This window comes from Bartonella sp. B17 (assembly GCF_053795755.1).
Genome location: NZ_CP200032.1, coordinates 1,192,261 through 1,249,931 on the forward strand (window position 1 = coordinate 1,192,261; position 57,671 = coordinate 1,249,931).

At 36.2% G+C, this 57,671-nt stretch carries 54 protein-coding genes, 4 tRNA genes and 5 pseudogenes (1 of these 63 running past the window's edge); 17 read left to right on the forward strand and 46 right to left on the reverse strand.

Annotated features, from left to right (window positions below):
- Nucleotides 1-55 precede the first annotated feature (55 nt).
- The 10 genes from nuoI to V4B18_RS05340 form a co-directional block, all read right to left on the reverse strand.
- Entirely contained in the window at nucleotides 56-547 is a 492-nt protein-coding gene (gene nuoI, locus V4B18_RS05295) for an NADH-quinone oxidoreductase subunit NuoI (protein ID WP_455475429.1), read from the reverse strand.
- Nucleotides 548-561: 14 nt separating this feature from the next.
- Nucleotides 562-1,608, reverse strand: coding sequence for an NADH-quinone oxidoreductase subunit NuoH (nuoH, locus tag V4B18_RS05300; protein ID WP_455475430.1), 1,047 nt, complete (start codon nucleotides 1,606-1,608; stop codon nucleotides 562-564).
- 22 nt (nucleotides 1,609-1,630) lie between these two features.
- Nucleotides 1,631-3,703, reverse strand: coding sequence for an NADH-quinone oxidoreductase subunit NuoG (gene nuoG / locus V4B18_RS05305; RefSeq protein WP_455476539.1), 2,073 nt, complete (start codon nucleotides 3,701-3,703; stop codon nucleotides 1,631-1,633).
- Nucleotides 3,704-3,766: 63 nt separating this feature from the next.
- On the reverse strand, nucleotides 3,767-5,074 hold the full coding sequence (gene nuoF / locus V4B18_RS05310) for an NADH-quinone oxidoreductase subunit NuoF (RefSeq protein ID WP_455476540.1): 1,308 nt from the start codon (nucleotides 5,072-5,074) through the stop codon (nucleotides 3,767-3,769).
- A gap of 143 nt (nucleotides 5,075-5,217) precedes the next feature.
- Nucleotides 5,218-5,889 carry an NADH-quinone oxidoreductase subunit NuoE gene (gene nuoE, locus V4B18_RS05315; RefSeq protein WP_455475431.1) on the reverse strand — a complete coding sequence of 224 codons (672 nt, stop codon included), beginning with the start codon at nucleotides 5,887-5,889 and terminating at the stop codon, nucleotides 5,218-5,220.
- Complete coding sequence (locus V4B18_RS05320) at nucleotides 5,889-7,079, reverse strand: NADH-quinone oxidoreductase subunit D (RefSeq protein ID WP_455475432.1); 1,191 nt, start codon at nucleotides 7,077-7,079, stop codon at nucleotides 5,889-5,891. The genes nuoE and V4B18_RS05320 overlap by 1 nt, the downstream gene beginning before the upstream one ends.
- Before the next feature lie 134 nt (nucleotides 7,080-7,213).
- Nucleotides 7,214-7,822: an NADH-quinone oxidoreductase subunit C gene (locus V4B18_RS05325; protein WP_455475433.1), complete on the reverse strand. Its 609-nt coding sequence runs from the start codon at nucleotides 7,820-7,822 to the stop codon at nucleotides 7,214-7,216.
- 15 nt (nucleotides 7,823-7,837) lie between these two features.
- On the reverse strand, nucleotides 7,838-8,419 hold the full coding sequence (locus V4B18_RS05330) for a NuoB/complex I 20 kDa subunit family protein (RefSeq protein ID WP_455475434.1): 582 nt from the start codon (nucleotides 8,417-8,419) through the stop codon (nucleotides 7,838-7,840).
- Complete coding sequence (locus tag V4B18_RS05335; RefSeq protein ID WP_455475435.1) at nucleotides 8,410-8,775, reverse strand: NADH-quinone oxidoreductase subunit A; 366 nt, start codon at nucleotides 8,773-8,775, stop codon at nucleotides 8,410-8,412. The genes V4B18_RS05330 and V4B18_RS05335 overlap by 10 nt, the downstream gene beginning before the upstream one ends.
- Before the next feature lie 321 nt (nucleotides 8,776-9,096).
- Nucleotides 9,097-9,173, reverse strand: a tRNA-Asp gene (locus V4B18_RS05340).
- A 206-nt stretch (nucleotides 9,174-9,379) separates the two neighbouring features.
- On the opposite strand from V4B18_RS05340, the gene V4B18_RS05345 reads away from it, so the two are divergent.
- Both V4B18_RS05345 and V4B18_RS05350 read left to right on the forward strand, forming a co-directional pair.
- Nucleotides 9,380-9,455 (forward strand) — tRNA-Val (locus tag V4B18_RS05345).
- A 400-nt stretch (nucleotides 9,456-9,855) separates the two neighbouring features.
- A complete protein-coding gene (locus V4B18_RS05350) occupies nucleotides 9,856-10,557 on the forward strand; it encodes a hypothetical protein (protein ID WP_455475436.1) in 702 nt (233 codons plus the stop codon).
- A gap of 72 nt (nucleotides 10,558-10,629) precedes the next feature.
- On the opposite strand, the gene V4B18_RS05355 is transcribed toward V4B18_RS05350, so the two are convergent.
- From V4B18_RS05355 to V4B18_RS05375, 5 genes and pseudogenes are all read right to left on the reverse strand, one after another.
- Entirely contained in the window at nucleotides 10,630-10,848 is a 219-nt protein-coding gene (locus V4B18_RS05355; protein ID WP_455475437.1) for a hypothetical protein, read from the reverse strand.
- 128 nt (nucleotides 10,849-10,976) lie between these two features.
- Nucleotides 10,977-11,204: a hypothetical protein gene (locus V4B18_RS05360; protein ID WP_455476541.1), complete on the reverse strand. Its 228-nt coding sequence runs from the start codon at nucleotides 11,202-11,204 to the stop codon at nucleotides 10,977-10,979.
- Nucleotides 11,201-11,763 (reverse strand): annotated as a pseudogene (locus V4B18_RS05365) (lysozyme). Before V4B18_RS05365 ends, V4B18_RS05360 begins: the two are co-directional and overlap by 4 nt.
- Nucleotides 11,764-13,005: 1,242 nt before the next feature.
- Nucleotides 13,006-13,170, reverse strand: a pseudogene (locus V4B18_RS05370) (type II toxin-antitoxin system HicA family toxin); the annotation flags it as partial.
- A gap of 356 nt (nucleotides 13,171-13,526) precedes the next feature.
- Nucleotides 13,527-13,676, reverse strand: coding sequence for a hypothetical protein (locus V4B18_RS05375; protein WP_455475438.1), 150 nt, complete (start codon nucleotides 13,674-13,676; stop codon nucleotides 13,527-13,529).
- Between the two features lie 398 nt (nucleotides 13,677-14,074).
- Between V4B18_RS05375 and V4B18_RS05380 the strand changes: the two genes are divergently transcribed.
- Nucleotides 14,075-14,164: transfer RNA gene (locus tag V4B18_RS05380), tRNA-Ser, on the forward strand.
- A 227-nt stretch (nucleotides 14,165-14,391) separates the two neighbouring features.
- Here V4B18_RS05380 and V4B18_RS05385 read toward each other — a convergent pair.
- From V4B18_RS05385 to V4B18_RS05430, 10 genes and pseudogenes are all read right to left on the reverse strand, one after another.
- Nucleotides 14,392-14,883, reverse strand: a pseudogene (locus V4B18_RS05385) (DUF721 domain-containing protein); the annotation flags it as partial.
- A 134-nt stretch (nucleotides 14,884-15,017) separates the two neighbouring features.
- Entirely contained in the window at nucleotides 15,018-15,836 is an 819-nt protein-coding gene (locus tag V4B18_RS05390; protein ID WP_455475439.1) for a DNA adenine methylase, read from the reverse strand.
- 142 nt (nucleotides 15,837-15,978) lie between these two features.
- A complete protein-coding gene (locus tag V4B18_RS05395) occupies nucleotides 15,979-16,977 on the reverse strand; it encodes a phage late control D family protein (RefSeq protein ID WP_455475440.1) in 999 nt (332 codons plus the stop codon).
- On the reverse strand, nucleotides 16,968-17,222 hold the full coding sequence (locus tag V4B18_RS05400; protein WP_455475441.1) for a tail protein X: 255 nt from the start codon (nucleotides 17,220-17,222) through the stop codon (nucleotides 16,968-16,970). The genes V4B18_RS05395 and V4B18_RS05400 overlap by 10 nt, the downstream gene beginning before the upstream one ends.
- Nucleotides 17,219-17,665 carry a phage tail protein gene (locus V4B18_RS05405; protein ID WP_455475442.1) on the reverse strand — a complete coding sequence of 149 codons (447 nt, stop codon included), beginning with the start codon at nucleotides 17,663-17,665 and terminating at the stop codon, nucleotides 17,219-17,221. The genes V4B18_RS05400 and V4B18_RS05405 overlap by 4 nt, the downstream gene beginning before the upstream one ends.
- Nucleotides 17,662-20,004, reverse strand: a complete 2,343-nt coding sequence (locus V4B18_RS05410; RefSeq protein ID WP_455475443.1) for a phage tail tape measure protein — start codon at nucleotides 20,002-20,004, stop codon at nucleotides 17,662-17,664. Before V4B18_RS05410 ends, V4B18_RS05405 begins: the two co-directional genes overlap by 4 nt.
- 130 nt (nucleotides 20,005-20,134) lie before the next feature.
- Nucleotides 20,135-20,548, reverse strand: a complete 414-nt coding sequence (locus V4B18_RS05415; RefSeq protein ID WP_455475444.1) for a hypothetical protein — start codon at nucleotides 20,546-20,548, stop codon at nucleotides 20,135-20,137.
- An 8-nt stretch (nucleotides 20,549-20,556) separates the two neighbouring features.
- The gene (locus tag V4B18_RS05420) at nucleotides 20,557-21,075 is read right to left on the reverse strand and encodes a phage major tail tube protein (protein ID WP_455475445.1); all 519 of its coding nucleotides are present in this window, start codon (nucleotides 21,073-21,075) and stop codon (nucleotides 20,557-20,559) included.
- A pseudogene (locus V4B18_RS05425) lies at nucleotides 21,072-21,395 on the reverse strand (phage tail protein); the annotation flags it as partial. The pseudogene V4B18_RS05425 and the gene V4B18_RS05420, both read right to left, overlap by 4 nt.
- Nucleotides 21,396-21,596: 201 nt before the next feature.
- Nucleotides 21,597-21,824 (reverse strand): hypothetical protein, encoded by a 228-nt coding sequence (locus tag V4B18_RS05430; protein WP_455475446.1) that lies wholly within the window; start codon nucleotides 21,822-21,824, stop codon nucleotides 21,597-21,599.
- 35 nt (nucleotides 21,825-21,859) lie between these two features.
- Here V4B18_RS05430 and V4B18_RS05435 point away from each other — a divergent pair.
- The 6 genes and pseudogenes from V4B18_RS05435 to parE form a co-directional block, all read left to right on the forward strand.
- A pseudogene (locus V4B18_RS05435) lies at nucleotides 21,860-22,172 on the forward strand (ATPase, T2SS/T4P/T4SS family); the annotation flags it as partial.
- 324 nt (nucleotides 22,173-22,496) lie between these two features.
- Nucleotides 22,497-22,694: a hypothetical protein gene (locus tag V4B18_RS05440; RefSeq protein ID WP_455475447.1), complete on the forward strand. Its 198-nt coding sequence runs from the start codon at nucleotides 22,497-22,499 to the stop codon at nucleotides 22,692-22,694.
- A 126-nt stretch (nucleotides 22,695-22,820) separates the two neighbouring features.
- Nucleotides 22,821-23,564, forward strand: a complete 744-nt coding sequence (locus V4B18_RS05445) for a HesA/MoeB/ThiF family protein (RefSeq protein ID WP_455475448.1) — start codon at nucleotides 22,821-22,823, stop codon at nucleotides 23,562-23,564.
- Complete coding sequence (locus V4B18_RS05450) at nucleotides 23,561-24,817, forward strand: MFS transporter (protein WP_455475449.1); 1,257 nt, start codon at nucleotides 23,561-23,563, stop codon at nucleotides 24,815-24,817. The genes V4B18_RS05445 and V4B18_RS05450 overlap by 4 nt, the downstream gene beginning before the upstream one ends.
- A 2,133-nt stretch (nucleotides 24,818-26,950) precedes the next feature.
- Entirely contained in the window at nucleotides 26,951-27,685 is a 735-nt protein-coding gene (gene lipB, locus V4B18_RS05455) for a lipoyl(octanoyl) transferase LipB (RefSeq protein WP_455475450.1), read from the forward strand.
- A 65-nt stretch (nucleotides 27,686-27,750) separates the two neighbouring features.
- Nucleotides 27,751-29,820: a DNA topoisomerase IV subunit B gene (gene parE / locus V4B18_RS05460; RefSeq protein WP_455475451.1), complete on the forward strand. Its 2,070-nt coding sequence runs from the start codon at nucleotides 27,751-27,753 to the stop codon at nucleotides 29,818-29,820.
- A gap of 13 nt (nucleotides 29,821-29,833) precedes the next feature.
- On the opposite strand, the gene recJ is transcribed toward parE, so the two are convergent.
- Nucleotides 29,834-31,618, reverse strand: a complete 1,785-nt coding sequence (recJ, locus tag V4B18_RS05465) for a single-stranded-DNA-specific exonuclease RecJ (RefSeq protein ID WP_455476542.1) — start codon at nucleotides 31,616-31,618, stop codon at nucleotides 29,834-29,836.
- A 281-nt stretch (nucleotides 31,619-31,899) separates the two neighbouring features.
- Between recJ and rplM the strand changes: the two genes are divergently transcribed.
- Nucleotides 31,900-32,364 carry a 50S ribosomal protein L13 gene (gene rplM, locus V4B18_RS05470; RefSeq protein ID WP_455475452.1) on the forward strand — a complete coding sequence of 155 codons (465 nt, stop codon included), beginning with the start codon at nucleotides 31,900-31,902 and terminating at the stop codon, nucleotides 32,362-32,364.
- A gap of 2 nt (nucleotides 32,365-32,366) precedes the next feature.
- Nucleotides 32,367-32,852, forward strand: a complete 486-nt coding sequence (rpsI, locus tag V4B18_RS05475) for a 30S ribosomal protein S9 (RefSeq protein WP_455475453.1) — start codon at nucleotides 32,367-32,369, stop codon at nucleotides 32,850-32,852.
- A 129-nt stretch (nucleotides 32,853-32,981) separates the two neighbouring features.
- Here the strand turns inward: rpsI and V4B18_RS05480 are convergent, their stop codons facing one another.
- The 5 genes from V4B18_RS05480 to folE form a co-directional block, all read right to left on the reverse strand.
- Entirely contained in the window at nucleotides 32,982-33,347 is a 366-nt protein-coding gene (locus V4B18_RS05480) for a response regulator (protein ID WP_455475454.1), read from the reverse strand.
- A gap of 1,252 nt (nucleotides 33,348-34,599) precedes the next feature.
- Entirely contained in the window at nucleotides 34,600-35,088 is a 489-nt protein-coding gene (locus V4B18_RS05485) for a hypothetical protein (RefSeq protein WP_455475455.1), read from the reverse strand.
- Between the two features lie 135 nt (nucleotides 35,089-35,223).
- The gene (locus tag V4B18_RS05490) at nucleotides 35,224-36,396 is read right to left on the reverse strand and encodes an alpha/beta hydrolase (protein WP_455475456.1); all 1,173 of its coding nucleotides are present in this window, start codon (nucleotides 36,394-36,396) and stop codon (nucleotides 35,224-35,226) included.
- 198 nt (nucleotides 36,397-36,594) lie between these two features.
- Nucleotides 36,595-36,679, reverse strand: a tRNA-Leu gene (locus V4B18_RS05495).
- Nucleotides 36,680-36,805: 126 nt separating this feature from the next.
- Nucleotides 36,806-37,423, reverse strand: a complete 618-nt coding sequence (gene folE, locus V4B18_RS05500; protein ID WP_455475457.1) for a GTP cyclohydrolase I FolE — start codon at nucleotides 37,421-37,423, stop codon at nucleotides 36,806-36,808.
- Between the two features lie 125 nt (nucleotides 37,424-37,548).
- Between folE and V4B18_RS05505 the strand changes: the two genes are divergently transcribed.
- The 3 genes from V4B18_RS05505 (at nucleotide 37,549) to thrS (ending at nucleotide 40,429) form a co-directional block, all read left to right on the forward strand.
- Complete coding sequence (locus V4B18_RS05505; protein WP_455475458.1) at nucleotides 37,549-37,986, forward strand: iron-sulfur cluster assembly scaffold protein; 438 nt, start codon at nucleotides 37,549-37,551, stop codon at nucleotides 37,984-37,986.
- A complete protein-coding gene (gene yidD / locus V4B18_RS05510; RefSeq protein WP_455475459.1) occupies nucleotides 37,979-38,329 on the forward strand; it encodes a membrane protein insertion efficiency factor YidD in 351 nt (116 codons plus the stop codon). Before V4B18_RS05505 ends, yidD begins: the two co-directional genes overlap by 8 nt.
- A gap of 123 nt (nucleotides 38,330-38,452) precedes the next feature.
- Nucleotides 38,453-40,429 carry a threonine--tRNA ligase gene (thrS, locus tag V4B18_RS05515; RefSeq protein WP_455475460.1) on the forward strand — a complete coding sequence of 659 codons (1,977 nt, stop codon included), beginning with the start codon at nucleotides 38,453-38,455 and terminating at the stop codon, nucleotides 40,427-40,429.
- A 119-nt stretch (nucleotides 40,430-40,548) separates the two neighbouring features.
- Here thrS and V4B18_RS05520 read toward each other — a convergent pair whose 3' ends face one another.
- The 5 genes from V4B18_RS05520 to V4B18_RS05540 form a co-directional block, all read right to left on the reverse strand.
- A complete protein-coding gene (locus V4B18_RS05520; protein WP_455475461.1) occupies nucleotides 40,549-41,052 on the reverse strand; it encodes a MerR family transcriptional regulator in 504 nt (167 codons plus the stop codon).
- A gap of 191 nt (nucleotides 41,053-41,243) precedes the next feature.
- Nucleotides 41,244-41,570, reverse strand: coding sequence for an integration host factor subunit alpha (locus V4B18_RS05525; protein WP_455475462.1), 327 nt, complete (start codon nucleotides 41,568-41,570; stop codon nucleotides 41,244-41,246).
- A 77-nt stretch (nucleotides 41,571-41,647) separates the two neighbouring features.
- The gene (locus V4B18_RS05530; RefSeq protein ID WP_455475463.1) at nucleotides 41,648-42,622 is read right to left on the reverse strand and encodes a beta-ketoacyl-ACP synthase III; all 975 of its coding nucleotides are present in this window, start codon (nucleotides 42,620-42,622) and stop codon (nucleotides 41,648-41,650) included.
- Between the two features lie 49 nt (nucleotides 42,623-42,671).
- On the reverse strand, nucleotides 42,672-43,742 hold the full coding sequence (gene plsX, locus V4B18_RS05535; RefSeq protein WP_455475464.1) for a phosphate acyltransferase PlsX: 1,071 nt from the start codon (nucleotides 43,740-43,742) through the stop codon (nucleotides 42,672-42,674).
- Nucleotides 43,743-43,893: 151 nt separating this feature from the next.
- The gene (locus V4B18_RS05540) at nucleotides 43,894-44,457 is read right to left on the reverse strand and encodes a YceD family protein (protein ID WP_455475465.1); all 564 of its coding nucleotides are present in this window, start codon (nucleotides 44,455-44,457) and stop codon (nucleotides 43,894-43,896) included.
- 201 nt (nucleotides 44,458-44,658) lie between these two features.
- Here V4B18_RS05540 and V4B18_RS05545 point away from each other — a divergent pair, with 201 nt between their 5' ends.
- Nucleotides 44,659-45,162 (forward strand): outer membrane protein assembly factor BamE, encoded by a 504-nt coding sequence (locus V4B18_RS05545; RefSeq protein WP_455475466.1) that lies wholly within the window; start codon nucleotides 44,659-44,661, stop codon nucleotides 45,160-45,162.
- 47 nt (nucleotides 45,163-45,209) lie between these two features.
- On the opposite strand, the gene nusB is transcribed toward V4B18_RS05545, so the two are convergent.
- The 6 genes from nusB to glyA form a co-directional block, all read right to left on the reverse strand.
- Entirely contained in the window at nucleotides 45,210-45,686 is a 477-nt protein-coding gene (gene nusB / locus V4B18_RS05550) for a transcription antitermination factor NusB (RefSeq protein ID WP_455475467.1), read from the reverse strand.
- 2 nt (nucleotides 45,687-45,688) lie between these two features.
- Nucleotides 45,689-46,147, reverse strand: a complete 459-nt coding sequence (locus V4B18_RS05555; protein WP_455475468.1) for a 6,7-dimethyl-8-ribityllumazine synthase — start codon at nucleotides 46,145-46,147, stop codon at nucleotides 45,689-45,691.
- Nucleotides 46,148-46,229: 82 nt separating this feature from the next.
- Entirely contained in the window at nucleotides 46,230-46,847 is a 618-nt protein-coding gene (locus tag V4B18_RS05560) for a riboflavin synthase (protein WP_455475469.1), read from the reverse strand.
- Nucleotides 46,829-47,959, reverse strand: a complete 1,131-nt coding sequence (gene ribD, locus V4B18_RS05565) for a bifunctional diaminohydroxyphosphoribosylaminopyrimidine deaminase/5-amino-6-(5-phosphoribosylamino)uracil reductase RibD (RefSeq protein WP_455475470.1) — start codon at nucleotides 47,957-47,959, stop codon at nucleotides 46,829-46,831. The genes V4B18_RS05560 and ribD overlap by 19 nt, the downstream gene beginning before the upstream one ends.
- Nucleotides 47,952-48,434, reverse strand: a complete 483-nt coding sequence (nrdR, locus tag V4B18_RS05570; RefSeq protein WP_455475471.1) for a transcriptional regulator NrdR — start codon at nucleotides 48,432-48,434, stop codon at nucleotides 47,952-47,954. The genes ribD and nrdR overlap by 8 nt, the downstream gene beginning before the upstream one ends.
- Before the next feature lie 17 nt (nucleotides 48,435-48,451).
- Nucleotides 48,452-49,762, reverse strand: a complete 1,311-nt coding sequence (gene glyA / locus V4B18_RS05575) for a serine hydroxymethyltransferase (RefSeq protein ID WP_455475472.1) — start codon at nucleotides 49,760-49,762, stop codon at nucleotides 48,452-48,454.
- Between the two features lie 284 nt (nucleotides 49,763-50,046).
- Between glyA and argC the strand changes: the two genes are divergently transcribed.
- On the forward strand, nucleotides 50,047-50,982 hold the full coding sequence (gene argC / locus V4B18_RS05580) for an N-acetyl-gamma-glutamyl-phosphate reductase (protein WP_455475473.1): 936 nt from the start codon (nucleotides 50,047-50,049) through the stop codon (nucleotides 50,980-50,982).
- Between the two features lie 24 nt (nucleotides 50,983-51,006).
- Here argC and V4B18_RS05585 read toward each other — a convergent pair whose 3' ends face one another.
- The 4 genes from V4B18_RS05585 to hfq form a co-directional block, all read right to left on the reverse strand.
- Nucleotides 51,007-52,095: a COX15/CtaA family protein gene (locus V4B18_RS05585; protein WP_455475474.1), complete on the reverse strand. Its 1,089-nt coding sequence runs from the start codon at nucleotides 52,093-52,095 to the stop codon at nucleotides 51,007-51,009.
- A 139-nt stretch (nucleotides 52,096-52,234) separates the two neighbouring features.
- Nucleotides 52,235-53,992, reverse strand: coding sequence for a hypothetical protein (locus tag V4B18_RS05590; RefSeq protein WP_455475475.1), 1,758 nt, complete (start codon nucleotides 53,990-53,992; stop codon nucleotides 52,235-52,237).
- Nucleotides 53,993-54,136: 144 nt separating this feature from the next.
- Complete coding sequence (gene hflX / locus V4B18_RS05595) at nucleotides 54,137-55,426, reverse strand: GTPase HflX (protein ID WP_455475476.1); 1,290 nt, start codon at nucleotides 55,424-55,426, stop codon at nucleotides 54,137-54,139.
- Nucleotides 55,427-55,531: 105 nt separating this feature from the next.
- Nucleotides 55,532-55,771, reverse strand: coding sequence for an RNA chaperone Hfq (gene hfq, locus V4B18_RS05600; protein ID WP_455474764.1), 240 nt, complete (start codon nucleotides 55,769-55,771; stop codon nucleotides 55,532-55,534).
- 711 nt (nucleotides 55,772-56,482) lie between these two features.
- On the opposite strand from hfq, the gene V4B18_RS05605 reads away from it, so the two are divergent.
- Nucleotides 56,483-57,671, forward strand: partial view of a hypothetical protein gene (locus V4B18_RS05605; protein ID WP_455475477.1) — the 5' portion only. Its footprint extends 3,374 nt past the window's final position; the window shows 1,189 of its 4,563 coding nt (coding positions 1-1,189); the start codon lies at nucleotides 56,483-56,485; the stop codon falls past the right edge of the window.

Below are 57,671 nucleotides of genomic sequence, written 5' to 3' on the forward strand. Positions count from 1 at the left end.
ACTTATACCAGATTAAAATTTATCGGAAAATTATCCGATTACTCATTTGATATATTTAACGGTAAGGCGCATCCATCAATATATTCCGAGCAATTTCTCGCTCCCAACGATCTCCATTCATTAAAAGTTTTTCTTTATCATAATAAAGTTCCTCACGCGTTTCTGTTGCAAACTCAAAATTAGGACCTTCAACAATAGCTTCAACAGGGCAAGCTTCTTGACAAAAACCACAATAAATACACTTAACCATATCAATATCGTAACGAACAGTTCTCCGTGTACCATCATTGCGTCGCGGACCTGCTTCAATTGTAATTGCTTGAGCAGGACAAATTGCTTCACACAATTTACACGCGATACATCGTTCTTCACCATTGGGATAACGACGCAATGCATGTTCACCACGAAAACGCTGAGAAACAAAACCTTTCTCATATGGATAATTAATAGTTGGTTTTGGTGAAAAAAATTGACGCATTGCTAAGAAAAAAGCACTTATAAACTCTAATAAAAGGAGAGATTTTGCTGCCTGAATAAGACTTGACACAGTAAGACCTCCTTTTAAGCTAAACCTGTATATTTTAAAAAAGTAGCAGTTATAACAACCATTGCTAAGGAAAGAGGAAGAAATACCTTCCAACCAAGCCGCATTAACTGATCATAGCGATAACGTGGAACAAATGCTTTAACCATAGCAAACCAAAAAAATACAAAACAAACCTTTAAAATAAACCAAATAATACCAGGAATCCAATTAAGCCACCAAACATCCAAAACTGGTAACCAGCCTCCTAAAAATAAAATAGTTGTTAATGCACACATTAAAACAATGGCAACATATTCTCCAAGGAAAAAAAGCATATAAGGAGTCGAAGAATACTCAACCATGTGGCCTGCAACAAGTTCAGATTCTGCTTCAACTAAATCAAATGGCGGACGATTTGTTTCGGCGAGTGCAGAAATAAAAAATATAATAAACATCGGAAAAAGAACCAACCAATTCCAATCAAGAAAACTGCTAAAAGGAAAGCCAAGAATCGTACCAACTCCAGAAGTTTGTTTATGAACAATTGTTGTAAGATCCAATGAACCACTTACTAAAATAACGGTTACAAGTACAAATCCAATTGAAACTTCATAAGAAATCATCTGCGCTGCTGAACGCAAAGCTCCTAAAAAAGGATATTTTGAATTTGATGCCCAACCTCCCATAATAACACCATAAACTTCAAGAGAGGAAATGGCTAAAATATAAAGTAAACCAACATTAATATTAGCAATTTGCCAACCTTCATTAACTGGGATTACTGCCCAACTTGATAACGCAAGTGTAGCAGAAACAAAAGGCGCTAAAAGAAAAACACCCTTATTAGCACCAGCAGGAATAATAGGTTCTTTCACAACAAATTTAATTAAATCTGCAAAAGATTGTAATAATCCCCATGGACCAACAACATTTGGGCCACGCCGCAATTGTACAGCCGCCCAAATTTTTCTATCTGCATAAAGAAGATACGCAATTAAAACTAAAAGAACGACTAAAAGAAGAAGCGTTTTTCCAACTATAATTAATAATGGCAATAACCAGGTCATAAAGAAATCATGCATAATTTTCTTTTTCTCCCTGCCCTTACTCTACAACCTGCATAGCACGACTCTTTGCAAGCGATGAACACTCCGCCATAACTGCAGAAGCACGTGCTATTGGATTTGTCAAATAAAAATCTTTAACCATAGAAGTAAATGCTTGTTGTGTTTCTAAAACAAACATTTGTGAACCAAGCACTTTAAGATCATTTACATCGGAAGACACTATGTCATCAATGGCGCAAAGATGTGGGTAATCATTAAATAAATTTTGTCGTAATTGAAAGAGCGTATCAAAAGGAAGTTTTTGTTCTAAAACATCAGATAAAGCACGCAAAATAGCCCAATCTTCCTTTGCTTCACCTGGGGCAAAACCGGCCCGATTTGTCATTTGAACTCGTCCTTCTGTATTTACATAAATCCCTGACTTTTCAGTGTAAGCCGATGCAGGCAAAATAACATCGGCAGCATGTGCACCATTATCACCATGACTACCTATATAAATTGTAAAAGCCTTTTTATCCGTTAATTCTACCTCATCAGCACCAAGTAAAAATAAAACTTCGCAAGTTTTTACAATGTTTTTTACACCAAGGTTAAAAGTAAAACCAATATCTAATCCCCCAACAATCGACGCAGCATTGTGAAGAACAGCAAACCCATTCCATGTTTCACTAAGAGCACCAACACTATCAGCTAATTTTGCAAGACTTTTTAAAACAGATAAACCTTCTTTGCCTGAAATTGCCCCTTCCCCAATAAGAATAAGTGGTCTTTCAGCTTCTTTTAAAACATTTAAAAATGCATCTTTTCCATAAATCAGCGCATTTAATGCATCAGTACCAGTACCAAGATAAGAATATGGATAACGTAAATCAGCTTGTTCTCCGATTAATGCAATGGGAAATTGCCCCATTCGTTGACGCTTTAAAATACGTGCATTTAAAACCGCAGCTTCATAACGCGGATTAGACCCCACAATAAGCAATGCATCAGCTTGTTCTATACCTGCAATTGTTGGATTAAAAATATAACTTGAACGCCCAAATTGAGGAGATAAAGCCATTCCTCTTTGACGACAATCAAAAGCCTTTGAACCTAATGAAATCAACAATGTTTTTAATGCATACATTTCTTCAACAGATGCAAGATCACCAGCAATTGCTGCAATTTTTTCTGGCACTGTTTTTGAAATCACTGTTTTAATTTTAGCAAAAGCTTCCGTCCAACTCACAGGTTGAAGTCTTCCATTTTTGCGTACATATGGCTTATCAAGCCGCTGAGTACGTAATCCATCCCAAATAAAACGCGTTTTATCAGAAATCCATTCCTCATTCACATCTTCATTTGTACGTGGCATAATTCGCATAACTTCGCGACCACGGCTATCAATACGAATAGCACTACCAATTGCATCCATTACATCAATTGATTCTGTTTTAACCAATTCCCATGGACGTGCATGAAATGCATAAGGTTTTGAAGTCAAAGCTCCCACTGGACAAAGATCAATAATATTTCCCTGTAATTCAGATGTTATTGCTTTTTCAAGATATGTCGTAATTTCAGCATCTTCACCACGACCAATTAAACCAAGCTCAGAAATACCCGCCACTTCCGTCGTAAAACGAACACAACGTGTACAATGAATACACCGTGTCATAACAGTTTTTACAAGCGGTCCAATGTATTTATCTTCTACAGCACGTTTATCTTCCGTATAACGAGAGTAATTACGCCCATAAAGCATTGCTTGATCTTGAAGATCACACTCTCCCCCTTGATCACATACAGGACAATCCAAAGGATGATTGATAAGAAGAAACTCCATTACACTTTCACGCGCTTTTTTTACCATTGCTGTATTGGTAAAAATTTCAGGAGTCTCACCATTAGGTCCTAAACGTAAGTCACGAACTCCCATAGCACAAGAAGCCTGTGGTTTTGGAGGTCCTCCCTTAACCTCAACCAAACACATGCGACAATTTCCAGCAACTGATAAAGATTCATGAAAACAAAAGCGTGGCACCTCAGCACCAGCAGCTTCAGCAGCCTGAAGCAACGTGTAATAATCAGGAACTTCAATCTCTTTACCATCAACTTTGATATTTATCATCATTCATTCAGCCTACGGATAATTTACCTAAATTTGCATTTCATTATTTAAAAAATAAACCTTTTAGATAATCGCTTCCAAAGCAATATATTTTTTTTGAACGGCATTTCTTGTGTAATTGTCAATTCTACTCTCAATTTCTGAACGAAAATTACGGATTAATCCTTGTACAGGCCATGCTGCCGCATCACCCAGAGCACAAATAGTATGACCCTCAACCTGTTTAGAAACCTCAAACAAAAGATCAATTTCACGTTTTTGCGCTCTTCCTTCAACCATACGCCCTAAAAGACGCATCATCCAACCAGTACCTTCACGACATGGTGTACACTGACCACAACTTTCATGCTTAAAAAAAACTGCTATACGCCAAATTGCCTTGATAATATCGGTTGATTTATCCATAACAATCATGCCACCTGTACCAAAAGAAGATCCTACATCTCGCATTCCATCAAAGTCCATGATCGCATCAACCATATCTTCTCCACGAACAACTGGACACGAAGCACCACCTGGAATAACTGCTAAAAGATTATCCCATCCACCACGAATACCTCCTGCATATTTTTCAATTAACTCACGAAAAGAAACTCCGAGAGCTTCTTCAAATGTACAGGGAGCATTAACATGACCAGAAACCATAAATAATTTAGTTCCAACATTATTTGCACGTCCTATCGATGAAAACCACGAAGCACCCCGACGTAAAATTGTTGGCACAACGGCAATAGACTCTACATTATTTACCGTTGTTGGACAGCCATAAATTCCCATATTTGCAGGAAACGGTGGTTTAAGCCGAGGCTGGCCTTTTTTACCTTCAAGACTTTCGAGAAGAGCCGTTTCTTCACCACAAATATAAGCACCAGCACCATGATGAATAATAATATCGCAAGCATGTCCATATTTAGTTTTTTTACCAAGCAAGCCAAAATCATAACACTCATCAACAGCAGCTTGAAGCGCTTCACGTTCACGAATATATTCGCCACGGATATAAATAAAAGCAACATTAGCTCCTATAGCGAAAGTAGCAATAACGCATCCTTCAATTAAAGTATGGGGATCATGCCGTAAAATATCGCGATCTTTGCATGTTCCAGGTTCTGATTCATCTGCATTTACAACCAAATAATGTGGACGGCCATCACTTTGTTTTGGCATAAAAGACCACTTCATTCCTGTAGGAAATCCAGCACCACCACGACCACGCAAGCCTGATGCTTTTATTTCATCAATAATCCAATCACGGCCTTTTTCGATAATTGCCCGAGTACCATCCCAATGTCCACGCAACATTGCAGCTTTTAATGACTTATCTTTCAAACCATAAATATTGGTGAAAATACGATCTTCATCAGCCAGCACCCTCCCCTTTTTTTCTCTTGCCTGTAGCATTTTTAGCATTTCCTTAAACGCAATTTTAAAAACCTTTTTAAGATGTTTTGCCTTTAATTAAAAACAAATAAATAGCTAAAATAATAAGCATTTTCTTAAATAAAAATATTTATTTATGCTCCTATTTCTTCATTGTCTTTTTTCTTTGAAGATACCAATAATTCTTTTTCTTTATCATTATCAATTAGAGAAGTTAGACCACTAATTGGTTCAGATGATTGACGACCATTTTGCGGACCAACCGCCACCTCAGAACCTTTGCCAGCTTTAAATGCATCAATAATTTCCTCAAGACGCTCAGCTGTTAAATCTTCATAAGTATCTTTAAAAATCATAACCATTGGAGCATTCACACATGCACCAAGGCATTCTACCTCTTCCCATGATAAGGTTCCATCTTGATTAGTAACAAAAGGTTCATGATTAATTTTTTTCTGACAAACTTTAATTAACTCATCAGAACCCCGTAACATACAAGGAGTTGTACCACAAACTTGAATATGCGCTTTTGTTCCAACCGGTTGAAGCTGAAATTGAGTATAAAAAGTCGCAATTTCTAAAACACGAATGTAAGCCATAGAAAGAATTTGAGCCACATGCTCAATTGCTGCTCGAGTTACCCAACCATCTTGTTCTTGAGCACGCATTAATAATGGAATTACAGCAGATTGCTCCCGCCCTACAGGATATTTCTTTATAGTATTTTGTACCCATATCTGATTTTTTTCTGTGAAAGAAAACTCAACAGGCTGGTAAATATCATCTGCAAGACGACGTACAGACATTAGCGATCAACCTCCCCGAAAACAATATCAATCGAACCCAAAATAGCTGTAGCATCTGCTAGCATATGACCTCGGGTTAAAAAATCCATGGCTTGAAGATGAGCAAAACCAGGAGCACGCAATTTAACACGATAAGGCTTATTAGTTCCATCAGAAACAAGATAAACACCAAATTCACCTTTCGGTGCTTCGACGGCAACATATACTTCACCAGGAGGGGTATGAAATCCTTCCGTATAAAGTTTAAAATGATGAATAAGCGCCTCCATAGAGCTTTTCATTTCGCCACGCTTTGGCGGAACAACTTTACGATCTAAGCTTGAAACCGGCTCATTTTTTTCAGTACTAAGCAAACGATTTACGCATTGACGCATAATTTTTGCTGACTGACGCATTTCTTCCATGCGAATAAGATAACGATCATAACAATCACTGTTTTTACCTACAGGGATATCAAATTCTATTTCATCATAACATTCGTAAGGCTGGCTTTTACGCAAATCCCACGGCACACCAGCTCCACGAATCATTACTCCGGAAAAACCGCGCGCCCAAGCTTCATCGATATTCACCACTCCGATATCCACATTACGTTGCTTAAAAATTCGATTTGGAGTGATAAGCGCATCAAGCTTATCAAGAGCAACAAGAAATGGATCAATAAAATTACCTATATCCTCAATTAGAGACTCAGGTAAATCTTGATGCACTCCACCTGGACGAAAATAATTCGCATGAAGACGCGCACCACACGCACGCTCGTAAAAAATCATCAATTTTTCACGTTGCTCAAACCCCCAAAGCGGCGGTGTTAAGGCACCTACATCCATTGCCTGTGTTGTTACATTAAGTAAATGATTAAGAATACGCCCAATTTCAGAAAATAAAACACGTATTAACTGTCCTCGTTTGGGAATTTCAACACCTAATAGCTTCTCAATAGCAAGCACAAAAGCATGCTCCTGATTCATAGGAGCAACATAATCCAAACGATCTAAATAAGGACCAGCCTGAAGATAAGTTTTTGTTTCCATCAATTTTTCAGTACCACGATGCAATAATCCAATATGCGGATCCACACGCTCAACAACCTCACCATCCAATTCCAAAACCATACGCAAAACTCCATGCGCGGCAGGATGTTGTGGACCAAAATTGATATTAAAGTTTCGAACATTGACTTCAGCCACAATCAACCTCTTACTTCTAAAAAAACAAACTTCATATCAAACATTAACAAAAATTCTTATCATATTAAAAACATTCAAATATTAAAATATTAAAAAATTTATCTTTTAATACTGCACTTTAATCAATTCTAATATTATTCTTCACTATTTACTTTTTCATCATGTAATAAAACATGCCTCTCCCCCTCCCAAGGAGAAAGAAAATCAAAATTGCGCATCTCTTGTCGCAAAACAGTAGGTTCATAAATAACTCTCTTCGCCTCATTATCATAGCGACATTCTACAAATCCTGTTACAGGAAAATCTTTACGTAAAGGATGTCCTTCAAATCCATAATCGGTCAAAATACGTCTTAAATCTGGATGACCAGAAAACAAAATTCCGTACATATCGTATGTTTCACGCTCATACCATTCCGCTCCAGGATAAATTAAGCAAGCAGAAGGAACAGGCGTATTTTCATCGGTACGAACCTTAACACGTAACCGTAAATTATGACGGGGTGATAATAAATGATAAGAAACATCAAAACGTTTATCGCGAGAAGGATAATCAACCCCACTAATATCTATAATATTAATAAACTGACAACGAGAATCATCACGAACAAACATTAAAACATCTGTAATTGCTTCAATATGTGATACAATAGTTAATTCACCAAACGCGAAAACAGTTTCTTCAAGCCTATCTTTTAATTGATTTTTTAAGTAAGCAGCAAGTTCAACAAATGCTTCACTCATTATGACAAATATCCCCTATCGTTCTATAGACCCAGTACGGCGAATTTTTTTTTGCAATAATAATATACCATATAATAATGCCTCCGCAGTAGGAGGACATCCAGGGACATAGATATCTACAGGTACAATACGATCACACCCACGTACAACTGAGTAAGAGTAATGATAATACCCACCACCATTTGCACACGATCCCATAGAAATCACATAACGCGGCTCAGGCATCTGATCATAAACTTTTCTTAAAGCGGGTGCCATTTTATTTGTTAAAGTCCCAGCCACCACCATCACATCCGACTGACGCGGCGAAGCGCGTGGCGCATACCCAAAACGCTCATTATCATAATGAGGCATTGAACACTGCATCATTTCGACAGCACAACAAGCTAAACCAAAACTCATCCACATTAATGACCCAGTACGTGCCCAAGTAATCAAAGCATCTACTGAAGTAACTAAAAAGCCCTTATCTGATAATTCAGTATTAATATCACAGAAAAATTTATCGTCAGAACCTATTAACCTCCCAGTATTGGGATCAATAATTCCTTTTGGCTGCGGAGCAGTAATCGTTGAATTGCTAAACATTAATCCCATTCAAGAGCTCCTTTTTTCCATTCATATATAAACCCGATAGTTAAAAGCGCTAAAAATATAATCATAGACCAAAAACCGAACATCCCTATCGAATTAAAAGAAACCGCCCAAGGAAAAAGAAACGCAACCTCGAGATCAAAAATAATAAAAAGGATTGAAACTAAATAAAATCGAATATCAAACTTCATGCGAGCATCATCAAATGAATTAAACCCACATTCATATGCTGATAATTTTTCAGGATCAGGGGAGCGGTAAGCCACAAGATAAGGCATAACCAGCAAAACCCCAGTAATAACTGCTGAAACAATAATAAAAATAAATATCGGTAAATAAGAGCTCAATAAATGAGTCATAATCCTCTTCCGCTTTAATGAGATGCTTGAATTAACGCAGTCATCCAATCTTGTTTAAATAAAACAAACGAATGAAATAATAGCTTTGTTAACTCCGCTCGTACAGCTTCAAGGGCATGCCGTGCGATATTTTTTATTGGTATAGGTACCGCAGAGCAACAAAAGACGCAAGCCCCTATCCGCATAAACTACATGAAAAAAGGAAAGAAATTTAATTTTGGACAAAACACTATAGCTTAAGACGCGCAACTATTAGCAATTTTATAGAAAAAACATATACGATACAAAAATCAAATACGATACAAAAATCAAAATCTGAAATGGCGCGAGTGACGGGGCTCGAACCCGCGACCTCCGGCGTGACAGGCCAGCACTCTAACCAACTGAGCTACACCCGCGCACTTTTTCAAACTGATCAATTGATCAGCATAGTCGGTCGTGTAAGGGGTTCATTCACTTATGTCAAGAAAGATTCAACATTTTTTTAAAAAAAATCAAATAAACAACAAAAAAATAATTTTTATTTTCAAAAGACGTCTTTGTTCTTGCGTTTTTTAAAAAAATTCCCTAAACAGAGCTCACCTAACTGCAGATTATTGCAATCGGGCGATTAGCTCAGCTGGTAGAGCGCCTCGTTTACACCGAGGATGTCGGGAGTTCGAGTCTCTCATCGCCCACCATTATCTTTTTTTATTACGTGTAACTTATTGATTTGGCTTATTTTTTAAAACATGAGGGATACGTAAATAAAGATAAGGGAATAGGATTTTCGAATATGTCTCTATAAAACGCATCCTTTTTTGCCATCTATAAAAAGATGCTCTGTGTAGATCTCTAAATTCTTAGAATCTACTGCTTATAAGAAAGCACGACATGAGAATTAGTGTCTTATTAGATACCATACGCCATTCTTAGCTCTTTACATCAAGTTCAGATATTCAATTTATATAAATAATCTGCTCCATAAGTCACAATCCTCTCTTTTTATTGTTGATAAATACGAAAAATTATATTTATAAATAATACTTATCAAAATGTATTTTATAATTTTTCATCATTATTTTTTATTGGGAGCGGTTTATGGAAATTGGGTTAGCAAGTGACATAACTTCATTGGTTTCTGCTATTTCTGCTATCATTGCGTTCATCTCAATGTTATCGACACTTATTTTGGGATATAAAAATGTGAAAACATCCGATAAACATTTGGAAATCTCCAAAGAACAAAATAAATTTTTAGAATCTCAAGCAAAAACAGCAGAGAAGCATATTGATCTTCTATTAAAAATGAAAGAAGAAGCAGATTTAGGAGAAAAACTAGAGATTAAGACTAATAGTCCAACTTTCTGTGAAAAAGAACCTGATGCAATTAGTATATTAGTATTCATTAAAAATCCTACAAGAAGAATAATTAAAATGAATCACATACGCATGGAATGTGCTGAAGAGGAGTGTACAGGAGAAGGATGTCCGTTTGAATTTATTGAAGTAATTTATCAAGGATATAATTCGCAAAATAGCATCAAAGATATGAAGATTCATCCAGAATCAGCACGGCATATTAACTTAATAAAACCTAAAACTACACCAGAATTACAAGATAGAAGAGAAACGGATTCATTTAATATAGACCCTGGGCAAGATATTGCACTGCATTTTTTTATTCGCTCAAAAAAAATAGATAAGCCAAATACTCCAGTCTTTATTTTGGAACATACCTCGCCGAATGATCCCAAGAAAACAATTTTTAACCACTTTTTTTCCCATTTTGTAACTTCATGATTTCATTAATAAGTGAATTGCTTATTTATGAACTTTTTCTTTGGTTATAGTTTATGAAAGAATAAAAAACATTCAGCTCTTTGAAATCCACTGTTTTAAGTGTGCAAAAATATTGTCTATCGCATCCATAAGGCGTGCAAATTCAAGAATAAATAGAAAGATGATGAATACAATCCATTTCATAAAACGAGACATCATTTTCATACTTTGGTAGGTAACAATCATTTCTTGAAGCATTTCTTTTTCTGCTTCCGTAAGCTCTGTCACTTTTTCAGTTTTTCTTCTGGCCATACTTCCACCCACACAAACGTTCACCTTGCTGGTTATGCTTTAAAATGTCTCTTGCTAAAGTTGAGCTAATTGCCGTAACATCTTGCTTACTCAAGTAAATGGGCATCCAACCTAGACAGGAAACAGACTTATTTATCACGCACCCACTTGGTAAGATCAGCACGCACATCAGCATCACTTTTCTTGTTAATCTCATTTTCCACCTCAAGCCTTGTTACTGCTGCCTCTAAAGCTTTCTTTATTTGTTTTTGCTGCTCAACCTTCTTTCTAAAGTAAAAAGCTTTTGCTATGGACATAAAAAAAGCAGCCAAAGCTGCCATAATGAACATGAAGTTTTTCCTCATCCACCACCTCATAAGCATTGCTCACCAAAGCGTTTGGCTACAAACATAACACCGATACAGGCTGCTACAATCATAATGGCTGCCAATGCCCATTGAACTGGACCATTGCCCGCTAACAAGCCTCCAAGTCCTGAAAAAGAACTAATGATTGGCGCAAGAATTTCTGCTTTGAAAGAACCTATTGGCTCTTTTATTTTTACCGCCTGATAATTTGAACAAACATAAGAGCCTTTTGCCCATAACCCAGCTTCCACTGCATGCCGATTGGCAAAATCTTGCAGACGTTTTCCCCTTGCTTTCGTCCATCTCTGTAATTCAAATGGCACTGCTTCATATTATTTAGCTTTTTGAGCAATGTTGAATTGCAAAACGCTGTCGTTCCTACATTATAGCAAAAGGAGACTAACGCCGCGAATTGCTCATCGGTTAAAGGAACAACGACTGCTTGCTCAACAGCCTTCTCAAATTGTTTTAAATCTTGAAATAAAATATCCTCTGCCACTTTTTCAGTGATGTTTATATTTTTACGAACAAAAGGCTTTCCAGAGTTACTCGTATGACCATAACCTATTGTTCATAAACCGGTAGCATCTTGATAAGATTGCAAGTACAAACCTTCCCATTGCTTAATGAGAGCAAGTCCTTCTTTCGATATTTTTCGCATTTGCTTATCTTTGTATCCTCTTTTTTCTCATCAAGCTTTTGATCTGCATCAGCAGCAATAAATTCCTTCTCCTAGTAAAGTCTTGCAGCATTAGCTCGTTTAAGACAGTCATAAACTTGATTAGAAATCTCAATAAATGGATTTCTAGAGCTGAAGGTTTAAAACGGACAATGTCTTTGTTGTCACTCACAACACACATTGGTTTAGTGATTACTACTTTCATAGTCACTCCTTTTGTAGGCTTGTTTAATGACAGAATTAATGACACGACTGGTCAATTATTGGATTTTACTATTTGAAAAAAGAGGCAGCCAGCCTTCCTAAGAAAACCAAACTCTTTAGCTACATTTAAGGCTTAATATCTTATCACTTCTTAAAGAAAAAATTTGAAATCTGAACATAATAACACTTAGTACAGCGGTATCATTGAATACGATTTTTTAAACCATGCAAACAGAAAATATAGATCTTGTGTTTTTTTTATTTTCCAATCTAAAATTAGGCAACTTTCCATTACACTGCAAAACGCAATTCTTAAAAATGGAGAGAAAATCAGTGACGCAATCTAAAAGAGGAAGAAATGTTTAGTATGGAAATATTAGATGCAGCGTACATCACATCAAAGATAGTTATAATCATCATAACTATAGCCTTTATTTTACCTTCCATATTCTAATTTTCATTAATACTTTACGATTTTATACAATTATAGGCTTTTGCTAAAAATTCTTTAACTAAGAACCTTCTCCACATTAATCTCTAAATATTAAGCTCATGGCGTGCTGCTGTTGCCAAAAAAGCAGATTTTGTTAACCCTCTTTCTTGTGTACAATCATCAATCGCACGCAAGAGTCTTCGTTCAATGGATATTAGTACACACGACTTCAGCATCATTTTTAATAAAGGGAACTTGTATCAAAAAAGCTTCTGTAACGGATTTTTTGTATCACTTCTTCAAATTTCAAGGAAACTGGTAAACTATCCATTTCCTCACAGTACAGTAAAGCTGAAGAGCTTCAATTACATTTACAACTAAATCCTCTTCTTTATCAACAGCAGAAAAAAAACCTTTAAAATCAGAAAATTGAATACTAAAAGCAGAATCTTCATCTTTGTGAACAAAGCAAAAAATCTTTTCATTCTTCTTCTCTTTTTTAACCAGCCTGCTTGTTGTGCAATAAAACGTGCCGTACTACCTATTGGAAGATTTTTTTAGGATGAGGAATAATAACCACCTTTCCTTCTTTTCTCAATTTATGATGTGAATTTTATTTTAACAAGTTCAAAGCCATCACGCTTTAATTTTGTAATGATTTTTCAGCTATCTTATTCCATTATATGCACTCATTATATGTAAATATTTACACATTTTAATAATTTTTAATTTGAAGTTAATCTCTTTAATAACCGCAATTTCCAACAGAACAGGATTAAATCGAGAATTTCTTTATCGTTCTCTAAGCGAAAACGGTGATCCGCTACTTTCTACTTTTTAGTATCTTGGACGCCTTTGATTTGCAAATTAGCTTTAAATTGCCTCCTAATAATAGTAAAGATAAACCGCTCTAGAAAAAATTTAATGAGATATTTTTTTTATTCCCCAAAGATATGCAAAAGTACACAAACTATAGAACTCAACAAGGCTTTTATCTACTTCTTTGTAAACATCTTTATTTCCTAGCGGCTTCCGATAATTTTTTGATACCTTTATTAACTTCATCGATAAGAGGTTCAAGATCTAACACTGTGCTGGAAACTTTACCTCCATGAATCCACACTTTCACTTGTGCTGTAGTACTGAAATCTGTTTTCTCTGGCATGTCATAGTGCTGATAATCTTCAAATTCTTCATATTTTCTGAAGTCATCTTCATGTTGAGATTATAAAAATACTTAGTACAATCAAGCCTTCAAGGCATATGACCAACAGCTGTTGCCACAAATCTTTTTTGCAAAACTGATCACATAAACTAAAAAAAATCTGTGTAGATGTGCTCTAATTTTAAGCTTTCTCACATAATTTTCATGATCATATATGAAAAGAATCCACAACTAAACGGAAAAAAAAATAAAGCTACTAGTTAATAAAAATACTCAGAAATTAAAAAAATTAGAAGTTATTTTTAATCTGAACTCAAGTAATGTCATTAAAAGCGTTTAAAAGCACATTTAAATGATTGACCTTTTACAAAAACTTTGTAAAAAAGTGTACTCAATTTGGAGGGGTGGTCGAGCGGTTTAAGGCACCGGTCTTGAAAACCGGCGTGCAGGAGACTGTACCGTGGGTTCGAATCCCACCCCCTCCGCCACTGTAGCTTGCCACTTGTATGTAGCTTGCCACTTCGTTTTGCACTATTGTAGCTTGCCACTTCGTTTTGCACTATTTGCCACTGTAGCTTGCCACTTCGTTTTGCACTATTTGCCACCTCGTTTTGCACCAATTGATTTTTTTTCAAAGGGTTTTCAAGGGGGCTTTAAAGGGACTTTTAAAGCCCCTCAAAGAGTCTTTATTTTCTGTTAAAAATGATGTTTCGGTATTATTTTTTTCTGCAAAAATAGCACAACCAAATTCATAAAGTGATTGGTACAGTTTTCTATTTGTAATCCCCTCAAGAATCTTTTTTACACATTGTTTATCTTCTTCAGTTGGCACTGGGGTTGTTGGTAAACAATCAGGAAAAGATATAGATCTTTGTTCTATTTTTATACGATCGATAGCTATGTATCCAAAAAAGCCATTAATCCTATGAAGAAATTCATCTTTTTCATGAAGTAATTTCAATGCAGTAAATCCTTCACAAGCCACAACAAGTGTTGCGGGTTGAAAAGGATCATCAACATTAACTCGATGCTTCCAAATAATTTTTAATGGCATTGTGTGCTCACCGATATCGGATCCCACAATCTGTAACCAATGCTCTATCAGAGCTACATTGATCCCTGTGCGCTTAGATAAAACTGGGTCAAGCATTTTAGATGCAGTCTCAGAAAGAGAATGAAAACGATGCTTTTGAAAGTGTTGTGCCATTTCTATTATTTTCTCGATTAATGTTTTTCTTTCAATTTTATATCAATTCATTTTTTTTCAAAGAATTTTTAAAGGGCTTTCAAAGGGTCTTCAAAGGGGTTTTAAAGCCCCTTCAAAGAGTCTTTTTTCTTCTGTTAAAAATGGCAATTTGTGATGATTAGTTCTTTGGCAATAGCATTATTTGAGCTGCAACATGTATAAGATGTGGTGACCTCTTTTATATGGAATTGACTAAAGGTTTTCCGAATCTCTGGCACATCATTTAAAGAGAGAAGAAACTTGCCCTTTAATTGCGCAAGGAGCGCAGACATCGTCTGGTAATCCTCCCGCTTAAACAAGCCCTTTCCATAGTAATCCTCAACACCAAAATAAGGCGGATCAAGGTAAAACAAAACGTTGGGCTTATCATAGCGCAGCATAAAGTCTGACCAATCTGTATTTTCAATTGTAACCCCTGCCAAGCGGCGGTAAAGAGGCTCTAATAACGCTTCGACTTTAAAAGGATTAAATCGTGCACCACGGCTTGTTTCAACGCAAAACGTGCGCTTGACCACCTTGCCGCTAAAACTCAACCGTTGTAAATATAAAAACCGAACAGCACGCTCCAAATCGGTTAAATCCTTTGGATCTTGTCGTGAAAGACGTAGAAACTCCTCACGGCTGCTGATCTGGAACTTTAACAGATCTATAAAGGGCTGATAATGGCGTTGCAACACGCGGAAAAGATTCACTACATCGCCTGAGCGATCATTGATGATTTCCGCAGCTGGTATCAATTTTCTCCTAAAGAAAATCCCACCCATCCCAATAAAAGGTTCGGCATAAACGTTGTGCGGAATCTCTTCAATGATTTTGACAACGGTTTTGGCTAACCTTCTTTTGCCACCAATATAAGCAGCTGCTGGTGTGACAGGAGCAACAGATTTTAATGTTTCAGAATAAATTGTGTCCATACTTTCTTAACTTCTTCCATCCATAATAGCCATCTTCTCATTGCTTTGAGTGATAAGAAGTGGCTGCGATGTTATGTTTTCTGGCATCGGACGGGTTTTGTCGCTAACTTATCCCCGTTGGCTGGAGAAACCAGCCCAGCCTCTATTGCTTGCTATTTCCCCTTTCCTTTTCTGGTGCTTCTAAGATAATTTCTGTGGTATAGCCGCTGGCTTTTTCATAGCGATGGGTCACCATAGAGGCTTTCCATTGTCCGTTCATTTCCCCACGAAACCCACAGAGCAAAAGAGGTTGATTGGCCATGATTTCTGGTTGACCCTCTAACAGTAACGAACCACTTCCCACAGCACGACAAAGCCTCTCTCCTTCTGAGGCTGCTGCTGCTAGAGCCTCTTCCTTACAGCTATAACAACCGCGCAAACGCCGCGTGGAACCTTTGTAACTTGTCTGATGTTGGATCTGTAACTGTTGCCCTTTGGCTCGATCAAAATAACTAGCTTCAACCACACCATATTGTGTCCGTGGTTCTACTCTAAACTCCCAGTGAGAACAGTGATGCTTATGGATTTCGAGCGGCGGTAAATTGTCATCGCTTAAAAACAAGAACTTATGATCTTTGATTAAGAAACGTGCCTGCATTCGATCCGCAAGACGTGTCAAAAAATCGAGTACCGATTGATCCGTGCACACAACATAAGACAAAGACTGTTGGTAAAACTTTGGGCTAACTTTTGCTTGATAACCATGACGCTTGGCTAATGTTTCAACAATATGCCCAACCGTTTGATTGTCAAAATGTTCACTGCTTTGTGCTTTGATTTCTTGACGCATGGAAGCGCTTTTGCCACAGATGCGCAAGATTTCTCCATCATGACCGCCGATACTCATGACCGATTCGATAACAAAACGCCCCATAAATGCACTGATGCTATCCTCATAGCCAAAAGTCACCTGCAGCGCACTGTTGCTGGCCGGAACCTCTAAATCATTGCCGCTATCATCAAACTCTGCTTCAAAATTATCGGATTCATTCCCCGCATGATCGATAAGGGTTGCTGTTAAAAGACGTTGGTAAAAAACCTCATGAACGGGCTTGTCCCCTACTTTTACCATAATGAAAGGGCGTGCATGTCTTAATCCCATAAGCGCTTCACCGTACTTTTCTTCTCAAGCAGGATAAATTCAGGAAGGACAACGCTTAATCCACGAGGCAAAAAATAACCATATTGAGCAAGACCTAGATTTGCCGATAAAGTGGCTTCTAAATACCCTTCTAAAGCTCTAACCTGAGTGCGATCCCCCAAAACAGAAACGGCATGCTCATAGCAAAGCAAATCAAGACTCATATCTTCTAATTCGACAAACAAACGTTTTTCAGGAATCTTCATTGATATTGCCCCATCTGATATTGTCCTTGTGGTTTTCCCCCATCAAAAAAGGGCAAAAGACTGATGGAATAGCGAATGCGCTGAGATTGGCCAGAGCGGCTGATATAGTCATGATCTTGACGGATATTGGTAATGACGACAGATCCATGCAAAAGAGCACTATAGGTAAAATCACTGATCCAACGGATCATGGGAACAGGCTTGGCCGCTCGAATGGTTTTGGTGATGGCATCAATTGCTTCACGGTCGCCAAACTCCTCTGGAAACAACACACCATGAATGGTTTTAGGATCATTGCCATAGCCGGTAAACTGCAAGCTCGGCGCCCGCCCAAAACGTGCCATCGAAACCCATGTGGCTGAAAACTCCTCTTCAAACGATTGGAAATTGAGCCAATCGACATAAAATTGATGGGATCCTAGCATCATAAGGGGATCATTCATTCCGTCCCTCCATGGAGTGCATTGGCTTGTGCACGTTGAATCGCAGCACTAACGGCGCGCCCTGTCGTAACAGGATCACGCGCACCATTGACATGTACCGTGACATTTTGATTGTGATAAACACGGCTTTTATCTTTGTCTCTTGTCTCTGTTTCAGCAAATTGTCTGTTATTTGCACCAGCAAATTGTGGGATGGGCTGAATGGCTGTTTTGCCCCCAAGCCAACTTGGCAAATGGAAAAGGTCCGATAAATCAACCTGCCCAATCCATGTCTTGATGCGACTTGGCAAGGATGTAAAAAAATCGCTCAACCTCGTGATGGAGGCACTAAAGCCATCGATAATCCAATTGGCCAAGTCCTCCCCTGCTTGTTCCATACCGGCTTTGGCATCCTCAGAGAGCTTTTCTTGAGCAAAAAAACCACCAAGCCATTGCCAAAAGTTGGAAAGGCTTTGTTTAAATCCATCCCACACATTGCCAAACCACCTGCCAACAGCGCCAAGTCCTTGTTTGAACTTTTGCCAAGCTTGAGAGAAATCAAAAGCAGCGGCAATAATGTTTTTCCACTTGGTGATAGTGGCTGTATCAGCGCCAAAAAAACGCATCATCGCTTCAAACGCACGACCAAAAGCGCGCGCCATTCCCCGTGCAAAACCTTTAACAAAGGAAGAGAAACGATCCCAATATTTCCATAAGAAAAAAACAGCTGCAACAATAACGGCTATAGCAGCGGCAATCACAGCTCCTATCGGGGTAAAAACAGCCCCAACGCCTGCGGCAATGCCAGCAGCAGTTGCTTCAATCATTGTTCCAAGCCAACCAAAAACTGTGGCTAAGGCACTCCCTGAAACCATAACCCCACGCAAAGCACCGCCTAATAAAGCCACAGGGCGCGACAACAGGGCAAAGCTTCCACCAAGACTCGCACTCAATAATTCAAGGAAGCGACCTGAAGTTGCTAAAGCGCGCAAATTTGTTACAAGTCCGCGACTGAGTGCCCCAAACTTTATAAAGGAGGAGATTAATTGAAGAAGCCCAAGGCGCGTTCCAGCCATCGTAAAACGAACAACCCGTAGCGTAATATTAAAAGCCATGAGAGCTGCAATGGTTTTAATGATAACACCGGTTAAAATCGGATGTTCATTTGCCCACGCCACAAGCCCGTTGATAAAAGTACCAACACTGGCCATTAAATTATTGACAGGGGGCAAGAGTATTTCACCAAGAGTAATGCCCAAAGCCACGATGCGGTTTTGCAAAAGTTCAAATTGTTTGATGGCTCCTGTTGCTTGTTTATCGGCTTCTTGTTCTACAGACCCTTTAAAGACTTTTGGATCTTCAATAAATTTTAAAGCTTGCTCTAACAGTTCCGGATTACCAACCAATTTAGCAAAATCGCCGGTAAAGTCACGTCCAGCAATGGCAATGAGAGAACGCATACCCTTTTCTGATTGACCTAAGACATGAAAAAAGCGAACTAAGGTACCGGTTGCATCTTTATCCAAATCTTCCATGAACTTTTGACGTGAGAGACCTATATGAGTAAAAGCATCTTCAATATGCTTACCACCTGCCTGAATGCGTGCACTGATTGCGTTAAAACCACGCGCAGCGCTTTCTGGAACAATACCAGCAGAAATCATTGCCGTACCAAAAGCCGCGGTTTCACGTGCTGTGAGTTTAAACATGGTTGCCGCACCGGTGGCACGATTGGTAAAATCGGAAACTTCACTAGCTTTTGCCGCCATATGATTGGAGAGATGATTGATGGCATCGCCTAAATCTTCAATGCCTCTCTGATCCAATTGGAAAACGTTACGCAACTTAGCAAAGCGCTCACCAATTTGATCCCCTGACATATCAAATGCCACGGCAGCTTTTGCAGCATAAACGCTAAAAGCTTCCAAATCCTGTTCACCAATCCCTGCTTGGCTAGCACTGGTCATCAGTTCTAAAATTTCACGTGCCGCTAAAGGGATTTTGGTTGAAGTCTCTAGTGCAAATCGACGCAATTCGACCAATCGGTGAAGGGGTGCATCAAGAACCTTTTCCAATCCTTTCATAGACTGGTCAAATTGCATAGCTTTATAAAGGGGAGCAACCAATGTTGCTGTTTGGGCGATAGCACCCACCATACGCCCACGCGCATGACTAAAAGCGACTTCCGCATTTTTCGTCGCTTCGTGAATATGATCACTTGAAAACCAATTTTTAAAACTCTGTTGCGTCTCCTTTTGAAACCGTGCAACATCTGAACTGAATGCTTTAAGATCGCGCTTGGCAGAGGCTATCCCCTCTTGCAGATGATTAACAAAACGCACAACAAGGGAAACATCCATTACAGCATCGTTCCTGACATATGATTTGTGTACTCCTCTTGTTTGAGGCGTGCTAACTCATGGCGATAAGAAACAACATCCAGCCAATCCATCTGATTGATTTCCGAGGGAGACCATCGAAAATGAAGAGCTAATTCTGCTCCAAATTGTCCTGCATAAGGGATTGGCGTTCCGGAAAAAAAGCAAAAAATGCCTTAAACATCGCTATAACATCGACAATATCAACACGATTAATGAGTTCGACAGATTCACGCGACATATCGGCTAACAAAGCTGTAATCCCTTCTGTTGCCTCATGGGTGAGTAAAACTTCAGAAAGCTTAGCTATGAGGGTATCGTTGGTAAGCGTTGTTTTTTTGCCTCCAAGCTCAGGAAGTAGCAGTTCTGTTAACTGCGGCCCAATAAGCACTGCGAGTTGTTTGGCTTGTTTAAAATTAGGGCGATAAAAGATCAGTTTATTGCGTGTCGCTTCCTTGCCATCACTGTCCAAATAAAGGATGGGAACCTGCAATGTCACTTCGATTTCTGTCTGTAAACGTATCATGATAAACCTTACAAATTGAGAATAGAACGTCGGCGAGAGCCAATCTCTTGACCGTTACGCACAAGCCAACCGCCCCGCTTAAAAGAAAAACGATGAAGGACAGTACTGTCCCAATATTCGGTATAATCCCAAATATTTTTAATCTCGCAATCATAACCGGTCGCTTTCCCACCAGACAGACCTTCGCTATCGACCTTGACTAAACGCCCTGTAACATCGATGGAATGTTCATGCTCGCGCCCATCTTCTTCAGAAACCACATATTTTTTGCCGGTGAATTTATGACGAACTCCAGGGGCACCTCCAAAGATGCCAATAACTTCTGGGGTGTGGCTGCGAATTTTCATTTGCAAGCCAAAAGCTTTAACCCCAAGACCCCCAACATCAATCTGCATATCAGAACCACCAGGCTGATAAGTTTCTGTGATTTCTTCTAAAGTGGGGAGTTTTAATGTTTCAAGGTCTAAATGAAGATTGGTATCATCATCGACAATCAATGTAAAACCGCGAACAATTCTCAAAGTCATGCTGTCTTCCTTGCTGCATTGCGATAAATGTCAATATTATCGCCAAATTGATAGGTCATCTTGTTTTGGATATCTTCAGCCAATCGATTAAAATAAGCGCTATTGCGGCGACTGCCAAAACTTAAATCTTCTAAAGGAGGGACTTCCTCCGCATCAAATTCCACTCGTAACTTTCCTAATTGTAAATTGCTGTTCGAATTTAAATCGCGGTCAAACCAAACACGTCCTCCCAAAAGTGCTCCACGGGCAATCATATCATCTAAAAACTGCGTGAGACTGCGGGTAATGGCAAGAACATGTTGGCCTGTAAGGTTCTCATCTTTATCATTGAGCCAATCATTCAATACAGATCGACCGCTCCCAGCACGCCTTCTGCACCCTTTGTTTCTGCTTCCTCATTAGGAAGCAAAATTTTTGTCGGGCATTATTCAAGTAAAATGTCAAGAATGCCAGAACGAACGGCATCTGGCAAACTTTATATAACCATGATGACAAGACAATTTTTTCCGTAACTCTTTCAGCTACTCACGGATTTTCTCGTGAAAAACGAGATGATCAAGCATAATCCATGCTTCATCAAGCGAAAGAATAGATGGTTGGTCTTTTAAGCTTCTTTCAAATCGTCTAAAGAGATACAATAAAACCGGCAAACCATTTTTGTCATCTAGCTTCATAAGTTCATCAATTTCATAAATAATAAAATTTCCATTCTCTTTGAGTGGTTCTTGACCATCTAACAAATGTCCCATATTTTAGCTTTTTAACAATGCTAAAGCTGCACCATAGCATTTTAGAAAGAGCCGTTATCACACAACAAAACATTTTAATACCTGATAAAATTGAATCAGGTAAAATCATGCTTTCCAAAGCCTTAATTGCAAAAATTTCTGAACATAAACGAATTTTAATTTTTGAAGATACATTAAAATTTTTCGTTCCTCACGCAAATGAAATACAACTTTTTTATTCGAAAAATAATCAAAAACTCTCAAAAGCTGATGCTGAAAAACTACTCATATCTGGATTACGTATGCGACCAGATAGAATACTTTTACAAAAATTACGTGGATGGTACAGCCTTTTACCATATCAGCAATTAGGTACCACCGAAAAGAAGCCAACCAAAACGAACCTCTATTCTTCAAACATAAAAATAATCCTTAATGTGAAATATTTTCCTTTTTCTAAATCATTTTCGTTAATATTTAAAAAAGCATTGATTTTATATTACAGAATATGTATTGTAAATGATTATATTTCTCTATTATATTTTTTCTTCTACACATGGGCACTAATATAAAAACAAAAAGTTAAGGGGAGGGTGTCATGGATCATATAATTTTTAACTGATAAGAAAAATTTTCTTACTGGAATTTATTTTCCAGTGAGAAATTGATTTTGACCAATAAATGGGGGGGAAATTGATAGAACAGCAATATATTTTGGGAAAATACACACGCGTTCTTATACGTGAAAAGGATGCGATTTTTGGTGCAGGTTCAAAACAATTCATTATCACGAATAGAAAATACTGGGAGGATTTGGTACTTCTCGCAGCACAGTGGATTGAGAAAAAGACAGTGGAAGAAGCTTACAGTTTATTATCATCAATCATGTAAAGAGAGAGCTTTAACCACGCGTTTGATTTCCTTGTTTCTAAAAACTTTCTTGTTCTTGCTGAAACATCAAAAAATATCTTCAATAATCGGTATTCTAGAAGTCATCTCCATTATCAAAGTTACGGTATGGATCCAGATTCCATTCAGCGCACCCTTTCACAAAAAGTAGTCGTCATTCTAGGATGTGGTGGGATTGGGAATCATATATCAGCGATACTGGCTACCTCTGGTGTAGGTAAATTAATTCTTGTCGACAATGACGTGATCGAAATGACCAATCTTACCAGACAAATTCTTTTTACTGAACAAGATATAGGGCTTCCTAAAACGACTATTCTTCGACGTGAACTGACACGGCGAAACAGCCAAGTAAAAATTAGTGAATTACAAATGTCAATCACTGTGAAAGAAGATATCAACAAATTGCCTAAAGCAGACTTGTGGATCATTTCTGCTGATACACCTGATCAGCTGGTACCATGGATAAATGAATGGTGTGTAAAAAATAAACAAGCCTATACAAATTCCGGCTATGTCAATGACATAGCTGTGTTTGGTCCCTTTTACATACCTGGAAAAACCGGTTGCTATGCATGCAACACATCTATAAGAAGCCTTCCTGAAAAAAGCGACCGCTTAATCTACGAAGCCTGCGCGATTATCAATAATAATTTCAAAGTCGCAACATTTCCTCCCGTTAACGCTCTTTCAGCTTCCATGTGCGCCAATGACGCTCTTAAATTTTTGGGTGGTTATGGCAATCTGCTTTCCACTGATCGCCGTGTGGGAATATGGAGCAGCCAGCTTTTTGTAGAAGAGCGTTCTCTAAAAAAGAATCCTCGCTGTAAAATTTGTGGAACACAACAATGAATAAACCTAGAACGCTCGCTGTAACCTATGGATCTTACCACGCAGTACGGATGCTGATTGGTGTCTACCATGCGATTTTTTTAATGTCTATGGGTGTTAGTCTAGCGCAATTAGCTCTGCTTCAAGTCGCCTTTTCCGTTACCGTCCTTCTTCTTGATTTTCCCTGTGCTGTTCTATCTGATAAATATCAGCGTAAATACTCTGTTATGGCTGGGGTCTTTATGACGGGAGTGTTTTATCTTCTATGTCTTCAAGCCCCCAATATTACGCTACTTATTATTGCACAAATCCTTTATGCAGCGGGAATCTGTCTTATTGCCAGTGCCATTGACGGGTGGATTTACCATTCTTTAGGCAATAAACAGGATCACTTTTCGCATTATGCACATCTGTATCACCAGATAAACTCTTTCGGTAGCATTATCAGCGGTATTATAGGAATTGGAACGATATATTATTCTGGACAATATTTCATGGGATATATCATTTCATGTTTAATGATGGGGATCATTTTTTTAATATTTCTTATTGTTCCAGAAGAAGCAAAATCGGTGATTAAAAAAAATAAAACGAAAACAATCCTACAAAATGCCAAAGAAACGCTCTGGATATTTCAAAATACTGTGGGAGGGATGTGGTTTATTTTTTTAATGTGTCTTTTCAGTGCTGGTATTCAGATTATCTATCATTTCTGGCAACCAATAATACTATCAAGCGGTAAAACTGATCACCTCAATGGCTCACAGTTGCTGATACTAATGTTTTGCCATATAGGAGCCTTCTCAGCTCAATATTTTTCAAATTTACTGATGTCTAAACAGTATATTCTTGATAAAAAATATAAAAATTCCATAAAATATTTTTCGTTCTTTTCTGCCATTATGTGCGCAGCACTTTATTTTTTTGTTCATAACAATCAAATCGCTGCATCAATTATTGCGTTCTCGTTAATCCATGGATTTATTTGCACTGTACCGATAGGTGCAAAAAGCCTGTTTTTTTTAGAGCTTAACCAAGAACAAACCCAACATATTTCTGGCATCATCGGTGCCACATCTTTCAGTGGACGAATATTTTCAGTAGTGGTGTTAAGTGTTATCTCTCTTCTTCCTGCAACAATCCCACCGTCTTATTATCTTATATTACCAACCGTAACTTTTTTTATGTGCGGCTTTATTATCATGAGGTGGATGACGCATTTTAGCAAATCTAGATTAGAAGAAAACCATAAAACAATGACCGCCTCCAAATGATTTCTCTTTAAATATGGTTTACGCTTCTTTGAACCATCTGCATACACATCGAACGTTTTAAAATACGACGCATCATAATGAAAAACAGATTAAATACATCAAGAAGGCTATTATTGCCTTTAGCTGAAAATAGAAAAATTATGAAATAGATCACAACAAGAGCCACTCAAAACTAAGCAGGCATTCCCTCTTTCCAACGCCGTACCATTCTTATACTCACTTTCATCAAATACACGTTTTGCGTTTAAAGAATTAGTGCAATAAAATAATAAAAACTGACAGTATATTACCACTCACTTATCATAATGCAACCAGCAGTGATCTATATAAAGAGCTTAGAGAATGAAATTATAAATTGATAATAATCAAGCAAACTAGCGAATTCTATTGCAAAATTGGGATCGAAGTACCTAAAACAGCTGTATATTTAGACACGTTATTGGATTCATCAAACAACATGATTATAGCTTTAGCATCAGCATATAAATTAAGCCATAGCTAAATTAAGCCATAGCTAATCTCCACCCACTTTATCTTATGGAGTAAATCACGCAGGTAAAATTGTATGGCGTACGCAAATGGATCATAAACCAAGACGATACAATATACGGGAGTTTATGGACTATGAAAATTTGTTAAAAAACGACAAAATCACGCTTTTAAAATTACGAAGATACATCCCTAAAGATCGAAATTAGATAACCTTATTGAGGTTTTATTTGCATGCCTGATCAAATTAGACTGAGCATAGTCTACAAAAAACTATGCAACGCCCCTTCAAACCCATTTTAATGAAAGCATCGCATTTCAATGCTTCATATTAAATAATCAGAAAACATATCATAACAACAATTAAATGATGCAAAAGAATTCTCTGCAACGACTCAAAACTTTCTGAAAGGATACAATGTTACTCTAAATAAGTAATTGATAAGATCTTTTAAAATATAATTCAGTCATAGAGTAAAAAAAAGACCTCTAAAAAATAAACAGAGCTTCCCTATTGAAATAAAAAAAATATTATAATAGTAAAATACTAAAATTTATGAATTAATATTTTTTCTGTACAGATTTGCATTGCAATAATCCTCTTTGCATCAATGAAAAGGCGTAGGAAGTAACACCATTTATTTAAAGATTTAAATAGTAAATTTAAAACAAATGTCTTTTTCTCTATTTTTACCTGAGCTCTCCATATTACTTAAAATTTATCTATAAAAATAAACCATTTATACATGGTATGAAGCAACTAAAAATCGATCAAAGAAAGTTTTGACAACCTGTTTTTATGAGGCATGCAAGACGTAGAAATTAAAAAATCAGCCCATTAATTAAAAAAACTAGCAGCAACACGTGATGCCAATGTAGGAGCAACATTTTTGCTAATAAAAGACTTTTGGGCTGTACTGAAGATAAAATAACATCACTTTGTACTTAAGGCAGCTAATAAAAAATAACTCGCAACAAAAGCTATTAAAAAGCTTCAAAATAAGCAGCAAGGTAAGTTAAAAAAATTAATGAAACCAAAATTCCTGAACTCTTATATAATTTATTGATTTTGTTTAAATATGATATGCCCCCTCTACTACTAGATTTTTATTCGAATGTAACTTATTGATTATGACTGTAGCTTGTCATTATTGTATAATTTGACACTAGATTTTATACTAATCCATTTTTTCAAATATTTCTCAAGGGATCTTCAAAAGAACTTTAAGAGTCCTTCATAGCATGATCAAATAAGCAATTTATCCATTATAACTGGATACTAAGCATTAACCTTTATTTATTTACATTAATCATTCCTATAATGATTAATGTAAATAAAGTAAGATTCATACAAATGTCTTTAAATTAAGTATCATTTTTATACCTTGATCTATTAACTGAAATGTTGGAGGTAGACGCTCTAATAGCAAATTTTGTAGATATCGCAGATAAGGAAAACTTTAGAAGTTGAATACTGCAAGAAAATGATAAAATTAACTTGCATCCTGAAATGTAGTAAATTTACATCAAAGATAAAATCCATTGCCACTTTATATGAATTTTAATAAACTGCCTCATATATTATAATCTGTAGCTATTTTTATTAATTACAACGTAGGCTATAATGCCAATATAAATTTGCTAATGACATTTAAAAAATATATTAATCGTGATCACTTACCACATCATTTTAAAACAGTTCATGATAACTCACCAGTTGAATGGAAGATAAGTGATAATTTGATCGAATATCCTGAAGCACTGCATTACATGCAAGAGCGTGTAGAAAGTATTTTTACAAGAACTGCGCGTGAACAAGTTTGGCTTCTTGAACATCCTCCCCTTTATACAGCTGGCACAAGCGCAAATAAAAAAGATCTCTTAGTTCCTAACTTATTTCCTATTTATGAAGCAGGCCGTGGCGGTGAATTTACATATCATGGACCAGGACAACGTATTCTTTATATTATGCTTGATCTTAAACGCCGAAAACAAGACGTTCGTGCTTTTATTAGTGCATTAGAAGAATTGATTATACAAATGCTTGCGAAATTTAATATTAAAGGCGAGCGTCGTGAAGACCGAGTTGGTGTATGGATTAAAAGACCTAAATGTTTATCAACACAAAACAGTATTTTTCGTGAAGATAAAATTGCTGCTATTGGCATACGCTTGCGAAAATGGATAAGCTTCCATGGAATTTCTATAAATGTTAATCCTAATTTAACACATTATTCAGGAATTGTTCCTTGTGGAATTAAAAATCATGGCGTAACCAGCTTCATTGATTTAGGTTTTCCTATAACAATGTGTGATATTGATATTGCTTTGAAAAAAACATTTGAAGAGATTTTTGGTCCAACAATTGATGTTTTCTGAACACATTGATTTCTCAATAAAAAGCAGGCATAAAGTTTATTTTAATTAGGGTGTAGTCGAACGCTATGAGCGATAACAACAAGGATCTTTTTAGTATTTTAAATAGTGCTCAATCCCAAATAAAAACAAAAGAAAAAAGTTTACAAACTTCAATGAGCACAAAAATAAACGAAAAAGCAGTACCTTCAAAAAAAGGTATGCAAAAAGATGAATATAATGCTCACTCTATTCGAGTGTTGGAGGGTTTAGAACCTGTACGTTTACGCCCTGGAATGTACATAGGAGGAACAGATAGCAAGGCACTTCATCATTTATTTGCTGAAATTATCGACAATGCAATGGATGAAGCTGTCGCTGGTTATGCAGACTTAATTGATGTGTCTTTAGATAAAAATGGTTACTTAACGGTTACAGATAATGGGCGCGGTATTCCTGTCGAAAATCATCCTCAAATGCCTGAAAAATCTACACTTGAAGTTATTATGACACAACTACATTCAGGTGGAAAATTTGACGGAAAAGCTTATCAAACTGCTGGAGGGCTACATGGAGTAGGAATTTCTGTCGTTAATGCTTTATCCGATGATATGGAAGTCGAAGTAGCGCGAGAACGTAAACTTTACAGGCAACGATTTTCGCGTGGTATTCCTCAATCTGGATTAGAAGATTTGGGTGATGTTTATAACCGTCGTGGTACGAAAGTTCGTTTTCATCCTGATAATAAAATTTTTGGGGAAAAAGCTGCTTTTGATCCAGAAATAATTTATAAAATGGCACGCTCTAAAGCCTATCTTTTTGGTGGGGTAAAAATTCGTTGGAATTGCGATCCTATTATAGTTGAAAATGTAAAAGATATTCCAGAAAAAACTGTTTTTTACTTTCCAAATGGGCTTAAAGATTATTTACTGTTATCATTGAAAAATGAATATCGAATAACATCGGAAATTTTTTCTGGAAAAACAAAACAGCACAATGGTCACGGATTAGTTGAATGGGCTGTAGCTTGGCATGGTGGAGATCCTTACGTACAATCCTACTGCAATACTATTCCTACTAGGGAAGGTGGAACACATGAAGCAGGACTTCGACAAGCTCTTTTGCGCGGGTTAAAATCCTATGCTGAATTAATAGGGAACAAACGTGCCGCTATCATCACATCCGATGATGTTATGACTTCAACAGTTGCAATACTTTCAGTTTTCCTAAAAGAGCCTGAGTTTGTTGGACAAACAAAAGACCGATTATCGACAATCGAAGCACAACGTATCGTTGAAAATGCAATACGCGATTCTTTTGATCATTGGCTAGCAAATTCCCCACAGGAATCAACTAAACTTCTTGATTGGATCGTTGAACGTGCTGAAGAGCGTGTTAAACGACGCCAAGATAGAGAAATAAATCGAAAAACAGCTGTACGTAAACTACGTTTACCCGGGAAGCTAGCAGATTGTAGTCAAAGCTCCGCCTCTGGTGCTGAATTATTTATTGTTGAAGGTGACTCTGCTGGTGGTTCTGCTAAACAAGCACGAAACAGAGCAAACCAAGCTATTTTACCTCTTCGTGGAAAAATTTTAAATGTAGCTAGTGCTGCACGCGAAAAAATGAGCTCAAGTCAAACAATTAGCGACCTTATACTCGCTCTTGGATGTGGAACACGCTCTAAATATCGTGAAGAAGACCTTAGATACGAGCGCATTATTATTATGACAGATGCAGATGTTGATGGTGCTCATATTGCTTCACTCTTAATCACTTTCTTTTTTCAAGAGATGCCCGATCTCATTCGTCAAGGGCACTTATACCTTGCTGTGCCTCCCCTTTACAGAATATCACAAGGAGGAAAAGTTGCTTATGCACGTGATGATGCTCACAAGGATGAATTATTAAAGACTGAATTTACTGGAAAAGCTAAAATCGAAATTGGACGCTTTAAAGGTCTTGGTGAAATGCGTGCTGAACAGCTTAAAGAAACAACCATGCATCCTCAAAAACGTACACTTTTACGTATCTCGATTGATTCAATGCAAATACAAAAAACTAAAGATACAGTAGAAAATTTAATGGGAACTAAGCCAGAAGCACGATTTAGATTTATACAAGAAAACTCTACTTTTGCTTCTAATTTAAATATCTAAAAAAATATTTTTTTCAAACTACTGCAGCAGCATCAATAACTCGTAACTGTGTATTGATAGTTCCATTCCAATAATTTAAGCTAAGGTTACCAGCAAAATGGATCATTTTACCCATATTTTCGGAAAGAAAATGACCAAGTGGTGTTCCCACAGCACGAAAAGCTATTCCTTGCAGTTTTTTACCTTCAATATTAGAAATAACAAGGCGAAGATGTCCTTTTCCAGCCTCACATAAATTCACCAATCGATGAGAAGGAAAAACAAAGACAGGAGTAGTATTTCCAGAACCAAATGGCCCTGCTTTTTCAACCATATCAAAAAGCTCTTTGTTAGCACCAAAAGCAGAAAGGCAACCATCGATACTAAGGAACTTTTCAGTACGCAACTGCGAGACTATTAAAGCAACTTTTTCTTCTAACCACTCCCGAAAAATTTCTACTTTTGCATCCTTAATTGTAATACCAGCTGCCATAGTATGGCCTCCACCATTCTCTAATAAATTTAATGAGACAGCTTCACGAACAAGCGCTCCTAAATCTATTCCGCTAATTGATCGCCCTGATCCTGTTCCACTTCCATCTGCTTTTAAAGCAATTGCAAAAACGGGACAAAAAAAACGTTCTTTTAAGCGAGACGCAAGAATACCAACAATTCCTGGATGCCATTCTTTGTGAGCAATCACGAGCGACGACGGTGCTTGTCTATCTTGGTAGAGAGAATCGATGTAAGCTTCCGCTTGCATTAATTGCACTTCTTCCATTTTTTGGCGCTCTTGATTAAGTTGATTCAGTTGTTCTGCTATTTTTTCAGCTTCATCTTTATCATAACAGCTAAGCAAACGTGCTCCTAAAGCCTGATCTCCAATACGCCCTCCAGCATTAATTCTAGGACCTAATAAAAAACCTAAATGAAAACTATTAAGCGGTTCACCTATACGCGCAACTTTTGTTAAAGCTGCTATCCCAGGATTATACATAGAGCGGGCGACTTGAAGTCCTTTAACTACAAAAGCGCGATTAATACCTTGTAACGGAACCACATCACATATAGTCGCCAATGCAACAAGATCAAGCATACTTAAAAGATCAGGAAGTTTTCCCTTATATTTCTTTTTTCGTAATAAATGATTAACCCATGCTAACGTAACGAATACAACACCAGCAGCGCATAAATGCCCTTGTCCAGAAAAATCATCGGGACGATTAGGATTAACGAGAGCAACAGCTTCTTGATGAACCTCTGACATTTGATGATGATCTAAAATCACAACATCAGCTCCTTCAAGTCTTACTGCCTTTATTGCATCTGGACTATTCGCGCCACAATCAACAGTAATAATTAAACAAGCACCTTCTTGCACTAACATTTTCATTGCTTGTTTATTCGGTCCATATCCTTCAACAATGCGATCAGGAATATAAATTTTTACTTCTATACCAAAATAACGTAAAAAACGCGCTACGATTGCCGATGAACAAGCACCATCAACATCATAATCACCAAAAACAGCAATTTTTTCCTTGTTCATAATAGCTTTAACGATGCGCTCTGCTGCACATTGCAAGTCCATAAAGCTTGTTGGATCAGGCATTAAAGCACGCAGTGTTGGATTAATAAATGTAACAGCTTCAGTTTCATCTACATCTCTTGCAGCAAGAACGCGAGCTAACTGATCAGGGAAACCGAATTTTTGAGAAATAACACGAGCATTATTCACCCCTTGAGCATCAAGAGCATCTACCCACGCTTGACCGCAAGCAGAAGATTCAACATTAAGAAAATAACGAGACCGCTGCATCATTATTCATTCTACAATGAAAAGAGAAGAAATACAATCAAGAGTTTAAAGATAAAGTATTTATAGTAACATCTGCTTCATTTTATATATAAATTATTAAAATATGAAGTATTATAATACCTAAATTATAAAGCACTGTTTTATAAGTTTTTATTTTCTCTTGACGCAAATTAAAAGACATTATATCAGAGCGAGGAATATTAAATATTTAGCTTAATTAATTTTAATGCAAAAAAGCAAAAATTCCCTGATAATAAAGGGATTAAATAAAGGATACTTCTATGGCAACTTTTTCACAAAAGCCAACTGAAGTGGTGAAAAAATGGGTTATTATTGACGCAGAGAACCTTGTTTTAGGTCGTCTTGCCACGTTTGTTGCAAATCGCTTACGTGGCAAACATAAAGCTACATTTACTCCACATGTCGATGATGGTGACAACGTTATTGTGATAAATGCAAATAAAATAGCTCTCACTGGCAAAAAATATGCAAATAAAAAATATTATTGGCATACAGGCTATATTGGTGGAATAAAAGAGCGCACAGCTCGTCAAATTCTTGAAAGTCGTTTTCCTGAACGCGTCATTGAAAAGGCCGTAGAGCGTATGATTCCTCGTGGGCCCCTTGGTCGCCGTCAGTTAAAGAATTTACGTGTTTATGCTGAAAGCCAACACCCGCATGCAGCACAACAGCCTGAAGCTCTTGACGTTGGTGCTCTAAACCGCAAAAACAAAAGGATTGCTTAATTATGGCTGAAATTAATTCTCTTTCTGAGCTCAATGCAGTGATAAATATTGCAGAAGTTAATGAAAATACCACTCCTGTCCATGTACAAAAGCTTGATTCACAAGGACGAGCTTACGCAACAGGAAAGCGTAAAGATGCTGTTGCTCGCGTATGGATAAAACTAGGCTCTGGGAAAATTGTAATAAACAATAAGGATTTTGATAAGTATTTTGCTCGCCCTGTTCTTAGAATGATTCTTCGTCAACCAATAGTAGCAACCCAAAGAGAGACACAATTTGATATTGTTGCAACTGTTGCAGGAGGTGGTCTTTCAGGACAAGCAGGTGCAGTACGCCATGGTATTTCAAAAGCATTAACCTACTTTGAGCCAGAACTCCGGACGATTTTGAAAAAAGGGGGTTTTCTTACACGTGATAGCCGTGTTGTTGAACGTAAAAAATACGGTAAAGCAAAAGCACGCCGTTCTTTCCAATTCTCAAAACGCTAATTATAATTTTACATAACACATAAAGCTTCGTTTCTAGCGGAGCTTTTTTTAATAAGATATGACTGTCTAACTAAAATTATATTTTCAATATTTTTTCATTATTCTCTTAGTAAAAAAGCTTGTAACATTTTAGTCTAAGAAGCGCTTTACCATTTTAATAAAATGAGGAACTGAAATAGGTTTTGACATATATTCTTCACATCCACTTGCACGAATCCTTTCTTCATCCCCTTTCATAGCAAAAGCTGTTACAGCAACAACAGGGATAAATTTTAGTTCTTCATCTTCTTTTAGCTGTTTAATAACATCGATTCCTGATACTTCAGGTAATTGAATATCCATAAGAATAAGAGAAGGCATAGATGAGCGAGCAAGATCTAATGCAAGAAGACCATTACGCGTTTCAACAGTTTCATAACCACTCGCTTCTACAAGATCACGGAATAATTTCATATTAAGTTCATTATCTTCCACGATCATGACTTTTTTAAGCATTAGTAAACTCCACTCTTCCTACACGGACTTAAATACATTATTCCTTTGATAAAATAAAATAATAGAAAAAATTGTAAACTATGAAGAAATAAAATAGCTTACGATAGAATTTTTTTTGCTATAATAAAGCTTGTTGCGTTAATTTTTTAATTTATAGAAATGAAATCTGGAATATTTATCAAAAATGTGTTGTCACACATTTTTCAATTTGCATATTAAGCTTGTAAATTTTTGAATAAATTTTCATGTTTTTTATTATAAAATAGAACAAAGTAATAATTTAAACATCGATTTTTTAATACAAAAAAATGCTCTATTATTATTTAATGAAGTTATTTCTGAATCAATGAAATAACAGAGTGTTTTCTTGATAAAAAATGATTAATAAATTTTAACTATAGAATTATTTTTTTGCGTTATGCAATGCAAAAAGGCGCATTACCCCTACCGACAAAACTTTCTTGACATGCCATTTTCAAATATTTTAGTTTACCACCCTTTGATCTTTATTTAAAAATTTTTAAAAATAAAATAGATAACTTTATTTATAAATATTACCTCCTTTACAATAAAAAAAACTCCACTAAACTATAATTTTTTTTGTGAACGCTTCATGATTTATATTTTCTAAATCGTCGAAATAATTATTTTTCTTTTTTCCAATAATTTTAAATTTTTTTAAAAGCAAAATACCATTCATTAAAAACATTTAATAGAACTTTGTTTTTTTATCATCTATTCAATGAATAGAAAATGTTTTCTGCGTCTGTGACTAAACTTACTATGCTTCCAAGCAGTATATATTTGAGACTACCTCAAAAATTTAATGATAAAATATTAACAATCTTCTAACTTATAAAGTCGTGAAAAATTTATGAGTACTCTGCAAGTTCATGATGCTGATATAAAACTCAAAACACCCTATACATGGAAGCGATAACCTAAACTCATTTGCAAAATCCTATTAAAGGAATTTATACAAAATCAGAAATCCAAAACCATTCATTTTTAATATTGCTTTGAATTCTTTTTTAATTCTTATCTATTAATACACACACGATCTTCTTTTAAATTTACTAACACTCATACCGTAAAAAAGCTCCTTTACCCTTCTCACCTTATGTACAAATTGAGCTTAATAAAAGTTTTTTTAATTTTTATAAAAATAAGCAATAAATAGCAAAAAACTTAGAAAATTTAATAATTATAAAATCCATTACTTGAAAAATAATTTATTGATTTAGGTATAATATCATTTTTCAAAGAGATGTGGATTTTCAATAATAAGCTCTTTTTGTGCTTTTTGTAATCGTAAGATAATCTCATCAATTTTTGACGAAGAAGGCAAGGTTTCTTGATTATTCAATAAATGTTGCCTCTCAATACCTTTGTAAAAACACTGCATCTGAGATTGAAGCATTCTGATTTCTTGAAAAAAAAGACGACCAGTCTCTTTAAAATTATTATTAAGAGAAAAAAGTTGATTAGAAATTGATATTAAGATCTGCTTTAAGAAAAGCTCATTTTCTTGACGTTTGCGATATTCTAAAATAAGAGCACGGCTTATTTCATCCAGCTGTTTTTTTGCGGAATCAATTTGCAGCAATAAATTTGGTTCTCTTCCTATATTATCTTTTTTTGCTTTCGAAAGCATAGTATGAATATCTAATAACTTCATTGCAGAATGAGATAAATAATCTACTAATGCAGACGTATCAGTATAGCGTTTTTGCGCAACCATTATACACTCACCTAATGACAGGTTTTTATATTTATCCCGCTATTTGCTTTTAATTTATAGAGTTATTCTAAAGAAAATGCTAAAATATCACTTTTAATCCATCTATATTTAAAGATTAACTCCATCCTCTGACATTTAATTTCCAGTTAATGGAGATAAAAGACGCATAGGTGCATAAAGGATAATGTGCGTTGTTTTTTCCAAAACAGTACTACCATCAGCAAGAAGCGCCTGACTAGGTGTTAGCTCTGTACCTTGCATAATAGCTGAAGCTAAAGAACCATCCCGAGAAAGAGCCATTAGTGTTGGCGAAGACGCAAATACATTATGCGTTCCACCATCAATATTAGAGAGATCAAAAACAGCTATTCCATTTTTACGCAACATTTCAATATCTGAACCGTCCCCTACACGAGGATGTCCACCTGTTAAACGCCCTGACACAGCGAGAGCTTTATCTGAGCGAGATACCAAAATAGCTGTTGGCTGAGGCAATTTTTTAATATCATTCAGCTGACGTTCAAATACGTCAAGATCAATATCTGGTGCTGCCATCAAAAAACTTGTAATACGGCGGATTGGTTCATATCTTCCTTGCAAAGCCAAAGTTCTAAATGCCTCCATCGTAATAAAGTTTCCCATAGAATGCGCAATAATTGAAATTTTCTCAGCATTAGTTTCACTGATAAGAACTAAAAGCTCTATTAATCCATCACGCGCAAAATTAGCGCTATCACGATCATAAATATAAAGAGGAATTGATCCAGCAGAAGGCCATGAATAATGCACAGTGACAACATTTAAAGAATAATCATAAGTAAATTGAGCTGCCCGAAATGTGCCGTCTGCAAAATTGTTATTATAACCATGTATAAAAAGAAAAACTTCCCTTTTTCCTTCTGGCTTTTTTGCTAAAATAGCATTCAATTCCTGTTTAAATTGTTCTTTATGATCATATTTTTGTAATGCTACAGCTGCAAAATACTTATCATGAGTAGGTTTATACGCATTTGTTTCAACAATCCCTTTTTTATGTTGTTGAGGAATTCCTATATCAACACGATTATAGTGCACTCTATTTGATCGCCCAGCACCGTAAGGTTGAGAATAATTGTTTTGCATCATGCGACTCGTCGCAACATACACTGGAACGATAGCTTTCGGAGGAATTGGTTCGCATTCAACTTCCCTTTGTACTGCAACCATAGATGGCGTTGCATGCACTCCGTGCCAAAGAACAGCACGTGATGCACTACATGCCACGAGTAAAGTAACGCAAATAAAGAGTGCTAAACATCTAAAAAACACTGTACCTTCCACATCTACATTACCAAATCTTACTGAAAAGAACGAACATTCTGATTCTTAATATTAGCAAAGATGCAATTTTCAAGAACCTGAAATGAATTTGATTAAAAACGCATAAACAAATGGCACATTAAACAAGATTCCGCTGCGACACATATATCGCACCCCTATTTTATCTCCATCTGCAAATGGCACAAATGGTGCGGTCGAGAAGACTCGAACTTCCACGGGTTGCCCCACAGCGACCTCAACGCTGCGCGTCTACCAATTCCGCCACGACCGCACACGGTGAAGCCAAATACATCTCATCTCTAACAAATCACAAAGCAGGGCACAAGAGCATTTTCGCCTTCTTATCATTTATTTTATTCAAATCAACTATGATTACAAAAACTAAATATGAACTTCATTATGATTTGCAAAACATCATCATAAAATTATCCTGTGCAACTTGATTTTTTTGATAGTGGCCACGAAAACTTTTTGTAATTGTCTTCGTTCCCTGTTTTTGTGCACCTCTCATAACCATGCACATATGCTCAGCTTCAATCAATACTGCAACACCGCGAGGTTTTAGATATTCTTCTAAAGCATTAGCTATTTGAACTGTCATAGTCTCTTGTGTCTGTAAACGACGAGAAAAAACATCTACAACACGTGCAATTTTGGAAAGACCAACAACCTTCACATCAGGAAGATAGGCGATATGCGCTTTTCCGACGATTGGAATCATATGATGTTCGCAATGTGAATAAAAAGCGATATTTTTTACTATTATAGCTTCATTGTATCCTGAAACTTCTTCAAAAACCGTGCTTAAAATTTCTTCAACCGATTCGTTATAACCAGCAAAAAGCTCACAATATGCTTTAGCTACACGCCTTGGAGTGTCTAAAAGACCTTCTCGATTTGGATTTTCCCCTATCCACAATAGTAACGTACGAATCGCTACCTCTACTTCTTCAAAAGTAGGACACTTCTTCCCAAGTAAAGATGGGTTTGTAGTCCCTCCCTTTATATCATGCATTTAAAAACTCCAAGCCTTTTACATACAAAACATTTGCGACATATTTATTTGATTTTGTATATTCTCTATATAATAGAATTAAAAGCTTAAACAATTATAGCTTTCGAAATTTTAGGCAACAGCACATGCTTAATGATATCTATAGTGATAAAGTACTTGAATATGCCGCGCATATAACAAGAGTCGGGCGTCTTAATAGTCCAGATGCAACATCAAAAAAATATTCCCGCCTTTGCGGTTCAACAATTACTGTGGATTTAAACGTAAAAAATGACATTGTCACAGATTTTGCTCATGAAGTTCGTGCATGTGCTCTAGGACAGGCATCAGCTTCACTTTTAGCATGTCATATCATCGGACAAACAACACAAAATCTTAAAATGTTACGTGAAATCATCTATCATATGCTGACAAAGAATGGCCCTCCTCCTACAGCTCCATTTGAAGCATTTTCCTGCTTGCAACCTATTAAAGATTATAAAGCGCGCCATACATCAACTATGCTCACTTTTGATGCCGTTGTAGATTGTATTAAACAAATTGAAGAAAAAATAAATGCGTGAATTACACTCTCAGAAAAAAAAACATTCTCGGAATTACACCGATCCTTGGCGAAAAACACCTGGACGATTACTTGGTATTATATTGATACGCTTTTATCAGATAACACTTTCCAGTTTCATAGGAAACCAATGTCGCCACGCACCAACTTGCTCAGAGTATACCTATGAAGCGATTGCACGCCATGGTCTGTGGGCCGGCGCGTGGATGGGATTTTTTCGTATCATACGCTGTGGTCCCTTTGGAACACACGGCTTTGATCCAGTCCCTACCTCTCTTGGAAAATTTTTCTGTTTTTATAAGCCTTGGCGCTACTGGAAAATTTCTGCCAAGTCTAACAAATAATTCTTTTCTTTTTTTATGCGTCTTGATAAAAAAACTTAGCCTATTAATCTTAGTTGATTACCTTTTAATTTTTTTACAAAATCATCCGTAATCGTTGGCAAAATTGGATGAAAGGGGTGTTTTATGTCTTGTTTTGTTTCTCTCTCTTTTCCCGATGGTTCAAAACGTGACTACCCTATCACAATGACTGGTTTAGAATTAGCTACATCCATTTCCAAATCACTTGCCAAAAAAGCGGTCGCTTACAGCCTTAACGGAATTATTAAAGATTTATTCGATCCATTAGATGAATCTGGTGCAGTGGAAATCATTACCCGCGAAGATCCACGTGCTCTTGAGTTAATACGTCACGACTGTGCACATGTTTTAGCTGAAGCAGTGCAAGAACTTTTTCCTGAAACACAAGTGACAATCGGCCCTGTCATTGAAAATGGTTTTTATTATGATTTTGCACGCCAACAACCTTTTACATTGGATGATCTTACCATTATTGAAAAAAAAATGCGTGAAATTATCCAACGTAATAAATTTTTTAGAAAAGAAATTTGGTCTCGCGAAAAAGCTAGAAAAATTTTTTCTGAAAAAAATGAATTTTATAAAGTTGAGCTCATCAATAGCATCCCTGAGAATCAAGACGTAAAAATCTATTACCAAGGTGATTGGTTTGACCTTTGCCGTGGTCCACACATGCAATCTACTGGACAAATTGGTAACGCCTTCAAACTCATGAAAGTTGCAGGGGCTTATTGGCGTGGCGATGCCAGTAAACCAATGCTAACAAGGATTTATGGTACAGCGTTTGCTAATGAAAGTGATCTAAAAGCCTATCTCCATATGCTAGAAGAGGCTGAAAAACGCGACCATCGCCGTCTGGGGCGTGAAATGGATTTATTTCATTTTCAAGAAGAAGGACCAGGAATGATTTTTTGGCATAAAAAAGGCTGGAAAATGTTCCAAAATTTGATCAGCTATATGCGTAGACGTCTTGACGATCATCAATATGCAGAAGTTAACGCACCGCAAGTTCTCGATAAATCACTTTGGGAATTATCTGGCCATTGGGAGTGGTATAGAGAAAATATGTTTAAAGCAATTCCAGCTGCTGATGATTGGAATGATGAATCGATTTATGCTCTCAAACCAATGAACTGTCCAGGTCATGTGCAAATCTTTAAACATGGTTTAAAATCTTACCGCGATTTACCTATTAGACTCGCTGAATTTGGTCTAGTTCACCGTTATGAGCCTTCAGGTTCATTACACGGTCTTATGCGTGTACGTAGCTTTACACAAGATGATGCACACATTTTTTGCACAGATGAGCAATTAGCCGATGAATGCCTTAAGATTAATGATCTGATCTTATCAACTTATACTGATTTCGGTTTTAAAGAAATTAGCCTTAAATTTTCAACACGCCCAGAAAAACGTGTTGGATCAGACGCATTATGGGATCATGCAGAAAATATCATGGCATCTGTTCTTAAAACTATTGAAGCACAATCTGCAGGAAAAATAAAAACAAGTATCCTTCCAGGAGAGGGTGCATTTTATGGACCCAAATTTGAATATACATTAAAAGATGCTATTGGTCGCGAATGGCAATGCGGAACAACACAAGTAGACTTTAATCTTCCTGAGCGTTTTGGTGCATTCTATATTGATAGCAATTCAGAAAAACGTCAACCTGTCATGATTCACCGCGCCATTTTTGGATCAACAGAGCGTTTTCTTGGTATATTAATCGAAAATTTTGCTGGTCATATGCCACTCTGGCTTGCGCCTGAACAAATAATTGTCGCAGCAATTACATCCGAAGCCAATGAGTATGCAAAAAAAATAACAGCAAGACTTAAAGCTATTGGACTTTCAGCAACATCAGATCTTCGTAACGAAAAAATTAATTATAAAATACGCGAGCATTCTTTACAAAAGATTCCCGTAATTTTGGTATGCGGTAAACGTGAATCTGAAACAAATAGTGTGAACATGCGCCGCTTAGGAAGCAAAGATCAAGTTTCTTTATCTATAGAAGAAGTGATTAAACAACTTTCAGATGAAGCAACACCTCCAGATCTACGCCGTTTAATAAACGCTTGAAATACATGCACAACAGATAAATTAAAGTAAAAAGACGTGTTTTACTTTTTAGCCTTTTGATATCTTGCAACCTTGTTGTAAAGTAGCTAGTTTACTTCACGAAATAAAAGCTGCTATTGTTATCGTGCTCTATCAAGAATACGTTTACATTCAATTAGTTCAAAGAGTGTTTCTTGTAATAATTCTTTATCAGTCTTGTTTTTGTAAACATTAACAGCACCGACAGATGCGTCTCCCTCATTTTTCATGAAACCTAAAAGCCCAAAGGAAGATTTTTTAGGTTTATTATAAGTAGTTTCAGTCATTTGTCCTGCATGTTTCTTTTCCATTACAACGTTCATGGCATCAAGATCACCATTACCAAATGCAACAATAAAAGCAATACCATTTTCTTTCAGAAGGCGCTGTACACCTTTTATAGTATAGCCCTGATCATATAGTAACTGCTTAATGCCATTGAGCAAATCGATATCAGCCGGACGATAATAGCGCCTTCCACCACTACGCTTCATTGGTTTTATTTGTGTAAAACGTGTTTCCCAAAACCTTAACACATGCTGTGGAAGCCCCAACAATTCGGCTACTTCGCTAATTGTGCGAAAAGCATCGGAGCTCTTATCCATTTTGCAACACCTTATCTAAATTATACAAATGATTTTATGATTATTGATCAAATTTCATTTTTTAATAAAATTGGCTAAAAGCAGAAACTTACTCAATTACATTTGAATTCAAAATCTTTTACATAAAATAAAACCCCAATATCTATTTTATAGAATTTTTTTTAACAAATACTATAACATTACAATAATCATCATTTGTGTGATATTTTTTGCTGTCTTGCACGATGCGAATCTAAAATTTTCTGTTTAAGTACATTTGCAGCTTTGAATGTTACAACTCGTCGTGGTGAGATAGACGCTTCGACACCAGTTTTCGGGTTACGCCCAACACGCTCGTTTTTACTGCGAACCTGAAAAGTTGCAAAAGAAGATAATTTTACAGCTTCACCTTTTACAAGCGAATTGCAAATTTCATCCAAAACTAACTCAACCAAAGCTGCTGACTCACTGTGTGACAAGCCTACTCTTCTACAAACTACGCTCGCCAAATCTGCACGCGTTACTGTTTTACTTGTCATTATAACCACCTATTCAAATATTTAAAATTATAAAGTGATTTATACTTTTTATTCAAATATGGTCAAGCGGCTACAACCTACCAACGAATAAGAATTGCTCCCCATGTAAACCCACCTCCCATAGCTTCTAACATAACAAGATCTCCTTTTTTAATTTTTCCATTGCAAATAGCTGTTGTTAAAGCCAACGGAACCGATGCTGCTGATGTATTTCCATGTTGATCAACAGTAATCACAACTTTATTTATAGCAATTCCTAGTTTTTTAGCTGACGCTTCAATAATGCGCCTATTAGCCTGATGAGGTACAAACCAATCTAATTGTGAAGCATCTATACCAGCAGCCATAAAACAATCATCAACTACATCCGTGATCATGCCAACTGCGTATTTAAAAACTTCTCGTCCTTCCATGCGTAAATAACCCGTTGTTTGCGTTGTTGAAGGACCGCCATCAACATACAACTTATTCATATACTCACCATTAGAACGCAATTTTGCAGCTAATATGCCACAATTAAAAGAAAAATCACTTTCCATTTTTTGTGCTTCTAAAATAGCAGCACCTGCACCATCACCAAATAGAACACATGTCGTCCGATCTTTCCAATCTAAAATTCTAGAAAAGGTTTCAGATCCAATAACCAAAATTCTTTTGACTGCTCCGCAACGTAAATAAGCATCTCCTGTTGTTAAAGCAAAAATAAAACCAGAGCAAACAGCTTGGATATCAAAGGCAAATCCATGCTTCATTCCTAAAGCATGCTGAATTTCAACAGCGGAGGCTGGAAAAGTATGATTTGGCGTCGAAGTTGCCAAAATAATACAATCGATATCTTTTATTGTTAAACCAGCATTTATAAGTGCAGCTTGTGCAGCTTCTACTCCTAAGGAAACTGTTGTTTCATTTTTGTTAGCAATATAGCGTTGATGTATTCCTGTACGTTGCACAATCCACGAATCAGATGTGTCAACAAATTTTGCAATCTCATCATTCGATAAGCTTTTTTTTGGTAAGGCACTTCCTACACCACATATAACTGACCGAATCATTAGGCTCTGGCCTTTTTTTGACATTTTTTATTTGTATTATAAATACTAATCATATGGCATCCTCATTAATTTTAACTTCACCTTCTTTATCAAAAAATATCTCTTTATTTTCATGGAATCGCCGTAAATCAGCAGTTATTTTTTCTAAAAGTCCGTTATTAACCATTTCATAACCAACGCGGATAGCAGAAGCAAAACCGCTTGCGTTAGTACCACCATGGCTTTTTATGACGACACCATTTAAACCTAAAAGCACTCCACCATTAACTCTATCAGGATTCATTTTGTATTTAAGTGTACGAAAAGCACTTCGTGATAAAAAATAACCAAGATATGAAAAAAAAGAGCTGCGCATAGCGGTGTTTAAAATTTCTCCTATTTGCCTCGCAGTTCCCTCTGCTGTTTTTAGAGCAATATTACCAGAAAACCCTTCAGTTACAACAACATCTACTGTTCCCTTTCCAATGTCATTGCCTTCAACAAAACCCTTATACTCTAAACCTTCTAGTTGCACTTCGCGCAATATCATTCCAGCCTTTTGAATTGCATAAAGACCCTTAACTTCTTCAACTCCGACATTTAAAAGCCCAACACTTGGTCTTTCAATGTGATATAAGGCACGGAACATACCTGCTCCCATAACTGCCAAATCAACCAACTGGCTAGCCGATGCACCAATCGTTGCACCAATATCTAAAACGATACTTTCACTTCGAAGTGTTGGCCAAATACCTGCAATACCAGGACGTTCGGCCTCTGCCATCATTTTTAAGCAAAAATAAGACATTGCCATTAGTGCACCGGTATTACCAGCAGAAATACACGCATCGGCTTCACCATTTTTTACAGCCTCAATCGCATACCACATTGATGATTTACCACGCCCAATGCGAAGTGCTTGGCTTGGCTTCTCATCCATACGTGTATAGCTTTCTGTGGGATAGAAGCATGATACAGAAGCCAAACGAGGATATTTTTTTAAAACTGGTCTAACAACTTCATCTACCCCATAAAACAGAAAATAGATATTCGGCAAATATTTTTGTACAATTGCTGCTCCCGCAATAGTTACTTCTGGACCATGATCACCGCCCATTACATCCACAGAAATTCTAATCACGCTTGCATATCCTACATCTTTTAATTTACATTTTTAAGCTCATATTGCGATTTATGTTACTAAGCAACATGCTTCTGAAGCGCATTAAAAAAAGAGCTTCGCAGAAAATATTGTTTTATGATAGTACGCAATAGGTATCTTTTTTATTTATTTACAATCGCTTCCAATTTTTTAGAATAGAAAATGGTGATATTTTTTGTTCACCTTCATCTAAATTTTTAATTACACTCATACTTATACCTTTTTTGCGAGGATAATGATCAATCGACAATTCAAAAAATTCTTCCATAACCGCACCGATATCAATTTTATCGCCATAAAAAACTTCTGGTGCGTCCACCCCATCCACATCTAAAAATAATTCACCTGTATCTTCTGGTATTTTAGGCTTAATTAAATTTGAGTCGCTAGGAACAAAAACAACATCAATATTTTCGCGAAGAATATTCTCTAGCGGTTCTAATGTGATAACACATAATTGTGTTATATGTGCTTGCAACAAACCTTTTACGTGAACTCCACGTTGCTTCGATGGAAAAATATGAAATTTTCCTTCACAAAATTTTACTTCAACTAAATCATGATTCTTTGCTAAATGTTCACATTCTTGCTGATTTGCACAAATATGAACCTTTATACCTTTAGAAGGTAATGAACGCACCGATATTGGATAAACCAAAGCAAATGTCATTTGAGAAACATTTTTAACATTCATTAGCAACTCCTGAATAAAAAATACAATATACTGTGCTTTTATTTAAACATATTATATTTTATTCATTTTTTTCTTTTCTAAAAAAATTCTGTATGGCATAATTTGCTTTATAACAAGGAAGCTCAGTCTAAGCTATGGCAGATTAAGTTAAAATTAGAAAAAACTTGAAGTTGCCTTCTTGTCATACGTCTAAGTTTTAATATGGAGATATCATTGTTTCAGGAGCCACACATAGCGCCCTCAATCAAACATAAATTGTTGATTGGGTTATTGATAACGAGCATGACAACAATTGCTGGTTGTCATTTAATTCATTCCTCAGGTTCAAGCCAGATATATAGAGAAGGTTACATTCTTGATAAAAATGCTCTTGATTCTATTCCTATTGGTTCAAGCCAAGAGCAAGTTATCTTAACTTTAGGAACTCCCTCTTTGAAAACAAAATATGGTAATGACGTCTTTTATTATATCTCACAGACTCGATACCGTGGGATGCAGTTTATGAAAACAAAAATTATTGATCGTAAAGTTTTAGCCATTTACTTTAATGCAAATAATCAGGTTACTAAGATAGCTAACTATGGATTGCAAGACGGTCAAGTCTTTGATTTCATAACACAAACAACACCAACTGTTGCGACCAAAGATCATTCTTTTTTGTATAAAATCATTCAGGATTCTGCAAATTCGCCAATCCGCAATTAAATTTTAAGCGTCTCGCATACAATCCCGATATTACTGGGATTGTATTGTTATTTTTTGGGACGCGCCTCTTTTGCTATACTATCAAGAACTGCATTGACAAGCTTTGGTTCATCACTTTCAAAAAATGCTTTCGCTATATCTACATATTCACTCACAACAACAGCAACAGGTACATCTTTGCGATTGATTAACTCCCATAAACCTGCACGCAAAATTGCTCGTAATATAGAATCAATACGCGAAAGTGACCACTCTGCAGAAAGCTGCTGATGAAGCATAGGATCAAGCTTCTTTTGATCTTGTACAACGCCAGTTATGATAGCCAAAAACCATTGAAAATCAGCTTCGAGATATTGATTTCCATCAATCTCTTTTCCTAAACGATAAGTTTCATACTCAACTGCCGTTTCCATAACACCAGTACCAACTATATCCATTTGATATAGTGCTTGTACTGCAGCAAGTCTCGCCGCTCCACGTTTATTGGCAACACTTGAAGAATATCTATCCTTTAGATCTGCCATATTTAGTGATTATCTCCAAACTTCTTTTTCAGAGCAATCATACATAAAGCAGCTTTAGCAGCAAAACCACCTTTATTTTTTTCATCTTGTTTTGCGCGCGCCCATGCTTGTTTTTCATCTTCAACAGTCAAAATTCCATTTCCGATAGCTAAATGTTTATGGATAGTTAAGTCCATCACTGCTCGACAAGAATTATCAGCAACAATTTTAAAATGATATGTTTCACCCCTAATAATACAACCAAGAGCGATATAACCATCATAAAATACTTTATTATCTTTTTCGGCAAAAGCTATTGCGCTTGGTATTTCTAATGCCCCTGGAACTGTCACAATATCATAGCTTGCTTCAGCTTTTTGCAAAGTGCTCACCGCACCTGCAAGAAGCGCATCGGAAATTTCATTATAAAAACGCGCTTCAACAATTAATATATGCGGTTTTTTATACATCTTTTTTACCATAACGGAATCTCATCAGAAAAATTAACCAATAAACTTAGTATTAAAAAACATAAAATTCTAAAAACTATGATAAATTTTTAATTTATTCAGCTTTCATTTTAAAACCGGAAAATTTTGCAGCATAACGGGCAAGCTGATCAACTTCTAAATTAACTTGATCACCAATCTTAGCTTGTCCCCAAGTTGTCACTTCAAGTGTATGGCGAATAATAAGAACATCAAAAATATTATCCTCAACGCGATTAATAGTCAAAGATGTTCCGTTAAGCGCAATAGAACCTTTATTTGTAATAAAGGGCAATAATCGTGTTGGAGTTTCTATACAAAAACGAACTGCATCACCCTCCTCACTCTTATTAACAATTTTAGCCAAACCATCAATATGTCCAGAAACCAGATGTCCGCCTACTTCATCACCAAATCGTAATGAACGTTCTAAATTAACAAACGTCCCTTTTGTCCACTGTGCAAGATTAGTCAAACGTAAAGTCTCTTCCCATGCTTCCACAGCAAACCAATTGTTTACAGCTTGTTTTGGTGCTAATTCAACAATTGTTAAACAAATTCCTGAACATGCAATTGATGCACCAATTTTTAAACTCTCCAAGTCATAGCGTGTCAAAATATTTAAACGTATCCCATTATTTAAAGATTTAATATCTTCTACACAACCAATATCCGTTACAATCCCTGTGAACATAATGTCTTACGTCTCCATTTATAAAAACGATCATTTCCAAATATTTTTGTCTCAACTTTGTTAAACCCCGAAAGATATTTTTCAAAATTGGGAGCTTCAATACGGTCTTTACCTAGGATGATGGGAGCATAAAAGCACATCAAATGATCCACACAACCGGCATTTAAAAACTTTTCTCCTGTTTTTACTCCTCCTTCAAGTAAAACACTGTTGATACCACGTTGATAAAGTAGCTGTAAAATAGCAAGGGGTTGCATGAAACCATTGCTCATTTCTACTGAATATACAGAAACACCATACTGTTCTAGCGATATCTTTTTATTTTTTTTTGAAATATTTGTATCACAAATAATCCATGTAGGAATTTTTGTTGCCGTTTGGACAACTTTTGTATCAAGTGGAATGCGTAAACCTGTGTCCAAAATAATACGTATAGGAGAACGCATCTCTAACCCTGGCAAACGACAATTTAATTGCGGATTATCTGCTAATATAGTATCAATACCAACAATAATAGCATTATTTTGTGCTCGTAAAGTGTGGGTGTATATGTGAGAAGCCGTTCCGCTGATCTTTATCCCCCCCTGTCCTTTTTTTCCCACACCATTATCTGCAGAAATTGCCATTTTGAAAGTAACTGCACATCGCTGTAATTTTTTTATACATAAATGATTACACAATGCTTCAAAAGCTTTTTCAGCTAAAATACCTTCGATCACTTCAATACCAGCTGCACGTAAAAGAGTAATACCACGACCATTAACTCGCTTATCCGCATCAGTAAGAGCAATAATAACTCGCGAAATACCCGAATCTATGAGTGCATTTACACATGGCGCAGTTTTACCATAATGCGAACAAGGCTCTAAAGTTACGTAGGCCGTACCACCACGAGCTAAAGAACCAGCCATGTGCAAAGCCTGTACCTCAGCATGAGGTCTTCCATGGATAGCTGTTACACCATACCCAACAATAGATGCTCCTATATTATCATTCTGCACTATTAATGCGCCAACAGAAGGATTTTCACCAGTAAGACCAACATGACGTTCTGCTAAACGGATAGCTGCAGCCATAAACCGCTCGTCTTGCATTTTTCTGTTTTTATTCATGAAAACAAGATTCTGTATCCGTTATATCTTTTGATAACTCATCTATCACATTATGAAAATCGCCTGCATTACGAAAATCCCGATAGACAGAAGCAAAACGAATATAAGCAATATCATCAATACTCTTTAATGCTTCCATCACAAGATACCCAATTTTTTCGGAAGAAATCTCAGACTCACCTGAACTTTCCAATTGACGTATAATGCCGGAAATTGCTTGTTCAATATGATTAAGATCAATATTACGCTTACGCACAGCTACATCAACTGATCGCATTAATTTATCGCGATTAAATGGCTCACATCGACCATTTTTTTTAGAAACCAAAAGTTCACGCAACTGAACACGTTCAAAAGTCGTAAAACGACCACCACAAACAGAACATATACGCCGACGACGAATTACCGCACCCTCCTCTGTAGGGCGCGAATCTTTAACTTGAGTATCCTCGTGTTGGCAATAAGGACAGCGCATTTTTTGTCCCCTTTATTCTAATTGCCAAGATAAGGGTAAATAGGGAAGTTTTCAGTCATATTTTCCACTTTTTTCTTAATAGCCATTTCAACTGCACTATTATCCTCATCGTTTTTTACCACCTTAAGGCCTTCAAGAACTTCTGAAATTAAATCAGCAATTTGAATAAATTCATTTTCTCTAAAGCCACGCGTTGTTCCAGCGGGTGTACCTAAACGAATGCCTGATGTTATAAATGGCTTTTCTGGGTCAAAAGGAATACTATTTTTATTACAAATAATGCCAGAACGCCCTAAGGATAATTCTGCAAACCTTCCTTTTAAATTCTTAGAACGCAAATCGACCAATAATAAATGATTATCTGTACCACTGGAAATAATATCAAAACCGTTATTTTGCAATCTACTTGCTAAAACTTTAGCATTAGTAACAACATTTGCAATATAATCCTTAAAAGCAGGCTGTAAAGCTTCCCCTAATGCTACGGCTTTACCAGCAATTACATGCATTAAAGGGCCGCCTTGAAGACCCGGGAAAACTGCCAAATTAACTTTTTTAGCTAAATCTTCATTATTCGTCAATATCATACCACCACGGGGACCACGTAATGATTTATGTGTTGTTGTCGTCACAATGTGCGCATGCGGTATAGGAGAAGGATGCGCACCACCAGCAACCAAACCTGCAATATGAGACATATCTACCATCAAATATGCTGCAACTTCATCTGCAATTTCACGAAACCGTTTCCAATCCCATACGCGCGAATAAGCTGTTCCACCCGCAATAATAAGCTTTGGTTTATACTCTTTTGCAAGACGCTCAACTTCTTCCATATCAAGAAGTTGGTCTTCTTGACGTACACCATAAGAAACAACATTAAACCATTTTCCTGACATATTAACGTGAGATCCATGCGTAAGATGGCCACCAGCATTCAAACTCAATCCCATTATTGTATCTCCAGGTTGGAGCAAAGCCAAAAACACAGCTTGATTCATTTGGCTTCCTGAATTGGGTTGAACATTAACAAAAGAAGCATCAAACAGCTTTTTGGCTCTTTCAATTGCTAATTCTTCAATTTGATCCATAAAGTGACAACCACCATAATAGCGATTTCCTGGATAACCTTCCGCATATTTATTGGTTAAAATTGATCCTTGAGCTTCAAGAACTGCTCTTGAAACAATATTTTCTGATGCAATTAACTCAATTTCATGCTTTTGACGTTCAAATTCTCCCTTTATTGCATCAAAAACTGCAACATCAACGGTTTGTAGATTATCATAAAAAAAATGCTCCTGCGCACCATCTGCTTGCTTAGTCATAAAATATGTCCTAACATCTCACGAATTAAAGTAATCAATGATAACATAGCAAACCATACAAACAAGACAATTTGAATTACCTTTATTTCTTTAATATAGTAAAATTTTGTTTTATTTTGTAAACTCTAACTCTACAAAATAGATATTAAATATACTAACGTACTTTTATTACACTATTTCTTGCAAATACAGCTATCAATATTTCTAAGATATTCGATAATTTAACCCGATTTATGATGTAATATATTCGATATAGCAGAAAAAATTTATTTAAGGCAAATATAATGGGAATAAAAGTTTTTATTGATGGAGAACATGGAACAACAGGTTTACAAATACAGAAACGTCTAGCAGAGCGTTCAGATTTAGAATTACTTTCTCTTCCCCATACAGATCGCCATAACATTAATATTCGACAAGACTGTCTTAACCAAGCCGACATTGCTATTTTATGTCTTCCAGATGATGCTGCACGTAAAACAGTTAACTGGATAAAAAACAATAAAAAAGTGAGAATTATTGATAGCTCAACAGCTCATCGTATTTTACCAAACTGGGTTTACGGCTTTCCTGAGATGACTGCAGGACAAGAAAAACGTATCAAAGAAGCATACTACGTAACAAATCCTGGATGTTATCCTACTGGTGCTATTAGCTTAATTCGACCACTTCGTGAAGCAGGCCTTCTAGATGCTTACTGTCCGATATCAATTAACGCAATATCTGGCTATACTGGTGGTGGAAAACAGTTGATTGTACAAATGGAAAATCAATCTCAGCAAAGTGAATCTTGGAAAAATCATTTTATTTATGGACTTGATCTAAAACATAAACATATACCAGAAATTAAAACACACGGACAAATCAATCAAACACCAATTTTCGTACCAAGTGTTAGTCGATTTCCTCAAGGAATGATTGTAAACCTTCCATTGCATCGCAGCTTATTAACAAAATCTGCTACCTGCTCTGATCTGAGGGAAATTTTTAATAATCACTATGATGGACAAAACACCATATTAATTGCATCACAAGAAGAAACTGAAACGCTTACTAAACTCAGTCCAGAGCACTTAGCACATAAAGATAGCATGAAATTATTTATTTTTGGCGACGAAAACGAAGGTATTTTCAATTTATGTGCCGTACTAGATAATTTGGGGAAAGGTGCAGCTGCAGCTGCTGTCCAAAATCTTAACTTAATGCTTTTAGGTAGCTAGTGCTTCTCTGATAACAAATTTTATTCAGCAGCAAGATATTGCTCCCTTTGTTGCTCGCCAATGCGCAACCGAAAAACACAATATTGCTAATGCAACACTTTGATGAATGAGCCCCAAGCTTATTGGCACTTCATTTAACAACGTTATAATTCCCAATAATGCCTGAGCAGCGATCATAACACATATCAAAAATGCGCGACGAGCATGCGTTGAATGTGGAACATTTCTTTGTACGTATAAAGCATGAACGATGGCTACAATAAATAAAAAATAAGCAAAAAAACGATGAATAAATTGAACTGTTAATGGATTCTCAAATAAATTAAGCCAAACGGGATTATGATTTAACAATCCATCAGGGATAATTTGACCATCCATAAGTGGCCACGTATTATAAACTTTACCCGCATGGAGCCCCGCAACTAAAGCACCTAAATAAATTTCAATCAAAATAAAAACAACAAGCCAACCAGCAAATTTTTGAATCATTTTATTTGTTGGTTTTTCTGAATATTCTGCAAATCCTCTAGATAAATAAGTGACAAAAATAATAACAAAACACGCTGTTATAAGATGGAATGCTAGACGATATTGACTCACGCTTGTTAAATTACTTTTGCCAATACCTGAAGCCACCATCCACCAACCAATAGCACCTTGAATAGCAATAAGAATCGGTACAATAGCGAGCTGAAGCAAAATATTTTTTTCAATCCGTTTTGTAGCCCAAAACCAAATCAGACCCAATAAAGCTATAAGACCAACAAGACGCCCAAGAACACGATGCCACCACTCCCACCAAAAAATTACCTTAAATGCATTTAGAGTCATATTATAATTAAGTAATTTATATTGCGCTATTTGTTGATACTTCAAAAATTCTTCCTGCCATTGTTGCGCATCAATAGGCGGGATTATACCATGAATTGGCTTCCATTCTGTTATAGATAATCCTGATCCCGTCAAACGGGTAGCCCCTCCTATTAAAACAATTGCTAAACAAAGAAACAAAATAGAATCAAGCCATATTTGGATTTGTCTTCTATGCCTTTTCTGTAATGGTATCAAAGGAACATCATTTAAGCTTTTTACTGCCATCTCCGCTTCCCCCATCTTTGTTTTTTTATCTTAAACAAAAAATATTTTTCAAATTTAAACATTAAACTTAATCTATGATAAAAACACTACAATTTTAGCAAAAGATCATCATATTCGCCATAACATGCAATTAACATTCTTATTTTGCAATGTTCTAAGACGCAATCACACGGTAAATAGTCTTCGGAAACTTACTCACCATCTTTATCATCCAATTTTGTTCATTAAGAGCAACATTGCAAATGTAATAATCTGTTATCTGCGCAAATTGCTCGAATCCATATTTAGGTTCGCTTGCTATTTCTAAAATGATAAAATCATAATCTTTTTTAAATTCTTGCAATAAGTTAGAAATGTTATTTGAAAAATCTTGTGCGCGAGCAACAGGTGTTAAACCTTGAGGAAGGATATCAATCCCCGTATCATAATCACGATAAATAACATCTTGTAACTGCGCATGTCCTGTTAAAATATCACTCAGCCCTCGATGTGGACCAATCACCTTCTCTATTTGTTGACCGGAAACATCCACTAACAAAATTGTTTTTTGTTCTTTCATAAGATGAAGAGATAATTTTGCTGCTGTTCGCGCTGCTTCTGAACCAATTATTGAAACAACAACTGAATCGCGCCATTTTAAAAAATCAGATAATTCGTCTATTGTAATAAAAGCTTCAAGTTTTTTTATTCCTTTCGATATTAAAACATTTTCACCGTTTTCCTCCAGTTGTTTTCTTCTTGTTTTAAACCTAAAGTATTGTTGCCACAATAACAGTCCTCCCAAAAGGGTAAGCAAACTTATAAACACGCTAATAATAACGTTTTTTCCGTAAAGAGTCATGAAAGAAATTGGCGCTAACGTTATTGGAACAATTACATGAATCTTTATCCCCTGCAATGAAGAAGGCTTACTTATTACTTTATTTTGTGCATCTACCACTGCTTTTATTTTGTTTTCTAATTCATTAAATATCTGATTTAAAGATTGAGATTGCCCCTTTACAAAAAGGCTAATCCTTTTTCTTAGCTGTTCTTCAAGATTCTCTGCAATAATCTCATCTGAATGAATTTGATTAACAATCTGCCAAATTTTGTTCTCCAATTGGTGAGAAAGTGTTTCTGATTCTGCAATCATTGCCTTGATTTGAGGATGTGTCCAACCTAATTGTACAGCCATATGTGCTTTTTGCGTTTCTAAAAGATTACGTTTAGATTCTAATGCAGCAACTGCTGAATTGTTCGCGATGAATGCCAAAGACAGTAGAGATTGCCCATTTTCACGTATTGTCTTAATAATTGAATTCAAACTTGCTAAATGAATACGCTTTAAAGTTGCTTCTGTTAATTGGGCATAAAGATCATTAAGCTCAGTTTGTTTTGCATCGTGATGAATAAAAGAATCAACCGATGAGCGAAACTCCTGCATTATATTTAGCACAGCAGTATTATCATATTGTCGATCAGTTTGTTGCTCCGTTAATAAAAACTTTTCATCCTGTTTGATGATTGTTTCTGAAAACATAGAAAACAAAGCTTCCAACCCTTGTTGAGCAGCTTCGATAGTTCCAGCTTCAAAAGCAAGATTAATAAGATCACCATTGCAGGATAAATAAATATTTTCGCGAAAATTCTTCTTCTGCAAGCTATCTGAAAAAAAGCCATGAAAGCGTGAAGAATTTAAAACTATAGGCTGTAAAAGTGACAGTTTAATTACATTGTTTTGTTTGTCAATTGGCAACGGCTTTCCTACAGAATCAGATAGCGAAAATGTTAAGGTTGCTCGGTAAGCTCGTGGCTGAACAAAATAATACGAACAAATCAAAAATGTACATAACATTGCTAACAGCAAAACGATTAAAACGTTTCGCGGTACCATATGTACCAACAGTTTTTTATCGTACTTAAAGCTCATTTTTATTCTAACCAGCAAAACACTTCGTATTTTTTTATTTAAGAGAAAGTAGTAACTATCCTCTTAACTTGAAGTTATATTCTTGCAAGATAAGAAAAACGTAAATTTTTTTAAAAAAATATTCATAAATATATCAAAAAAACTTTAATTCATATTTTGTTTAATATATTCTAGTTGTTCTTTTGCCTCAGAGGTAAGCACTGCTTTAATGATAACAGACCCATCATCACGCCCTTCTTGAATTATTTCACTAGAATTTTCGTAAAACCAACTAATAAGTGGCATTTCATGAGATCTTAAAATATATTCGACTCTCTGCATTTCCCCAAAAATTCGCTTTTCAATCGCTATTAATAATTGATCCAACCCTTCGCTAGTTAACGCCGATATCATTAAAGCAGGATTCAATAATGTTTTTGCGCTTGTTTGCAAAGTGCTTAATGCGTTCTCATCCAATATATCAATCTTATTCCAAATTTCCATGATACGCTCTGTATCATCAATACAAACGCCAAGATTTGAAAGTACTTTTAAAACATCTTGGGCATGAATACGATGATCGAGATCTGACATATCTCTTACATGAAGAATTAAATCGGCTTCAATCACTTCTTCAAGGGTTGCTCTAAAAGCTGCAATCAAATGTGTTGGTAAATTAGAAATAAAACCTACAGTATCAGATAAAAGAATAGTTTTCCCATGAGGAAGGATAACTTTGCGTAAAGTTGGATCAAGCGTTGCAAACAACATATCCTTAGTTAATACATTTGCACCACTTAAACGATTAAAAAGAGTTGATTTTCCTGTATTGGTATATCCAACCAAAGCAACAATAGGATAAGATGTTTTTTTTCTTTGTGCTCTATGAAGAGCACGTGTTTTAACAACTGTTTCTAATTCACGACGAATGCGAATAATTTTATCTTGCAAAAGACGCTTATCCGCTTCAATTTGCGTTTCGCCAGGTCCACCTAAAAAACCACGCCCCCCACGTTGTCTCTCTAAGTGCGTCCAACTACGAACAAGCCTACTTTTTTGATAAGATAAATGCGCCAATTCAACTTGCAAAACCCCCTCTTTTGTTCGCGCACGATCTCCAAAAATTTCAAGAATTAAAGCTGTTCTATCAATAACTTTGCAATTCCATAATTTTTCTAAATTACGCTGCTGCACTGGCGTTAAAAAAGAGTCTACAATTGCAAGACCAATATGATGTTCATTTATATAATGGGCAAGCTCATTCACCTTACCCGCACCAAACAAAGTTGCAGGACGTAACGTAACGATATTGACTGTTTCATAATGAATAACTTCTAACCTTATAGCACGCGCCAACCCTAGCGCCTCTTTAAGCCGAGAAGACACGGAACACTCACGCAGCGTCTTTTCACTTTTCTTTCCATAAAAAATCGGTACTAAAACAACAGCACGCACTTAATTTATAACCTATAAATTTTGTATCCCTTTCCCATTTTTGTCTATTACGGCAATTGACATAGCATTTAAAACGGGATAGTGGTATAGGATGGGGTGGTTTATTTATTCAGAATTTTCACCTTCAAACATTTGTACAGGTTGCCCAGGCATGATTGTAGAAATTGCATGTTTATAAACCAATTGTACGTGTCCATCACGACGTAAAAGAACACAAAAATTATCAAATGACGTCACGATACCTGTTAATTTGACGCCATTCACAAGAAAAATCGTTAGAGAAATTTTTTGCTTGCGAAGCGTATTTAGAAATACATCTTGCAGATGTTGTGATCGTTCTGCCATTATTTTTGCACCTTTGTTTCGAATTGTATAAAATATCCGTGCACGCATATCGACTGAAAAATATCAAATTGTCAACGTAGTAGCATGAAAATTTAGCAAAATACTGCCTGGTATTTTAAAAAAAACTATTATTCAAGATAGCACCTATCTCAATTATAGAATTAGTCACCAAATATAAAAATTTGCTAACACTTTGCTTTTAAAAATTATTGTTAAAAGTATAATTTTTATTTTACGCTAAAACATTAATATATATTCAGCATATATGATGGATTCTAAAATATAAAAAATCGCGCACATTAAAAAATTAAACAGTAAACCTCTCTAAAAAATTACAAAAATTGATATAATTTACTTGTCCTTGATAAGGGTAAGATGGTGAAGTGTACGAGCACAAAAATATCTATACTTTGCTGAAATTTTTGGAATGCGATATACAGCTGTAATACCTATTTAATATGACACAAAGCTTATAATTTTACCCATTAAAATTGTAAACAGTATTTTTATTTTAACAAAAACTATATATTTAATTGTTTTTATTATATTTTTTATATTTTTTGCATAACAACAAAATTCGCGTTAACTTTATCTCGATAAGTTTTCACAATTTTGCCCTGAACATATTCCTTTCTAAATGATTAACGGCTAGTATATGGGAATCTCTAAAGGAAGATATATCCTTTTCCGTCTGTAAAGTACGAGGCGAATATGGCACGAAGAACCAAATTAAAAACATTTGAAGTTGAAGTTGAAGAAGCTTTAACGAAAGCTATGGATTTTGACTTTAATGACACGATGATTGAAACAATATCATCGAATGATTCAGAAAATGTCGTTAACGTGGATGATTTGGTTCAAAAAATTGCTATGGCAGAGGAAGAAATCTTATCTGAAAATGGCACTTCAATTCTTACTTCAAATATTCATGATAACACTGTTGTTGATGAATCGGTTGTTGAACAGATTTTTTCCCAAAAAACAACGCATGAACTTTCTGGTGGAACCGTATACAATACGTTATTATCTGCACAACCTTCTCCCGCCAATGATGACATAACAACTCCTTTAAATTTTGAACTATCAAAGCAAAAATCTTTCTCTCGTATCTACTGGAGTACAACAGCGCTTAGTGCTTTGTGGATAGCAGGGAGTGCTTTTATTGCTCATAAGTTAGCACCTGCTGGCTTTAATTCTTTATCGAATATTTTAGCTTTTCTTACATCTCCAACTGGATTAGCTGTAGCCGCAGGAACCGTAATCCCTACCCTTATGTTTTGGGGATTTGCTCAATTAACAAAACGTTCAAATGAATTACATAACATTGCTGTTCTTATGACAAATGCAGCACAACGTCTCAATGAACCGCAGTATATATCTGAAAAACAAGCTGTTGCTATAGGGCAGACCATTCGTGAAGAAGTGGCCGCAATGAACGAGGGTATCGAGCGTACTCTCGGGCGCGCTGTTGAACTTGAAGCTATCATACAAGGTGAAGTTCATAATCTGGAACAAGCTTATGCAGAAAATGAATCTCGCATTCATACGTTAATTAAAGAATTGAGCAATGAGCGTATTGCTATTTTAAATCATGCAGATCGTGTACAATCAGCAATTAAAGGAACACAAGAACAACTGAGTGATGAATTTGGTTTGGTCACATCTAAAGTTGTAACCAATGTTGAAAAGCTTGCGCAAACCCTCTCCCAAACTTTACAAAAACAGGGAGAAGATCTTATTTTGAAAATTTCTCATGCAGGCAATGGCGTAACAAACCAGCTTGTTGAAAAATTTAACGAGACTACAACAGAAATTAAGCACAAAAATACGGAATTTTTTCATGAATTAGGAAAAAACTTTGATGATTTTTCAAAACGTTTTGATAATAATGAAAAACAGA

Excerpts from the sequence above, each read along its gene's own strand:
- V4B18_RS05485 (WP_455475455.1), bottom strand. The coding sequence starts at position 35,088 with ATGGTTGCGCAAAAACGCTATACTGATACGTCTGCATTAGTAGATTAT.
- V4B18_RS05390 (WP_455475439.1), bottom strand. The coding sequence starts at position 15,836 with ATGGACACAATTTATTCTGAAACATTAAAATCTGTTGCTCCTGTCACA.
- thrS (WP_455475460.1), top strand. The coding sequence starts at position 38,453 with ATGTCTTGTTTTGTTTCTCTCTCTTTTCCCGATGGTTCAAAACGTGAC.
- V4B18_RS05505 (WP_455475458.1), top strand. The coding sequence starts at position 37,549 with ATGCTTAATGATATCTATAGTGATAAAGTACTTGAATATGCCGCGCAT.
- nuoE (WP_455475431.1), bottom strand. The coding sequence starts at position 5,889 with ATGTCTGTACGTCGTCTTGCAGATGATATTTACCAGCCTGTTGAGTTT.
- nusB (WP_455475467.1), bottom strand. The coding sequence starts at position 45,686 with ATGGCAGATCTAAAGGATAGATATTCTTCAAGTGTTGCCAATAAACGT.
- V4B18_RS05525 (WP_455475462.1), bottom strand. The coding sequence starts at position 41,570 with ATGACAAGTAAAACAGTAACGCGTGCAGATTTGGCGAGCGTAGTTTGT.
- V4B18_RS05355 (WP_455475437.1), bottom strand. The coding sequence starts at position 10,848 with ATGGCCAGAAGAAAAACTGAAAAAGTGACAGAGCTTACGGAAGCAGAA.
- V4B18_RS05325 (WP_455475433.1), bottom strand. The coding sequence starts at position 7,822 with ATGAGTGAAGCATTTGTTGAACTTGCTGCTTACTTAAAAAATCAATTA.
- V4B18_RS05560 (WP_455475469.1), bottom strand. The coding sequence starts at position 46,847 with ATGTTCACAGGGATTGTAACGGATATTGGTTGTGTAGAAGATATTAAA.
- recJ (WP_455476542.1), bottom strand. The coding sequence starts at position 31,618 with ATGCAGCGGTCTCGTTATTTTCTTAATGTTGAATCTTCTGCTTGCGGT.
- lipB (WP_455475450.1), top strand. The coding sequence starts at position 26,951 with ATGACATTTAAAAAATATATTAATCGTGATCACTTACCACATCATTTT.
- V4B18_RS05590 (WP_455475475.1), bottom strand. The coding sequence starts at position 53,992 with ATGAGCTTTAAGTACGATAAAAAACTGTTGGTACATATGGTACCGCGA.
- V4B18_RS05420 (WP_455475445.1), bottom strand. The coding sequence starts at position 21,075 with ATGACTTTGAGAATTGTTCGCGGTTTTACATTGATTGTCGATGATGAT.
- argC (WP_455475473.1), top strand. The coding sequence starts at position 50,047 with ATGGGAATAAAAGTTTTTATTGATGGAGAACATGGAACAACAGGTTTA.
- V4B18_RS05430 (WP_455475446.1), bottom strand. The coding sequence starts at position 21,824 with ATGGGACATTTGTTAGATGGTCAAGAACCACTCAAAGAGAATGGAAAT.
- V4B18_RS05360 (WP_455476541.1), bottom strand. The coding sequence starts at position 11,204 with ATGAGGTGGTGGATGAGGAAAAACTTCATGTTCATTATGGCAGCTTTG.
- V4B18_RS05400 (WP_455475441.1), bottom strand. The coding sequence starts at position 17,222 with ATGAAGATTCCTGAAAAACGTTTGTTTGTCGAATTAGAAGATATGAGT.
- V4B18_RS05480 (WP_455475454.1), bottom strand. The coding sequence starts at position 33,347 with ATGCTTAAAAAAGTCATGATCGTGGAAGATAATGAACTTAATATGAAA.
- nuoG (WP_455476539.1), bottom strand. The coding sequence starts at position 3,703 with ATGATAAATATCAAAGTTGATGGTAAAGAGATTGAAGTTCCTGATTAT.
- V4B18_RS05555 (WP_455475468.1), bottom strand. The coding sequence starts at position 46,147 with ATGGTAAAAAAGATGTATAAAAAACCGCATATATTAATTGTTGAAGCG.
- V4B18_RS05585 (WP_455475474.1), bottom strand. The coding sequence starts at position 52,095 with ATGGGGGAAGCGGAGATGGCAGTAAAAAGCTTAAATGATGTTCCTTTG.
- V4B18_RS05545 (WP_455475466.1), top strand. The coding sequence starts at position 44,659 with ATGGAGATATCATTGTTTCAGGAGCCACACATAGCGCCCTCAATCAAA.
- V4B18_RS05330 (WP_455475434.1), bottom strand. The coding sequence starts at position 8,419 with ATGGGATTAATGTTTAGCAATTCAACGATTACTGCTCCGCAGCCAAAA.
- glyA (WP_455475472.1), bottom strand. The coding sequence starts at position 49,762 with ATGACTAAGCAAGCAGATGGTGCGCAGGAGCATTTTTTTTATGATAAT.
- folE (WP_455475457.1), bottom strand. The coding sequence starts at position 37,423 with ATGCATGATATAAAGGGAGGGACTACAAACCCATCTTTACTTGGGAAG.
- V4B18_RS05335 (WP_455475435.1), bottom strand. The coding sequence starts at position 8,775 with ATGACTCATTTATTGAGCTCTTATTTACCGATATTTATTTTTATTATT.
- rpsI (WP_455475453.1), top strand. The coding sequence starts at position 32,367 with ATGGCTGAAATTAATTCTCTTTCTGAGCTCAATGCAGTGATAAATATT.
- nrdR (WP_455475471.1), bottom strand. The coding sequence starts at position 48,434 with ATGCGCTGTCCTTATTGCCAACACGAGGATACTCAAGTTAAAGATTCG.
- ribD (WP_455475470.1), bottom strand. The coding sequence starts at position 47,959 with ATGAATAAAAACAGAAAAATGCAAGACGAGCGGTTTATGGCTGCAGCT.
- hfq (WP_455474764.1), bottom strand. The coding sequence starts at position 55,771 with ATGGCAGAACGATCACAACATCTGCAAGATGTATTTCTAAATACGCTT.
- parE (WP_455475451.1), top strand. The coding sequence starts at position 27,751 with ATGAGCGATAACAACAAGGATCTTTTTAGTATTTTAAATAGTGCTCAA.
- V4B18_RS05405 (WP_455475442.1), bottom strand. The coding sequence starts at position 17,665 with ATGAATGATCCCCTTATGATGCTAGGATCCCATCAATTTTATGTCGAT.
- V4B18_RS05375 (WP_455475438.1), bottom strand. The coding sequence starts at position 13,676 with ATGCCAGAGAAAACAGATTTCAGTACTACAGCACAAGTGAAAGTGTGG.
- V4B18_RS05530 (WP_455475463.1), bottom strand. The coding sequence starts at position 42,622 with ATGATTCGGTCAGTTATATGTGGTGTAGGAAGTGCCTTACCAAAAAAA.
- rplM (WP_455475452.1), top strand. The coding sequence starts at position 31,900 with ATGGCAACTTTTTCACAAAAGCCAACTGAAGTGGTGAAAAAATGGGTT.
- V4B18_RS05540 (WP_455475465.1), bottom strand. The coding sequence starts at position 44,457 with ATGAATGTTAAAAATGTTTCTCAAATGACATTTGCTTTGGTTTATCCA.
- V4B18_RS05520 (WP_455475461.1), bottom strand. The coding sequence starts at position 41,052 with ATGGATAAGAGCTCCGATGCTTTTCGCACAATTAGCGAAGTAGCCGAA.
- V4B18_RS05350 (WP_455475436.1), top strand. The coding sequence starts at position 9,856 with ATGGAAATTGGGTTAGCAAGTGACATAACTTCATTGGTTTCTGCTATT.
- V4B18_RS05395 (WP_455475440.1), bottom strand. The coding sequence starts at position 16,977 with ATGGGATTAAGACATGCACGCCCTTTCATTATGGTAAAAGTAGGGGAC.
- V4B18_RS05410 (WP_455475443.1), bottom strand. The coding sequence starts at position 20,004 with ATGGATGTTTCCCTTGTTGTGCGTTTTGTTAATCATCTGCAAGAGGGG.
- V4B18_RS05445 (WP_455475448.1), top strand. The coding sequence starts at position 22,821 with ATGGATCCAGATTCCATTCAGCGCACCCTTTCACAAAAAGTAGTCGTC.
- nuoH (WP_455475430.1), bottom strand. The coding sequence starts at position 1,608 with ATGCATGATTTCTTTATGACCTGGTTATTGCCATTATTAATTATAGTT.
- V4B18_RS05450 (WP_455475449.1), top strand. The coding sequence starts at position 23,561 with ATGAATAAACCTAGAACGCTCGCTGTAACCTATGGATCTTACCACGCA.
- V4B18_RS05415 (WP_455475444.1), bottom strand. The coding sequence starts at position 20,548 with ATGATACGTTTACAGACAGAAATCGAAGTGACATTGCAGGTTCCCATC.
- yidD (WP_455475459.1), top strand. The coding sequence starts at position 37,979 with ATGCGTGAATTACACTCTCAGAAAAAAAAACATTCTCGGAATTACACC.